This window comes from Pseudonocardia sp. Cha107L01 (genome assembly GCF_052566575.1).
Window position 1 is genome coordinate 2,778,447 of sequence record NZ_CP199579.1, and the last position, 56,360, is coordinate 2,834,806.

Here is a 56,360-nt window from a genome sequence, read left to right on the forward strand (position 1 = left end):
CCACGCAGCGCGCTCTCGGAACCGCTGAGCCGCTCCTTGACCGGGCCGGTGATCGCCCCGGGCAGGCCGTCGAGGCGCAGCTCGTGGCGGTCCAGGCGGTTGTCCAGGTCGTCCAGGCGCTTGTGCAGGCCGGCGAGCTTGTCGTCCAGGCCCTCCATCCGCCCGGCAATGCCCTCCATCCGGCCGGACACACCGTCGAGGCGGCCGTCCAGCTGCGCGAACGGTTTGGCCAAGCGGTCGACGAGCGCGTCCACCGAGCGGCCGACAGCGGCCACCGAGGCGTCCTGCGCGTCGAGCTTGGCCACCGTCTCGTCCAGCCGCTCGGCCAGCACGCTGACCTCGGTGCGGTCCGGGAGCTCGGCGAGCCGCTTGCGCATGGAGCCGAGCGCATCGAGCGTCGCGAGCCGAGCGTGGATCTCGTCCAGGGAGTCGAAGATCTGCTGCTGTTCGCTGTCGCGGATCTCAGCGGCACGCATCAGCATGCTGCGCATCCGATCGAACGACAGGGTCTGTTGATCACTCACGGCGTTGACGCTTTCGTCGAACGGAAAGGGGGAGCTGACGCTGACAGCGTATCGAGTAGCTGAGCGTCACTCCCACGGGTTGGGCGGTTCGACTTGCCTCACCCAATAGGTGGGGGTATAGGACGGAAGGGTGACAGTTGTGAACCAGGTTCCGGTCCCGCTCACCTACGAGCACGTCCGCGCTGCGCCAAAAGTGCTGCTCCACGACCATCTGGACGGTGGGCTACGACCGAGCACAGTCGTTGAGCTGGCGGAGTCCAGCGGTTACCGGTCGTTGCCCACCCGCGATCCCGGCGAACTCGGCGCCTGGTTCACCTCAGCGGCCGACTCCGGCTCCCTGGAGCGCTACCTGGAGACCTTCGCGCACACCGTCGGCGTGCTGCAGGACCGGGCCGGGCTGGTCCGGGTCGCCGCCGAGTGCGCCGAGGACCTGGCCGCCGACGGCGTGGTCTACGCCGAGATCCGCTACGCCCCCGAGTTGCACGCCGAGCGGGGGCTGGCGTTGGAGGAGGTGGTCGAGGCGGTGCTGGAGGGTTTCCAGCTCGGCACCGCGCGGGCCGCGACGGCCGGGCACCGGATCCGGGTCGGCTGTCTGCTGACCGCGATGCGGCACGCCGCACGGTCCCGGGAGATCGCCGAGCTCGCCGTGCGGTACCGCGACGCCGGTGTGGTCGGCTTCGACATCGCGGGGGCGGAGGCGGGGTTCCCGCCCACCCGGCACCTGGACGCGTTCGAGTACGTGCGGCAGCAGAACTCGCACTTCACCATCCACGCCGGCGAGGCGTTCGGGCTGCCGTCCATCTGGGAGGCGCTGCAGTGGTGCGGCGCGGACCGCCTGGGGCACGGCGTGCGCATCGTCGACGACGTGTCGGTCGGGTCGGACGGCCAGGTGACGCTCGGCCGGCTCGCCGCGTACGTGCGGGACAAGCGGATCCCGCTGGAGATGTGCCCGTCGTCGAACATCCAGACCGGCGCCGCCAAGTCGATGGCCGACCATCCGATCGGCCTGCTCGCCCGGCTGCGGTTCCGGGTCACGGTGAACACCGACAACCGGCTGATGTCGGGCTGCAGCATGACCAGCGAGCTGACCGACCTGGCGCACACCTTCGGCTACGGCTGGGCGGACCTGCGCTGGTTCACCGTGAACGCGATGAAGAGCGCGTTCATCGGCTTCGACGAGCGGCTCGCGCTGATCAACGACGTGATCAAGCCGAGGTACGCCGAGCTGATCGGCTGAGCCCGGTCAGGGGCGGCGGAGGCGCTGGACCAGGCCGTCGACGAGAGCGTTCCACCGCTGCGCCTCGGCGTCGAACGGCGGGCTGGGGGCCAGCCGGGTCGGGTCCGGGCGGAGCACGAACGAGGTCAGCCAGCCGAGGCTCTGCGACGGCCGCAGTGCGATCGCGGCGGTCTCGTCGCCGGCCCACTCACCCACGTCGAGCAGCAGTTCGACGCCGAGGTCGAGCTGGCTGGGGTCGACGTCGGTCGGGCCGTCCGCGAGGTCCTCGCCCAGTCCGGAGAGCTGATAGGTGTTCTGCGGGTCGAGCTCCACGACGAGCTCGCCGGCCGCGGCCTTGGCGATGACCTCCGGCCAGGTGGAGGTCGCGGTGAGGTCGTGCCCGTCGGCGCCGGCCTCGGCCAGGTGGCGGACCAGTGCGCGGGCCGAGGGCAGCGCGTCGATCAGGCCGTCCCTGCCGAGGAACACCGGCTTGTCGTTGAGGTAGCAGCGCAGCGTGTAGTGGTCGACATCCTTGGCGCTGATCAGGATCGGGTCGATGCCCACCGACTCCCAGAAGGCCACCGCCTCGCTGACCTCGGTGGTGGTAGTGGCCGGGGGTGTGGTGGCCGCCCCGGCCTCGGGGTCCGCCGCGGCGTCCGGGTCCGGTTCGGTGAGTACCACGCCGGTCTCGGCGGCCAGCTCCCGGCGGGCGGTGGCCAGCGCGGTCGGGTCGACCTCCGGCACGATCACCACCGCGTCCAGCGCGTCGATGACCTCGTCCCAGCGGGCCACGATGGTGTCGGCCAGCTGCTCCCAGAGTTTGCCGCCCTCACGGCCGTTGAACGCCCAGGTGCCGCGCTCCAGCAGGCCGAACCCCTCAGCGGCGTTCAGTACCTCGTGCACGGCGGTGAGCTCACAGGTGTCGGCCAGTGAGCGGACCAGTGTGGTGATCCCGGCCAGCTCGCTGACCGTCCAGGTGTCCGGCTCGTCGGCCACGATCTCCGGTACGCCGACCAGGTCGTAGCACTGGTCCTCCTCGGGCACCAGCTCGGCCACGGTGAGCTGCAGGACCTGCGGCCAGGCCGGATGGTCGTTCAGATCGTGATCGCTGACCGTGCGCACGTACGCCGCCAGCGCGGCGGTGTCCGGGAAGGCGTGCACCGCCTCCTCGTCGCCGAGGAAGCCTTCCCACTCCTCGCCGTCCTCGCGCCACCGGGGCGCCCACAGCGTGATGAGGTCGCCGGCGGTCAGCGAGAGCTGAATCGGCACGATGTCCATGGCCACGGCTCGCAGGGTAGCCAGCCCTCGCCACCCACCGGGTCCCGGCGTGCCCCGGACGCCGAGTCCCGGGGTCGGTCACCGACCTCCCGGGTGGATCGCCGGGTCGGCCCGGTGGGGCCGACCCGGCGGAACGCTCGGTGCGGGGAACCCGGAGATCAGCTCGCGTCGTGCAGCCGGACCACGCCGACGCTGACGTCCGTGAGGCCGCCCTCGTCGAATTCATGGCGAAGGCGATCCGCCTTTAATGTGGCCGCCATACCGTCGTACGGGCCGTGCGCATCGACCTCCCCCGTCTGCGGATCAACGGCGAGAACAATATAGCCATCGCATTGCCCGAGTTGCTCCGCCGCCGCAACCAATGCTGCATTTGCTTGTGCGTGCTCTGGCACTTTGATCACCTCCTGACGACTGTCTCCTCATAAGTACAGCGGGCCGAGAGGGGAGAACGTGTCACTCATTCACGGATACCACCCGTTTGGGTCAGGCTCACGGGTCACTGTGGGTGACTTGACTGAGAGACGTCCGTGTGCGTGACCCCCCGGCGCCCACCCGCGGTCGGCCGCGTTGACATAACCGCAGGTGGCGACGATTTCCCAAAAATGTTGCCGCTTGCAACATATTGCACGGGTCGGTACCCTGGGGAGCAGACCGGAGGACCCTCAGGGTGGCAGGATCAGGCCATGCGGACCCTGCGTACTTCCGAGGATCTATTCGGTTCGGTACCTGATTTCCATTACGACCCATGTTATGCGGAACTGTCAGATGATGACGGATCCACATTGCGAATAGCGTACATTGAGGCCGGACCAAAAAGTGGTCCGGTCACTCTGCTGATGCACGGTGAACCCACATGGTCGTTCCTCTATCGGATGATGATCCCCGTGTTGGCGGACGCCGGGTTGCGCGTTGTTGCGCCAGACCTGGTCGGGTTCGGCCGTTCGGACAAGCCGACTGAGCCATCCGATCACTCTTATGCGCGGCACGTGGAGTGGATCCGGGCGCTGGCCTTCGACGTACTCGAGCTGCGGGACGTGACGCTGGTCGGGCAGGACTGGGGCGGGCTGATCGGCCTGCGCCTGGTGGCCGAGCAGCCGGACCGGTTCGCCAGGGTGGTCGCGGCGAACACCGGGCTGCCCACCGGCGACGTGGACATGCCGGAGGTGTGGTGGCAGTTCCGGCGGGCCGTGGAGAAGGCCCCGGCGCTGGACATCGCCCGGCTGGTGGCCAGCGGCTGCCGGCACGCGCCGACGCCGGCCGTGCTGGCCGCCTACGACGCGCCCTACCCCGACGAGTCGTACAAGGTCGGCCCCCGGGTGATGCCCACGCTGGTGCCCACCCGACCGGACGACCCGGCCACGGAGGCCAACCGGGCGGCCTGGGCAGTGCTGCGCACGCTGGACATCCCGTTCCTCTGCCCGTTCAGCGACGGTGACCCGATCACCGCCGCGATGGCGCCGATCCTGAAGCGGACGATGCCCGGCGCGCTCGGCCGCGAGCACCCGACGATCACCGGCGCCGGCCACTTCCTGCAGGAGGACGCCGGCCCCGCCCTGGCCGAGGTGATCGCCGACTTCGTCCGCTCGACGTAGGAGGGTCCGCCGCCGCCGCCGGGGGATTTGCGCGGGCGGAGGGCGATACACGGCATGGGGCCGAGCGACCGGCCAGTACGGTTCCCGGCATGGACCTGCTCGCGGTGGATCACCCGCTCGTGAAGACCTGGCTGTCCACACTGCGCGACCGGCACACCGACGACGCGGCGTTCCGTGCCGCGCTGCGTGAGCTGACCGGCATGCTGGTGTACGAGGCCTGCCGGGACTCCGAGCTGGTCAGCGCCTCGATCGACACCCCACTGACCAGCACAACCGGCTACCGGTTGGCCAAGCCACCGCTGCTGGTGCCGGTGCTCCGCGCCGGGCTGGGCATGGCCGAGGCCGCGCTGGAGCTGCTGCCGCAGGCGCGGATGGGTTTCGTCGGCGCGGCTCGGGACGAGCGCACCCACCGGCCGGTGCCCTACATGGCCTCGCTGCCCGAGTCGCTGGTCGGGCACCCGGTGTTCCTGCTCGACCCGATGCTCGCCACCGGCGGCACCCTGGTGCACGCGGTGGAGCTGGCGATGGCCAGGGGCGCGACGTCGATCACCGCAATCTGTGTGTTGGCTGCCCCGGAGGGACTGGAGACGGTCGCGGCGAGCGGGCTGCCGGTCCGGGTGGTCACCGCGCAGGTCGACGAGTGCCTGAACGAGGACAAGTTCATCGTGCCCGGCCTCGGCGACGCCGGGGACCGTCAGTTCGGCCCGTTCTGAGCGGCCTGAGCACCTGACCGCTGGGCGTCCGGCGCGGTGCGCCAGCCGTTGCCCAACGCGCGGAAGGCGAACCGGTACAGCTCCGTCGGCTCGCCGGAGCCGGCCGGCAACAGCGCGCGCAGCTCGAGCGAGACCAGCCCGTGCACGGTGGCCCACATCGAGGCGGCGATTCGGACCGGGTCCTCGTCGATCAGCAGCCCGGCGTCGATGGCCCGCCGCACCGCGTCCAGCAGCGGGCGGAAGGTGGCCAGGCCGCGTACGACGGAGTCCGGCTCCGGTGTCATCGCACCACCCACCGGTCCGAACATCACCTGGTAGAAGTGCGGCTCCTCGAGCGCGCTCGCGCGGTATGCCGCACCGAGCGCGGCCAGGTCGGCGATCGGGTCGGCGGTGGGCTCGACCGCATCGAGGCGTTGGCCGAACCGGGCGAACGCCTCCTCGTACACCGCATTCAGCAGCTCCGGCTTGCCGCCGAACAGCGAGTACACCGCCGTGGTCGAGGTACCGACCTGGGCGGCGAGCTTGCGCAGGCTCAGCGCGTCCGGCCCGTCCTCGGACAGGGTGCGGACCGCCTGTTCGAGCAACCGAACGCGCAGCGCCTCGTCGTGGACCTTCGGGCGGGGCATTCGGGGAGGCTAACCCAACCGCGCGCGCCGGCCCGGTAGCGGTTGACCTGGAGTGCACTCCAGCGCCTACCGTCGGACCCGTGACGACCACAGTGCGGCCCTCGGCCCCCACGCCGGGGACCGGCCAGTCCAGCTTCACCATCGCGGAGGTGGCGGCGCGCAGCGGCATGTCCGCCGACACGCTGCGATACTACGAACGGATCGGCTTGATCGACCCGCCGGCGCGCAACTCGGCCGGCCGCCGCGCGTACCGGCCGGAGGACCTCGACTGGCTCGACTTCCTCAACCGGATGCGGGACACCGGCATCCCGCTCCGGGCGCTGCGCGAGTACGCCGCGCTCCGCCGGGTGCGCACCGAGGCCACCACGGCGCGGCGCAAGCAGATCCTGGTCGAGTACCGCCGCGACGTCGAACGCCGGATGGCGCGCCTGCAGACCAGCCTGGACGCGCTGGACTACAAGATCAGCAACTACGAGCTGGTGGAGCGCAAGCTCGCCGCCGTCTCGCCCGCCGAGGACCGCTGAGTCAGTCCATCAGGGTGGCGGCCACCGTGGCTCCGAGCTCCCAACACGCCTCGAGCGCCTTCTTGTCCGGGCTGCCGGTGACCACCACCGGGGCGCACACCTGCTTCCAGTCCAACCCGTCGGCGATCGACCCGACCGCCTTCACCGCGCCCTCGGTGCCCAGGTTGCCGTGCACGAACAGCCCGTACGGCCGGCCCCGGGTGTCGTCGAGCACCGGGTAGTACACCTGGTCGAAGAAGTGTTTGAGCGCGCCGGACATGTAGCCGATGTTCGCCGGCGTGCCGAGGATCAGCCCGTCGGCGGCCAGCACGTCCGAGGCGGTGGCGGCCAGCGCGGCGCGGCGCACCACGTCCACGCCGGTGATCTCCGGGTCGGTGGCGCCGCGCAGCACCGCGTCGAACATCTCGGCGGTGGCCGGCGACGGCGTGTGGTGGACGATCAACAGCGTGGGCACGGGGACAGTGTGCCGCCCCGAGCTCGACGCACCGGGCGTGCCGGTCCACGCACAGCGACTCTACTGGCCGGTAAGTTCGGTCCCGCCGGCCGGCCGTGCCTCCGGCGCACCGATCATGGCGCTGACCTGCGCGCGCAGTGTGTCCAGCCGGTCCCGTGCCCGTCCCCGGGCGGCCCACAGCGCGGGGGTGTCCGCCGGCGCCGGCTCGACGACCTCCAGGTAGGCCTTCAGCTTGGGTTCGGTACCGGACGGCCGGATCACCGCGCGGGTGCGTGGGCCGGTCAGTACGAACACGTCCGGTGCCGGGCGGCTCAGCTCACCGGCGCCGGCCGGCCCGCCGGGTCCGCTGGCCAGCCGGGCCACCGCCTCGGCGCGCTGCTCCGGCGTCACCAGCACGGTCACCGCCTCGGTCAGGTACACGCCGTGTGCCATCGCCAGCTCGTCGAGCGCATCGAGTAGCGAGCCGCCGGCGGCGCGGCGGGTGGCGGCCAGGTCGGCGGCCAGCACCGCGGCGGCGATGCCGTCCTTGTCCCGCACCGCGTCCGGGTCGACGCAGTACCCCAGCGCCTCCTCGAAGCCGAACACGAACCCCTCGCCGGCCCGGACGATCCACTTGAACCCGGTCAGCGTCTCGGCGTACCGGGCGCCGCGGGCGGCGGCCACCGCGCGCAGCTGGGTCGAGGACGCCACCGTCGTGGCCACCAGCGGGTCGGGGTGCACGGCGCGGTCCGACGTGGCCAGTAGATGATCACCGAGCAGCACGCCGGTCTCGTTGCCGGTGAGCATCCGCCAGCCGCCCGGGCGGCTCGGGTCCGGCACGCCGAGCGCGCAGCGGTCCGCGTCCGGGTCGAGCGCCACGGCCAGGTCGGCGTGCACCTCGGCGGCCAGCGCGAGCAGCGCGTCGGTGGCGCCCGGCTCCTCGGGGTTCGGGAACGCCACCGTCGGGAAGTCCGGGTCCGGGGCGGCCTGGCCGCGTACCACGTGCACGTCGTCGAACCCGGCGCGGCGCAGCGCGTGCACCGCGACCGCACCGCCCACCCCGTGCATCGGGGTGAGCGCGATCCGCAACGCTCGGGCGGTGCCCCGGGGCAGCCGCGCGACCCGGTCCAGGTACTCCTCGAGCAGGTCGGCGGGGTCGATCGGGGTGACCGGCGCGGTGTCGATCGAGCGGGCCGCCGGCGCGGCGGCGATGGCGGCCTCGATCTCGGCGTCGGCCGGCTCGACCAGCTGAGCGCCGTCGGACAGGTAGACCTTGTACCCGTTGTCCGCCGGCGGGTTGTGCGACGCGGTGATCTGGACCCCGGCGACGGCCTGGCGGGCGCGTACCGCGTAGGCCAGCACCGGCGTGGGCAGCGGCGTGGCCAGCGCGTACACCCGGAACCCGGCGCCGGCGAGCACCTCCGAGGCGGCCACCGCGAACTCGGCCGAGCCATGCCGGGCGTCCCGGCCGATGACCACCGTGCCGCCGCCGTGCCCGTGCGCGCCCAGCCAGCTCGCCAGCCCGGCGGTGGCGCGGCGCACCACGGCGACGTTCATCCCGGCCGGGCCGGCGCGCACCGGTCCACGGAGCCCCGCGGTGCCGAAGCGCAGCATGCCGGCCATCCGCTCGGCGAGGTCCTCCGCCGGCGCAAAGGGGGCGCCGGCCAGTGCCGCGGCGAGCAACCGCTGCAGCTCGTCCCGGGTGGCCGGGTCCGGGTCGTCAGCGATCCAGCGCAGCGCCGCATCCCGGACCGCCGGCGTCAGGCTCACGTCTCGCCCCGTGCCCGGCTCACGCCCCGACCCCGCGCCCGCCCAGCCCGCTCACGCCTGGGTCACCAGCTCGCGCAGCAGCTCGCCCATCCGGCCGGCCGCCGCGTCACCCGCCTCGATGACCTCCTGGTGGCTCAGCGGTTGCCCGCTCAGCCCGGCCGCCAGGTTCGTCACCAGGGACAGCCCGAACACCTCCAGCCCAGCTGCCCTCGCCGCGATCGCCTCCAGCACGGTGGACATGCCGACCAGGTCGGCGCCCATCGTGCGCAGCATCCGGATCTCCGCCGGGGTTTCGAAGTGCGGGCCGGGCAGGCCGGCGTAGACGCCCTCCTCGAGCGATCCGTCGATGCGCTGGGCCAGTGCGCGCAGCCGCGCCGAGTACAGGTCGGTGAGGTCGACGAACCGCGCGCCGACCAGCGGTGAGCGGGTGGTCAGGTTCAGGTGGTCGCTGATCAGCACCGGCTGGCCGACGGCGAGGCCCTCCCGGATGCCACCGGCCGCGTTGGTGAGCACCACCAGCCGGCAGCCGGCGGCGGCCACCGTGCGGGTCGCGTGCGCCACCGCCGCGATCCCGTGGCCCTCGTAGTGGTGGGTGCGGCCGAGCAGGACCAGCACGCGGTGCGACCCGACGAGTAGCGAGCGGATGGTGCCGCCGTGCCCGACCGCGGCGGGCGGGACGAACCCGGGCAGCTCCGACATCGCCACCTCGGCGATCGGCGTACCGAGTGCGTCCGCCGCCGGCCGCCACCCGGAGCCGAGCACCACCGCCACGTCGTGCCGGTCCACCCCGGTGCGGGCGGCCAACCCGGCGGCGGCATCGGCCGCCAGGCTCTCCGGATCGACGGTGTTCCCCGGGTGGGTCGGGTGTGCCGGGCTGTCCGGAGTGGTGGTCAAGGTCGCGGCTCCCTCGGGGTCGGTCTCAGGTTCGGTGCCCGCCGGTTCACGGCTGGAACCCCTGGGCGATGGTGGCGAACAGCTGCTCGGACTCGGCGCCGGCCCGGTCCGCGGGCACGGTCAGCTGGACCACCCACACGTCGTCGCCGACCGGAATGAGCTGGGCGTAGCTGAACCGGCTGGAGGTGCCCTGCGAACCGGTCCGGTCGGACCAGTACCGCACCTGGTTGGGCGGCACCTGCTGCACGACGACCTTGGCCACGCCGAGCACCCCGGCGGTGAGCCCGTTGCTGAAGTCGGCGGCCGTCGCGGGCTGGGTGCGGGTGCCCACCAACTTGTCGACGCGCACCTCGCGCGCGCCGTCCGGGCTCACGAACCGCACCGAGGCCACGTTGTTCGCGCCGATCAGTCGGTACTCCTCCCAGCCGGCCGGCACCGAGGCGGTGAAGTTCAGCGCGCCGGCGCCGTAGCGCTGCGCGGAGTCGACGTGGTTGGTCATCGGGGTGGCCGTGCTGCTGCCGCCGGCCGGGCTGACCACCGCGGTGGTCAGCGGGGACTGCCCGACCAGCACCCGGGTGCCGGTCCAGCCGCCGGCCGCCCCCAGTACCACCGCCAGGGCGCCGACCAGCACCAACGGCAGTGCCCAGCGGCTGCTCGCCCCGGCCTGCGGGTGGGCCAGTGAGGGTGGTGGTACCGGCCGGTTCACCGGTGGCCGGACCGGCGGCGCCGGCTGCCAGCTGGGCCGGGCGCGCATCCCCTGGTTGTTCATCACCTGGTTGCCCATGGGCTGGCTGCCGGGACCGTGGTCGCCGCCCCGGGGTGAGGTGGGCAGCGGCCCGGGATCCGGGGCGAGCGGGGCGGCGCCGGACCACTGGCCGGACGGGGCGGGGGTCGGACTGGGCCTCGGCCGGGGCGGCGCGCTCGACGCGGAGCCTCGCGCGGCCGCGCCCGAGGCACTCGGGGCCCGGGTGGGCGAGCCGGCCCGGTTCGGCGAGCCGGCCCGGTTCGGCGAGCCGGCCTGGTTCGGCGAGCCGGCCCGGTTCGACGACTCGCCGACCTCCGCCGGTTCGCCGATCCGGTCCGCGGTGGGGGCGGGCGGCGGCGAGTAGGCGTCCACCGAGCCGGGGAAGAGCGGGTCGTCCGGGTCGGCGAGCAGCGGCCGGAGCCTGCGCCGCGCCTCGACCAGCGACATCCGCCGCTCCGGGTCCTTGACCATCAGCGCGGAGATCACCTCGCCGAGCGGGCCGCCCATCTGCACCCTGGGTACCTGCGCGTGCACCACCGCGGTCACCGTCTTGACCGGGTCGCCGTCCACGTCGTAGGGCGGCCGGGCCTCGACGGCGGCGAACAGGGTGGCGCCGAGGCCCCACAGGTCCGCCGCCGGGGTGACCGGCAGCCCGGAGGCCACCTCCGGCGCGATGTAGGCCGGTGAGCCGAGTACCAGCCCGGTCTGGGTCATGGTGACGTCGTTCGTCTTGCGGGCGATGCCGAAGTCGGTGAGCTTGATCCGCCCGTCGTGCGCGACCAGCACGTTGCCGGGCTTGACGTCCCGGTGGGTGATGCCGGCCCGGTGCGCGGCCTGCAGCGCGGCGGTCATCGCCAGCCCCACCGAGGCGGCCTGCCCGACACCGAGGCGGCCCTGCTCGCCGATCACCTCGGACAGGTTCCGGCTGGGCAGCAGCTCCATGACGACGAACGGGTCACCGGACACGTCCACCACGTCGTACAGGGTGATCACGTTGGGGTGCGACAGCCCGCCGAGGGTGCGTGCCTCGCGCATCATGCGCTCGCGCATCGAGGCGACCTCGCCGGTCGGCACCCCGGGCGGCACCTTCAGCTCCTTGATGGCCACCGAGCGGTGCAGCACTTCGTCGTACCCGGCCCAGACCGTCCCCATCGCGCCGCTGCCCAGCGGCGCGGTGAGCCGATACCGGCCGGCGATCCGGCGCGGCTCGGTCTCCTCTGGGGTAGACCCGGATTCGGACATGTGCGCCATTCTCCCGATGCTGTTGCACCCTGCGTGCCTCGGTCACCGTTTTTCTCGCCGGCGGCGCCGAACCCGGCCGAATCGGCCGTTCGGGACCGGGTGACGCCGGGGCGTTCGGCATCGGCCCGGCGTGCGGTGAGCGGCCGGCTGGGACCCTCGCGGCGGTGAGCCTCGGGAGTTGGCGGCAGCCCGCGGGCCGGCCTCGCCGGAGCTGACCGGTGAGCGATATCACTGTCCGCTCGTCGGCTCAGATACTACCGGTTGTCTGACCTGCCTAGCCGTCCGCAGCAGATCAGTAACACTTGAGCGCGAGGAATCCGAGAACGGCCGGATTCTAGTGATTCCGGCCATCCGGGTGATGCACCATTGCACGGATAGCGACGATGGTCGGGGTGGCGGTCACGCCCACAAGGCGATGAATCGGCCACCTGGGTCAACGTTGACATCGAACGGATTGAATCGGTGGTGGTACCGGTGTCTGTGCTTGATGCGCGCACCGAAGTACTGGCTGCGCAGGCGATCGGCCCGATTGAGCCGGTGACCGACATGGGCCAGGGCAAGGGGCCAGGCTGGCTGGACAGTTGGCTCGCGACGCACAACCGCGATCTGGTGTCCTGGCGGCGCGCTATACACGCGCGCCCCGAGCTCGCCCGGCAGGAACGGCTGACCACAGCGCTCGTGGCGGCCCGACTGACCGAGGCCGGACTGAGTCCGAAGGTAGGTGCCGCCGGCACCGGTCTGATCTGCGACGTCGGCGCCGGCGACCACTGCGTCGCACTGCGCGCCGACCTCGATGCGCTGCCGCTGCGCGAGATGACCGGGCTGAGCTTCGCCTCGACCATGGACGGCGCCATGCACGCCTGCGGTCACGACGCGCACACCGCCATGCTGCTGGGCGCCGGGCTGGCCCTGGCCGAGGCCCCGATGCTGCCCGGCCGGGTCCGGCTGATCTTCCAGCCGGCCGAGGAGGTGCAACCCGGCGGCGCACTGGACATGGTGGCCAGCGGTGCGCTCAAGGATGTCGAGCGGATCTTCGCGCTGCACTGCGACCCTCGGCTCCCGGTCGGCCAGCTGGGCACGAAGGCCGGCCCGATCACCTCCGCGTGCGACCTGCTGGAGATCAGCCTCACCTCGCCTGGTGGGCACACCTCGCGCCCGCACCTGACCGCTGACCTGGTGTACGCCCTGGGTCTGCTGATCACCCAGCTCCCCGGCCTGCTGTCCCGCCGGCTCGACCCGCGCTCCGGCACCGTGTTGGTGTGGGGCGCCGTCGAGGCCGGTTCCGCCGCGAATGCGGTGCCGCAGAACGGTGTCCTGCGTGGCACGCTGCGCACCGGTGACCACCGGATCTGGACCGAGCTGGAGCCGCTGGTCCGGTCCCTGGTGGGGGCGCTGCTGGCCCCGCTCGGGGTGGGTTACGTGCTGGATCACCGCCGTGGGGTGCCCCCGGTGCACAACGAGCCGTTGAGCGCGGGGCTGCTGCACGACGCCGCCGTGGCGGCCGTCGGCCCGGACGGCGCGACCAGCACCGAGCAGTCCAGCGGTGGCGAGGACTTCGCCTGGTACCTGGAGGACGTCCCCGGCGCGATGGGGCGACTCGGGGTGTGGTCCGGCGACGGCCCGCAGAAGGACCTGCACCAGCCGACCTTCGACCTCGACGAGCGTGCGCTGCCGGTCGGCGTCCGCGTCCTGGTCCACGCCGCCCTGGCCAGCCTCGCCGCCTGACCCCACCCCGCCGACCTTCCGCGAGTCGGGACTCTCAGCACACTGAGTCGCGCGTTTCAGCACACCGATGCGCGCGACGTTATCCACACCGCATGCGTTTATCCACAGACACGAGTCAGGCTCCTCCATAGCCCGCCCGTAGTCGGCACCGTTGAGCGATGGATAGCGACGGCGGCGGTGGTTTGCACGGTGCCTACTTACAGGCCGACCTGATCGAACGAGTCGGCCGCTACCGGGTGCGGGCGGCGCTCGGTAATGGTGCTCTGCAACGGCTGTGGCAGCGGGTCCTGGTCGAGTCGAAACGCGAGCTCGACGTACGTACCCGGTCCGCGGCCGCTCTCTTGCTGCACGGCCCATCGTCGGTGATCGCCGGCCCGTCGGCGGCCTGGCTGCACGGGTGCACGGCGATCGACGCGACCAGCACCCATGTACTCGTGCCGTACGGGCATCCGTCGCGGAGCCGTGCGGGCCTGGTCGTGCACAACGGCCCGCTGCCAGGCGATGACGTGATCGAGCTGGACGGCCTGCGCACGCTCACTGTGGAGCGGGTGGGTTGTGATTTGCTCTGCACTGCTCGACCGCGCGACGCCATTGCGGTTCTCGACCAGATGCTGGCGGCGCTGCCCGAGGAGGAGCGTGAGCGGTTCCGCGCCCAAGTCGATCAGCGCCTCGCCCGCCGCCGCGATCCACGCGGTACCAGGCGGGGGGCTCGGCTGCTCGGACTGGCCACCGGCCGAGCGGAGTCACCGCCGGAGAGTTGGCTGCTACTCGAAGTGGTGGACCTGGGTTATCCGCCGCCCTCGGCAAACTGGCCGCTCTACTCGCCGGACGGCGCCTTGCTCTACCGGCTCGACCTGGCGTGGCCGGACCTGCGCATCGCGTTGGAGTACAACGGCTACGCGGTGCATGCCGACCGTGTGCTCGCCGACAAGCGCCGTGCGGAAGACCTTCGGCGGCGTGGCTGGATCGTGCTGGCGGTCACCAGCGCCGACCTGGTCGACAACCAACGGCTGGACCGCGTGCTCCACGGCGCGTTCGTACAACGCGGGCACGGGCAACGGGTGTGCTGAGAGTCCCGACACAGTGTGCTGAGAGCCCCGACTCGCGGGAGGTTCGGGGGTGGTTAGGGGCCTACCTTGCGGCTGGGGCGGGTGCGTAGGGCTTGGACGTAGTCGTCGGGTGCGCCGGCCTGCTCGGCGGCGTCGGCCATCACGCCCAGGTAGCGGGCCGAGGGGAGGCCGCCCTCGTAGGCGTCCAGCACGTACAGCCAGGCCAGCTCAGTGCCCTGCAGGGTGTGCACCCGCAGCCGCAGCTTCTTGTGCAGCCCGAGCTCGCCGCCCTCCCACCGGTCCAGGGTGGCGACGTCCTGGTCGGGGACGTCGTAGAGCACGACGAACACCTGCGAGGTCTCGTCCTCGACCACGGTGGACAGCGCGCCCTCGGGCCCGTAGTCCTCACCGCCGAAGGTCAGCCGCCAGCCCATCAACCAGCCGGTGCCGGACATGGGGGAGTGCGGGCACCGCTCTTTCATCTGAGCGGGATCCATGTTCGACCCGTAGGCGGCGTAGAGCGACACGCGGACAGCGTAGGCCAGCGCCGTTCCGAACGGGCGGCCGGCTCGCGGGCCTGATCGGGGCCGGGGCCGCCGGGGGCGGTATGGCCACGCTCTAGGGTCATGGTCGTAGGTTCCGCCGAGGGCGCCCGCGGGTGCGGGCGCGGAGGGTAGCTGCCGGATGAGCCGGATTGTGATCATGGGTGGCGGACCGGCGGGGTACGAGGCGGCGCTGGTCGCGGCCCAGCACGGTGCCCAGGTGACCGTCGTCGAGCGGGACGGCATGGGCGGTGCCTGCGTGCTGGACGACTGCGTGCCGTCCAAGACCTTCATCTCCTCCGCCGGTGTCCGGGTGGAGCTGCGGCGAGCGGCGGAGCTGGGTGTCGACGCCGACCCGAGTGTCGCCCTGGTGGACCTGGCCCGGATCAACGCCCGGGTGGAGTCGCTGGCCAGAGCGCAGTCCGCCGACGTACGGGACCGGCTGGAGCGCGAGGGTGTGCGGCTGCTGGCCGGCGCCGCCTCGTTCGCAGCGCAGCCGCCGGACAACGCGCCGCACGCGGTGCGGGTGCGGCCCACGCACGGCGCGGAACAGGACCTGCCCGCCGATGTGGTGCTGGTGGCCACCGGTGCGACGCCGAGGGTGCTGCCGGCCGCCGCGCCGGACGGCGAGCGGATCCTCACCTGGCGCCAGCTCTACGACCTGCGCGAGCTGCCCGAACATCTGATCGTGATCGGCTCCGGGGTCACCGGCGCGGAGTTCGTCTCGGCGTACACCGAGCTGGGCGTACCGGTCACCCTGGTGTCCAGCCGCGACCGGGTGCTGCCCGGCGAGGACGCCGACGCGGCCACCGTGCTGGAGGACGTCTTCGCCGAGCGCGGCGTCAACATCCTGCCCCGGACCAGGGCGGACTCCGTGCGGCGCGACGGTGACGGGGTCGTCGTCACGCTCGCCGACGGGTCCACGCTGACCGGCTCCCACGCGCTGATGACCGTCGGCTCGGTGCCCAACACCACCGATCTCGGGCTGGACCGGGTCGGCGTCAACACCGACCGGGGCGGGTTCATCCCGGTCGACCGGGTGTCCCGGACCACCGCGCCCGGGGTGTACGCGGCCGGTGACTGCACCGGGGTGCTGATGCTGGCCTCGGTGGCCGCGATGCAGGGCCGGATCGCGATGTGGCACGCGCTCGGCGAGGGCGTCGCGCCGATCAAGCTGAAGACGGTGGCGTCGGCGGTGTTCACCCGCCCGGAGATCGCCACCGTGGGGATCAGCCAGGCGACCATCGACTCGGGCGAGGTGCCGGCGCGGACCATCATGCTGCCGCTGGGCACCAACCCCCGGGCCAAGATGCAGGGTCTGCGGCGCGGGTTCGTGAAGCTGTTCTGCCGCCCGGCGACCGGTGTGGTGATCGGCGGTGTCGTGGTGGCCCCGGTGGCCAGCGAGCTGATCCTGCCCATCGCGATGGCGGTGCAGAACAACCTCACGGTGAACGGCCTGGCCTACACGTTCTCGGTCTACCCGTCGCTGTCCGGCTCGATCACCGAGGCCAGCCGGCAGCTGATGCGCCACGATGATCTTGATTAGCCTGTAGTCATGACCTACCCGCTCGAAGGCATCACCGTCGTCTCCCTGGAGCAGGCCGTTGCGGCCCCGCTGGCCACCCGGCACCTGGCCGACCTCGGCGCCCGGGTGATCAAGCTGGAACGCCCTGGCGTCGGTGACTTCGCCCGCGACTACGACACCACCGTCAAGGGCATGTCCAGCCACTTCGTCTGGCTCAACCGGTCCAAGGAGAGCCTCACGCTCGACCTCAAGCACCCGGCGGCGGACAAGCTGTTGGACCGGCTGCTCACCGGGGCCGACGTGTTCATCCAGAACCTCGCGCCCGGCGCGGCGGCCCGCCTCGGACTGGGCGCCGACGTGCTCACCGAGCGGTACCCGAGGCTGGTCTGCTGTTCGGTTTCCGGGTACGGCGAGGACGGGCCGTACCGCGATGCGAAGGCCTACGACCTGCTCATCCAGTCCGAGGTCGGGCTGGTGTCGATCACTGGTACGCCGGAGCAGCCGGCCAAGGCGGGGATCCCGGCGGCGGACATCGCGGCCGGCATGTACGCCTACTCCGGCATCCTCACCGCACTGTTCGCCAGGGAGCGCACCGGGCGGGGTGGCGCGCTGTCGGTGTCGCTGTTCGACGCGCTCACCGAGTGGATGGGCTTCCCGCTGTACTACACGCGCTACGGCGGGCGGGCCCTCACGCCGGCCGGCGCCAGCCACGCGGCGATCGCGCCGTACGGGCCGTTCGCCACGGCCGGCACAGATGTCGTGATCGCGATCCAGAACGACCGGGAGTGGGTGGCGTTCTGCGCCCAGGTGCTGCGCCGCCCGGAGCTGACCGGCGACCACCGGTTCGCCAGCAACACCGCGCGGGTCACCCACCGCGACGAGCTGCGGGTGGCGATCGAGGAGGTGTTCACCGCGCTGCCGGCCGACGAGCTGGACCGCCGCCTGGAGGCCGCCCGGATCGCGCACGCCCGCCGCAACGGGGTCGCGGAGCTCATCGAGCACCCGCAGCTGGGGGATCGGGGCAGGTGGGTGGACGTCGGCTCGCCGGTCGGTCCGCTGGCCGCGCTGCTGCCACCGGTGACCTTCACGGGCGGCACACCCCGGATGGACCCGATCCCGGACGTGGGGGAGCACACCGACTCGGTACTGAGCTCGCTGGGCTACTCGGCGCGGGAGATCGCCGAGCTGCGCGCCGAGGGCGCGATCTAGCCGCGCGCCCCTGACAACCCTGACAAATCCCGGATAACGGGGCGATTCGGCGGCGTGCTGTAGCCGGGCGGTCGCGGGGAGTACCGGATGGGGCAACTGCGCAATTTATCCCCCGTCCCACGCCGGATTTAGGTGCCGCGGCTGAGTAGCGTGGCGGACCGAGAGCCATGACAGCGGAGGGCGTGACGATGGAGCTGGCAGCGATACCCGATCCTGGTCGTCTGGGACCGGAGCAGCGGGAGGCCAGCTGGCGGGAGCTGGCCGGTCAACATTTCGACGTGCTGGTGATCGGCGGCGGCGTGGTCGGCTCGGGAACCGCGTTGGACGCGGCGACCCGGGGGCTGCGGGTGGCACTGGTGGAGGCCAGGGACCTCGCCGCCGGCACCTCGTCGCGGTCCTCGAAGCTGTTCCACGGCGGCCTGCGCTACCTGGAGCAGCTGGAGTTCGGACTGGTTCACGAGGCGCTGCGGGAGCGCGAGCTGATGCTCACCCGGCTGGCACCGCACCTGGTCAAGCCGGTGAGCTTCCTCTACCCGCTGCACGGGCGGTTCTGGGAGCGGCCGTACGTCACCGCCGGGCTGACCCTCTACGACGTGATGGCCGGTGGCCGCGCGGTACCCCGGCAGAAGCACCTGACCCGCTCCGGTGCGCTGCGGATGGCACCGGCGCTGCGGCCGGACTCGCTGATCGGCGCGGTGCGCTACTACGACGCGCAGGCCGACGACGCCCGCCACACCATGACCGTGGCGCGAACCGCGGCGCACTACGGCGCGGTGGTGCGCAACTCCACCCAGGTCATCGGCTTCCTGCGGGAGGCGGACCGGGTCTCCGGCGTGCGCGTGAAGGACACCGAGAACGGCGAGGAGGCCGAGATCTCGGCCAGCGTCGTGATCAACTGCACCGGGGTGTGGACCGACGAGCTGCAGCAGTTGGCCGGCGGCCGGGGCCGGTTCCGGGTCCGGGCGTCCAAGGGCGTGCACATCCTGGTGCCCAGGGACCGGATCGTGTCCGACACCGGCATCATCCTGCGCACCGAGAAGTCGGTGCTGTTCATCATCCCGTGGGGCAGCCACTGGCTGATCGGCACCACGGACACCGACTGGCACCTCGACCTGGCGCACCCGGCGGCGACCAGGGGCGACATCGACTACATCCTCGAGCACACCAACAAGGTGCTGGTCACCCCGCTCACCCACGACGACATCGAGGGCGTCTACGCCGGGCTGCGGCCGCTGCTGGCCGGGGAGAGTGAGCAGACCTCGAAGCTGTCCCGTGAGCACGCGGTGGCCAGGGTGGCCCCGGGTCTGGTGGCGATCGCGGGCGGCAAGTACACGACGTACCGGGTGATGGCCGCCGACGCCGTCGACGCGGCCGCCGTGGACATCCCGCGCCGGGTCGCGCCGTCGATCACCGACAAGGTGCCGCTGATCGGCGCGGACGGGTACCACGCGCTGGTCAACCAGGCCGAGCAGATCGCCGCCCGCTACGGCCTGCATCCGCACCGGGTGACCCACCTGCTCAACCGCTACGGCTCGCTGCTGCACCAGGTGCTGGCACTGACCGACGACCGCAGGGAGCTGCTCGCGCCGATCCCCGGTTCGCCGGACTACCTGCAGGTGGAGGTGGTCTACGCGGCCAGCCACGAGGGCGCGCTGCACCTGGACGACGTCCTTGCCCGGCGCACCCGGATCTCCATCGAATACGCCCACCGCGGGGTGGAGTCGGCCCAGCCGGTGGCCGAGCTGATGGCCAGTGTGCTCGGTTGGGACGGCGACACGGTGAAACGCGAGGTGGAGATCTACACCGCGCGGGTGGAGGCCGAGCGCGCCTCGCAGGCCCAGGAGGACGACGACGCCGCCGACAAGGCGCGGATCGCGGCCCCGGAGGCCCGTTCCGGGCTGGTCGGGCACGTGAGCCCGGCGCCGACCCACTAGTTCGCGTCCCGTTCCCGGGGTGGGGCCAGCCTCACCCCGGGCCGGGGGGCTGCTCGGCGTGTTCCGGGCGCCGGCGGGCGGCAGCGTGTGGGACATGACAAACGCACTGTTGCGCGCCGGTGCCACCGCCGTCGCCGTGGTCGCGCTGCTGGCGACCTCGGCCGCCTGCGGCACCGAGCCGGACCGGCCGGCCGCCGCCCCACCGGCAGCCGTCCCACCAGCCGCCGTCCCACCGGCAGCCGCCCCATCGGCAGCCGCCCCATCGGCAGCCGCCCCACCGGCCGCCGTCCCCGACCCGGGAGCCCCGGCCCCCGGAGTAACGCCGCCCGGCACCCGGGGCGCCCTGCTGTCGGTCCAACCGCTGGAGAGCCTGACCGCCGGGCGGGTGCGTGCCTACCTGGCCGGCCAGGGTGTGGACGGTTCCCGGGTGCGGTTCGGCGTCGACGCGAGCCGGATCAGCTACGCCACGGTCGACCCGACCGGCCGACCCACCACGGCCAGCGCGCTGGTGACCACGCCGACCCCCGCGCCCGGTCAGAGCCCCAGCACGGAGCGGCGGATGGTGTCCTGGCAGCACGGCACCATCGCGGCCCGCGACGAGGTCGGCTCGAGGACAGCGGACGGCTCGGACCGGGCGGCCGCGGTGCTGTTCGCCGCCGCCGGGTACCTGGTGTCCGCCCCGGACTACCTCGGCCTCGGCACCGGCCCCGGCTTCCACCCGTACCTCGACCTGCCGTCCACCGTGACAGCGTCCGTCGACTCGCTCCGGGCCACCAGGGCGCTGGCACAGCGACCCGGGCCGGGCCGCCGAGGTGGTCCGGGCTTGGACGGGCAGGTGCTGGTCAGCGGCCACTCGCAGGGCGGGCAGGCCGCGATGGCGGTGGGCAAGGAGCTGCGGCGCGGCGTGGACCCGAGCTTCCGGTTGGCCGCCGTGGACCCGATCGCCGGCCCGTTCCAGGTCAGCGCCACCCTGCACACCGCGGTCACCACGGGCATCGAGCACGGCTCGGCCTACCTGGCCTACTTCGCCGTCGCGTGGAACAGGCTGCACCACCTCTACGACACCCCACAGCAGGCGTTCCGGGCGCCCTACGACCGCACCGCGCCCGAGCTGCTGGACGGCAACCACAGTGGCGACAGCGTGCTGGCCGCACTGCCGGGCACCCCGGCCGAGCTGTTCACCCCGGAGTTCCTGAACCTGCTGCGTAACCCGACCGGGCCGCTGGCCGAGGCGCTCGCGGTGGCGGACAGCAGCTGCGACTGGCGCGCCGAGGTACCGGTGCGGCTGTACGCGGCGAGCGGCGACCTGGATGTTCCGATCGCCAACTCGAGCTTCTGCCAACGCCAGGTGCTCACCGCCGGCGGTGCGGCCGTGCTGGTCGACGTCGGGCCGGTGGACCACTCGACCTCGGAGCTGCGGGCGTTGCCCCTGGTGCTGGCCGGGTTCGACCAGCTCGGCCGCAACTGACCAGTGCACCAGGGCGGCTCAGCGGCGGCGCGCTGGTCAGTTGCGGCCGGCGCGCGCCTGCGCCTCGGTCAGCAGGGCATCCATCCGGTACCGCAGCCGGGTCAGGTCGGTGGGGGCGAGCGTGGTCCACTCCACCCCGTCGGCCGCGGTGCCACGCTGCATCAGGTACCGGCCGCGCGGGGTGTCCAGCAGACCGAGCACCTTGCGCAGCCGGTGCAGCACCCCCCACTGGTCGGCGGCCAGCACGCTGAGCTGCCCCCGCCGGGTGGTGCCGCGCAGCACCGACTCGACCAGCGCGGCCTCCTCGGCGTCGACCCCGCGCTCGATGAGCACGTCGGACATCGAGCCGCCGGCGGTCAGTTCCGTCGTGGCCGCCTCCAGGTCGGCGCTGGGCAGGGTGACCGAGTGCCCTGCACCGGCCGGTGTGCTCGGCAGCGCGCCGAGCGTCGCGTCGACCGGGCCGGACGCGCTGGTCAAGGTCACCGTCGAGTCCTGGCGGACGGCGAGCGCGGTACTTCCGGGCCGGGACGAGGCCACCGCCCGCAGCTCGCGGCCCAGCCGCATCCGCAGCTCCACCTGATGGGTCGGCACCGCGAGCAGGTGCATCAGCCGGACTACCTCCGGATCCGGTCCGCTGAGGTCGGCCAGGCCCCGCTGGCGCAGGCCCTGCCAGCCGCTGGCCACGATGCCGCGTCGCTCGCTGTGGGTGCGCCCCGGCGAGTCGAGCCGGAGCACCACCGGCGTGGCGCCAAGGCCGAGCCATTCCCACAGCACGTCGAACTCCACCGCGGTGAGCACCCGGCGGGCCGGGCCTCGGTACCGACGGTCCAGCTCAGGTGCGGCTGTCATGATCCGATCACCGGTGGGACCACCCCTCCGTTCTCGCCGAATATGTCGTGTTCGTCCAGTAGGTAGCCCAGCCGCTCGTGCTGCTCGCGCTCCGTGTCGTGGAACCCGGCACCGCCGAGCATGGGCGGCATCATCGACGGGTCGATCCCGGGTTGCGCCGGCCCGTGCGGCCCCGCGTTGTCGGCACCGACCTGACCGGCCGGGTTCGTCGGTGGGCCGCCTCGGGGGCGCAGGCCGGACCCGCCCCGCCGGCCGAGGGCCGCCGGCCCCGCCGACCCGGTGCCGGCACCGGAGCCCTGCCTCGGCGTCCCGGGCACCGGGGCGACGCGCTCGGAACGGCCAGGGCCACCGGCACCCGGTGCGCCGAGCCAGCCCTGTCCGCCGGGCAGCTCGCGGAACCTGGCTACCCGGCCCGGCTGCGCCCCGACCGCGCCGGCGGCACCGAACTCCGGGGAACCGGCGGGGACCTGGCCACCCCGGCCGGGCTGGTACGGCTCGACCGAGGCCGGGCGGGTGCCGGTGCTGGCCGACGGTGCGCCGCGCGCCACGCCGCCGGTCCCGGGTGCTTCCGTTAGACCCGCCCTGGACACCGTGCGGGCCCGGCCAGCACTCGCCGAGGGCACTCCCCGCTCGGTGGCGGCCGGGTTGGTGGAGGGTGCGTGCTCCACGCCGGCCGAACCCACCCGGCCGGTGGAACGACCGACCCCGGTCGTGGCCGCACCGGCCGAGGTGCCGGCGGTGGGTGGCCGGGTGAACGTGTCGGTGGGGCGCGTCCGGGCGCACTCGTCGGCGTGTCCCCGCATCAGCTCCAGTGCCCGCAGCCGGGCGTTGGCCTGCGCCTCCTCCACCTGTGCCCAGTTGGCCCCGGCGGCCGGCGGCCCGCTGGGCGGCGGCGGCATCTCGGCGATCACGGTGCGCGCGCTGGCGGCCTGCTGACCGGCTTGGCCGGCGGCGGTGTTGGCGCGCCCGGCCGCCGCCTCGGCCCACTGCGCGTGCTGGCCGATTCCGCCCCGTGCGGCGTCGGCCGCCTGCCCCTGCCAGCCCAGCCCGAGCTCGCCGAGCGGCGCATTGAGCGTCTTGGCGATGTTCTCCAGCACCTGTGCGGTCCTGGAGAAGTTGGCTTGGCTGGTGGTGGCGGCGGCCGGGTCTCCACCGTGAGCGAGGTTCCAGAGCTCTTGGTGGGACAGGCCGGCCAGGCGTTGGTCGGTCATGACCCGGTCACGACCCCAGCTGGCGGCTCAGCTCGGCGGCGGTCTGGTGCTCGTTGCTGTCGTAGGCATGCTGGATGTCACCGAGCTGCTTGAGCACGCTCTCCAGCCGCTGGCCGTATTCCGTCAGAGCCTGTGCGGCCGACTCGGGACCGTCGCCGGCGACCTTGTTGAACGCGGTCTGGAACTCGACACTGGACTGATCGGCCATTGCCGGCTTGCTGATGCTCAAGCCGTCCTGGCCGCCCCGGGTGAGGGGCTGCAGCTGCTCGAGGGCGCTCTGGAACGCCTCCCGCAGCTTCGGGATCATGTGCGGCTCGAGCTTCAGGTTGCCCTGGCCGGAGCCGCTCGCGTTGTTGGCCATGCGCTCACGGTAGGAGCGCGGTTACACCGAGAGGGCGAATCGGCCGGAACGGTTCGCGATCGCTAACGGTCCGCTCCGGCCAGCCGCCGCTCAGGTCTCCTTGATCTCGCAGATCACGGTGCCCTGGGACACCGAGCTGCCGGCCTCGGCGGACAGCCCGGTGATGGTGCCGTCCTTGTGCGCGGTGACCGGGTTCTCCATCTTCATCGCCTCGAGGACCACGACCAGGTCACCGGCGGAGACGGTGTCCCCGTCGGACACCGCGACCTTGATGATGGTGCCCTGCATGGGCGCGGTCACCGCGTCGCCGGACACCGCGCCGCCGCTCTTGCCGCCACCCCGCTTGCGCGGCGGCTTCTTGGCGCCGGCAGCGCCGCCACCCCCGCCGCCACCGAGGGCCAGGTCACCGGGCAGGGAGACCTCCAGCCGCCGACCGCCGACCTCGACCACCACGGTCTGCCGCGCCGCCGTGTCGTCCTCGGTGTCGGCACCTTCACCACCGGCGAAGGGCGGCACCGTGTTGTCCCACTCGGTCTCGATCCACCGGGTGTGCACGGTGAACTCGTCCTCGGTCAGCGCGGCGAACGCCGGGTCGTCCACCACGATCCGGTGGAACTCCAGCACCGTGGCCATGCCTTCGACCTGGAACTCGGCCAGCGCGCGGCGCGAGCGCTCCAGCGCCTGCGCCCGGTCCGAGCCGGTCACGATCAGCTTCGCGAGCAGCGAGTCGAACTGGCCGCCGATCACCGAGCCGGACTCCACGCCGGCGTCCACCCGCACGCCGGGCCCCGCCGGGTAGGCGATGGAGGTGACGGTGCCCGGGGCGGGCAGGAAGTTCCGTCCGGCGTCCTCGCCGTTGATCCGGAACTCGATGGAGTGGCCGCGCGGCTCCGGGTCTTCGGTGAGGTTCAGCTTCTCGCCCTCGGCGATGCGGAACTGCTCACGCACCAGGTCGAGCCCGCTGGTCTCCTCGGAGACCGGGTGCTCCACCTGCAGCCGGGTGTTGACCTCCAGGAACGAGATCAGCCCGTCCTGGCCGACGAGGAACTCCACCGTGCCGGCGCCGTGGTAGCCGGCCTCCTTGCAGATCGCCTTGGCGGAGTCGTGGATGGTGGCGCGCTGCTCGTCGGACAGGAACGGCGCGGGCGCCTCCTCGACGAGCTTCTGGAACCGGCGCTGCAGCGAACAGTCGCGGGTGCCGACCACGATGACGTTGCCGTGCGTGTCGGCGAGTACCTGCGCCTCGACGTGGCGGGGCTTGTCCAGGTAGCGCTCCACGAAGCACTCGCCCCGGCCGAACGCCGAGGTGGCCTCGCGGACCGCCGACTCGTACAGCTCGGCGATCTCCTTGCGCTCCCTGGCCACCTTCATGCCCCGGCCGCCGCCGCCGAACGCGGCTTTGATGGCCACCGGCAGGCCGTACTCGTCGGCGAACGCCTCCACCTCGTCGGCACCGGAGACCGGGTCGTTGGTGCCGGGCACCAGCGGCGCGCCGGCCCTGGTGGCGATGTGCCGGGCGGTGACCTTGTCGCCGAGGTCGCGGATGGCCTGCGGGGTCGGGCCGATCCAGGTGATGTCGGCGTCGATGACCGCCTGGGCGAAGTCCGCGTTCTCGGACAGGAAGCCGTAGCCGGGGTGGATCCCGTCGGCGCCGGCCTGCTTCGCGGCGCCGATGACCTTGTCGAAGTCGAGGTACGACTCCGCCGCGGTGTTGCCACCGAGCGCGAAGGCCTCGTCCGCGAGCCGGACGAACAGCGCGTCCCGATCCGGGTCGGCGTACACGGCGACGCTGCTCAGGCCGGCGTCCCGGCACGCTCGGATCACCCGGACCGCGATCTCGCCCCGGTTGGCGATGAGCACTTTCCGCAACTGTCGGGTCGCCTCGGCGGCCACGGTGCCTCCTGCATAGAGATCAACTCGTACCACGATCGGTCGAGTGTATTAGGAGGTTCTACAGCCAGCAGAGGAGGTGGACCCGGCCGAGTAACCCGATAGCGCACCCACCGGGCACGAATCGCACCGAGGGTAGCCGGCGCGGGCGTGGGTCGTGCCGGCCGTCGTAGTGGGCGCCGACCTCGCGCAGCGCCAGCTCGGGCTCGGCGAGCGGCGGTAGTTGACCGAGGAAAGCCAGCTCCCGGGCCACGTCCCAGCCGTCCCGCAGTGCACCGCGAGGTGGTCGGCCCCACGCCCACCTGCTGAAACGGTCGCCCCACTGATCACCGAGGCCGGCCGCCAGCAGGGGCCAGGCGGCGGCCACCTCGGCGGCCCGTTTACGCCGCAGTGACCGCTCCGCGACGCCGACCAGACGCTCGTCGAACCCCGCCGGTACCGGGCCGCCGGCGACCAGTGCGGCGACGAGCGTGGCCTGCCTGGCGGCCAGTGTGGGATTGCTCACGGACCCTCCCCGCCGGCGCCGGCCGGGCGCGTCCGCACCGCTTCCCCCGGGCGATCGTGAGCTCGCTCACGGGCATCGGCCGCCCCGCCGCGCGGGTGATGCGGGGCATCCCGGCGGCCCCGGCGATGGCGTCCAGCTCGGTGCGCAACCGGTCCGCCGGTGGGTAGTTGCCGTCCCGTTCGAGCATCACGGTGGGTGGCGGGTGGCGAGCGCACAGTTCGCGGAGCAGTACGAGCACCGGTTCGGGAGTCGGCGCCGTGTGGGTGTCGTGGTAGAGCCCGTCGTGCTCGGCCCCGCCGGCCACGTGGACGTAGGCAACCCGCTCCAGCGGCAGCCGGTCCAGCAGCGCGACCGGGTCGGTGCCCCGGTTCTGGGCGTTCGCGTGGACGTTGGCCAGGTCCAGCAGCAGCCAGGTGTCGGTCTGTTCGAGCAGCTCGGTGAGGAAGTCGGCCTCGGTCAGCTCGTCGTCCGGCCAGTCGAACAGTGCGGCGATCGGCTCCAGCGCGAGCGGTGCGTCCAGTTCGGTCCGCAACGCCCGCACGTTGCGGACCAACGCCCGCAGCGCCTCCCGGCTGCGCGGCACCGGTAGCAGGTGACCGGCCTCCAACCCGCCGGCCCTGACGAACGCCACATGCTCGCTGACCAGCGGCGCGGCCAGTGCGGCCGCCGCCGAGGTGAACTGGTGCACCCGCCGGGGGTCCAGCGGCTCGGCGCCACCCAGCGACAGCCGGGTGCCGTGCGGAACCACGGTCACGCCCTGCTCCCGCAGCCGCGCGAGCGGCGCCGGCAGCGCGGCGCCGTGCCGCAGCGACTCGGCCACTACCTCGCAGAACCGCAGACCGGGCAGCTCGGGCAGCAGACCTGCGATCTCGGTCCGCCAGCCGATCCCGAGCCCCAGCTCCGGCGGTGCGCCGGTCGGCCTGGTCGCCGGTGCGTCGGTCATCGGTGTGGTCGTCGGTGTGGTCGTCGGCGTGTGGGTGATCGGGCTGGTCATCCGCCACACCCACCGCCACCGCCACCGCAGGACCCGCCGCCGCAGCTGGAGCCGCCGGACGATCCGCCGCAGCCGGACCCGGAGCCGCCGAACCAGCTCGTGCCGACCGAGTACCCGCCGCCGCCGGACGTGGCCGCGACGCCGTAGCCGGACCTGGCCGCGACGACCTCGGCGGCGAACCCCGGGTCGGCGGTCCACAGCGCACTGGTACCGAAGACCGCGACACCCAGTGCGGCGCCGGCGGGGCCGTTCGCCGTCCAGCTCGGCTTCATCGAGGGCTTGAGGTGGTCGTGCTTGGTGCGCAGGGTCGACAGCGCCCGGCTGCCGGGAATGCTCCGCACCGGCAGCGTGAGCAGCAGGACGGCACCGGCCATGGTGAGCAGCGGCACGGTGAGCAGCAGGTAGCCGATCGGCTTGCCGCCCACGACCCCGTCGACCAGCCGCACGAGTCCGACGGCCAGGACCGCCAGCACGGCGTAGGTCCAGGACCGGATCCGGTTCCGTTGCCTGTCGGTGAGCAGCAACCGGCGCCGGACCAGCTCGTCACGCAGCTCGTCGAGCGCGGTGCTGACCGTGTACGCCTGAGCCAGCTGGGCGCGCGACCGAGGGCTGGCCGTCTCGATCAGGATGGCCCGTTCCAGGGCCGGCCGGACCCCGCTCGGCGGCTCGCCGAGCCGTTCGCACCGGTTGCCGCGGCCACGCAGGTGGCCGGCTGCGCGCAGCGCACTGAGCGCGGCCAGCAGGGTGAGCTCGGCGCCGCCGTGGAGGTAGGCGGCCAGGTACGGGTCCGTATCGCCGCCCTCGTCCAGCGAGACGGTGCTGTCCGGCAGGGTCGGGCGGTTCCGGATCAGGAACCGGGCCGCCACCGCGGCCGCGACCACGGCTGCGGCCAGCGCCGCGTACCAGGTCAGGAAGGTGGGCCCGCTGATGCCCCACGTGTCGCCGCTCAGCGCCAGAATCCTCAGAGCCAGAACCGGAGTGCTCATCGGTACGCCCCTCTCTCGCCTGTCCGTGCCGACCGGCCGAGCCGTACTTGGGGAGTGTGAGCAGCGGCGGAGGGGCGGGCGAGCGGATTGATCGGGGCTTGAGCTTTCACAGGGGAACATTTGAGGTTTCCCGGGTATTCGGGGTGCTCGGGCTCCAAGTCGGTGTTCCCGCGAGGCGCGACTAGCCTGCACAGGGAAGGCGGGGGGTTGAGATGTCGGGCAAGGCACCGCGCGTTGTGCTGGCGTTGACCGCGACTCTCCTCGTTACCGTGCTGGGGCTCGCGGGCTGCGCCTCGTCGGGCGCCGCACCGGATGCGGCCGCGCCGGCGGCTGCCCCGGCGCTGCCGGTGTCCACCCCGGATGGCTACCAGGACATGCTCAACCAGACCGACGCGGAGCTGTCCGGCGCGCTCACCGCGGTCGGCCAGGCTCCCTCGCTGGACGTGTTGGACCAGGCCGTGCTGTCGGCGGCCGGCGTGGCGAGCGCCGCCAGCGAGCGGCTGACCACCAGTGGGCCGGTGCCCGCCTCGGTCTCGGGCGACAATGCGGCGCTGGCCGCCGGGCTGCGCCAGTTCGGCCGCGAGCTCGCCTACCTGAGCCAGCAGATCGACCTGCACGCCATCTGCGCCGGGCCGGTCGCGCTGACCGCGATCAGTACCGCCCCGAGCATGCCGAACCTGCGCACGGTGGCGACCTCACTGGGCACCCTGCGCAGCGACCGCCCGTCGTTCCGCTGGGGCAGCGCGCTGCCGGCCGAGAAGAACTCGGTGGAGAACCGGCCGCGCAACGGTGCGGTGCTGGTCGACCGGCGGGCCGGCGCGACCGGTGACGGCGAGCTGCAGGTCCGCGACAACGGCACCAAGGACGGCGTCGTGCTGCTGGCCAAGGGTGGTGCACTGCTGGTGTCGATGGCGGTCAACGCCGGCCGGTCCGCCACCCTGACCGGGGTGCCGGACGGCGACTACGACGTGTTCTACACGATCGGGCGGGACTGGAACGCGCCGCTGGCCACCTTCAGCCGGCACTGCGAGTTCCACCGGTTCACCACACCGACCACGTTCAGCACCAAGCCGGTACCCGGCGGGTCCTCGTACACCGTCCAGTCCATCGTGCTGAACACCGGCACGGACAGCACCGGCCCCGACTCGTCCGTCGACCCCGAGCTCGGTGTCGCGCCCGGCGCCGCCTCCGGGACCGACCCCGGGATCAGCCCCGGGAGCGACCCGGGCGACGACACCGCGCCGGGCACCGCCGAGGTGCCCCAGGAAGCGCTACCCCGCTGACCGGACCTGGTTCTTGATCCGGGCCAGCATGGCCGCCATCCCGCGCAGCCGCAGCGGGCTGACCGCCTCGCCGAGGCCGAGCGCCAGGTAGAAGTCGTTCGGCACCGCCAGCACCTCGGCGGCCGGCTCGCCGTCCAGGCCGGTCTGCATGATCGACGCGAAGCCCCGGGTGGTCGGTGCCTCGGGTGGGGCGTCGAAGAACAGGTGCACGGTGCGGTCCGGGTCCGCCGCCACCTCGACCGCCAGGAACAGCGGCGTCTGGCACTCGTGCACCTGCTCCATCTGGTCCCGGTGCCCGGAATAGCGCTCTGGCAACGCCGGTAGCTCTTCGGACAGCTCGAGCAGCAGTTGCAGCCGCTCCTTGACGCTGACGTCGGAGAAGTCCTCGACCAGTTCCGCCAACCTGGGCGGCAGCTCTACGGGCGCGGTCACTTCACCGAGCCGCGTTCGGCACCTACTGCGATCGGCACCCGCACCGAGTTGCCCCACTCGGTCCAGCTGCCGTCGTAGTTGCGCACGTGCGGGAAGCCGAGCAGGTGGGTGAGCACGAACCAGGTGTGGCTGGACCGCTCGCCGATCCGGCAGTACGCGATCACGTCGTCGGACGGGGACAGCCCCTGTTCCTGCTGGTAGATGGCCTCCAGCTCGTCGCGGGACTTGAAGGTGGCGTCCTCGGCGGCGGCCCGCGCCCACGGCACGCTGGCAGCGCCCGGGATGTGCCCGCCGCGCACCGCGCCCTCCTGCGGGTAGTCCGGCATGTGCAGCAGCTCGCCGGAGTACTCGCCGGGGGAGCGGACGTCGACCATCGGCTGGCCCAGGTGCGCCAACACGTCGTCCTTGAACGCCCGGATCGCGCTGTCGTCGCGCTCGATCACCGGGTAGTCGACCTTCGCCGGGGTCGGCTCGTCCCTCGTCATCTCGCGGCCCTCGGCGACCCACTTGGCGCGGCCGCCGTCCAACAGCCGCACGTCCTGGTGGCCGAACAGGCTGAACACCCAGAGTGCGTAGGCCGCCCACCAGTTGTTCCGGTCGCCGTAGATCACCACGGTGGTGTCGCGGCCGATGCCACGCTCGCCGAGCAGCTCGGCAAACCGCGCGCCGTCGACGTAGTCCCTGGTCACCGGGTCGTTGAGCTCGGTGTGCCAGTCGAGTTTGACGGCGCCGGGGATGTGCCCGGTGTCGTAGAGCAGAACGTCCTCATCGGATTCGACCACAGCCACCCCGGGCTGTTGGAGCTGCTCGGCCAGCCATTCCGTGGTGACCAGGCGCTCCGGGTGCGCGTAGGCGGCGAGCTTGGGATGCGTGTCGTTGGGTACCGGCATAGGACTCAGGCTATCCCTGTTCGCCACAGATCGGTGACCTGGACGCCCACCTCGGTGAGCAGCGCGCGGGTGAGCGGCAGGCTGATCCCGATGACGTTGGACGGGTCGCCGTCGATCCCCTCCACGAACCAGCCGCCCAGCCCGTCCAGGGTGAACGCGCCGGCGACGTTCAACGGCTCCCCGGAGGCCAGGTAGGCGTCAAGCTCGGCCTCGCTGGGCCGCCCGAACCGCACCGTGGTGGTCGCGTGCCGCGACGCGACCTTTTCCACCGCGCCGCCGCCCAGCCGCAGCACGGCATGACCGGTGACCAGCTCGCCGGTGCGCCCGGCCATCGCCGCCCAGCGTTGCCTGGCCCGCGCCGCGGTACCGGGTTTGCCGACCAGCTGGCCGTCGATGGACAGCATGGAGTCGCAGCCGATCACCACCGCGTCGGCCATCGTCGGGCCGATCCGTTGGCCAACGGTCGCCGCCTTCGCACAGGCCAGCGCGTTGACCACCTTGGCCGGCGGCGCGCCCCGCAGCGTGGCGAGCACCGCGTCCTCGTCCACCTCGGACACCTCGACGCTCGGATCGAGGCCGGCGGCGCGCAGCACGCCGAGTCTGGCCGGGGACGCGGAGGCGAGAATGATCTGCACGGCCGGTCAGGGTAGTGGTCGCGGTAGTGGCCGGCGCGGTAGTTGGCCGGCGCGGTAGTGGTCGGCGCGCGGTGGGCGCTTTGCTCTGCGTAGGAATACGCGACAGCGCCGGTCGCCCGCCGTCGAGATCGACGTGAGGGCTGTTCGATCATGGCCGAGGCGACCCTCCGGTCGATCTCGGCGAAACCGCTCTGTTGTTACCGAGCTGCACAACCGGCAGGTTTTCGGCGCGCCGAGCCTGCCTCCTGTGCAGCTCGGTAACAGGGGGCGGGGGTAGCTCTCGGTGAGCCCGGAACCCGAAATCGGTCAGCGCGGCAGGGTGGAGTTCCGCCAGGCGCCGGGGCCCGGGTGCAGCTGCTGGCGCAGCATCGACTGGCGGTCCGTCCACACGCTGGTGCGCCGGGTCCCACCCGACTCGGCCGCCGAACCCGCCGATGCGGCCGCCGCCAGCACCACGGCGAGCGCGGCCACCTCGACGTCGTCCGGTTCGCCCCGGACCACCCGGAACAGCGCGCGCCGCTGCTCCGGGGTCGCCTCCTCGGTCTGCCCGGGCTCGGGCGAGTCGCCCACCGTGTCGCCCACCGAGTCGCCCGCCGAGTCGCTCACAGGGGGATGTTCCCGTGCTTGCGGGCCGGCGCGGCCTCCCGCTTGGTGGCGAGCAGACGCAGCGACCGGCCGACGTGGCCCCGGGTGTGCGACGGCGGGATGACCCCGTCGATGTAGCCGCGGTCGGCCGCGATGTAGGGGTTGCAGAGGGTGTCCTCGTAGTCCTGCTGCAGCTCGGAGCGCTTGGCCGCCAGCTCGTCGCCGGCCAGCTCCTTGAGGTCCTTGCGGTACAGGATGCTCACCGCGCCCTGCGCCCCGGTGACCGCGATCTGGGCGGTCGGCCAGGCGATGTTCACGTCCGCGCCGAGGTGCTTGGAACCCATCACGTCGTACGCGCCGCCGTAGGCCTTGCGGGTGATCACGGTGACCTTGGGGACGGTGGCCTCGGCGTAGGCGTAGATCAGCTTCGCGCCGCGCCGGATGATGCCGTTCCACTCCTGCTCGGTGCCCGGCAGGAAGCCCGGCACGTCGACGAAGGTCAGCACCGGGATGTTGAACGCGTCGCAGGTGCGCACGAACCGGGCCGCCTTCTCGGAGGCGTCGATGTCCAGGCAGCCGGCGAACTGGGTGGGCTGGTTGGCCACGACGCCGACGCTCTGTCCCTCGACGCGGCCGAAACCGACCACGATGTTCGGCGCGAACAGGCTGTGCACCTCGAGGAACTCGCCCTCGTCGACCACCCGGCTGATCACTTCACGGATGTCGTAGGGCTGGTTCGGCGAGTCCGGGATGAGGGTGTCCAGCTCCAGGTCGGTCTCGGTGAGCCCGTCGGTGATGGACCCCTCGACCGGCTCGGCGGCCGCGAACGCCGGCGGCTCGGACAGGTTGTTGGACGGCAGGAACGACAGCAGCTCCTTGACGTAGGCGAGCGCGTCGTCCTCGTCATCGGCCAGGTAGTGCGCCACGCCGGACTTGGAGTTGTGCGCCCGGCCGCCGCCCAGCTCCTCCATGTCGACGTCCTCGCCGGTCACCGTCTTGATCACGTCCGGCCCGGTGATGAACATGTGGCTGGTCTTGTCCACCATCACGGTGAAGTCGGTGAGTGCCGGGGAGTACACCGCGCCGCCGGCCGACGGACCCATGATCAGCGAGATCTGCGGGATCACCCCGGAGCTGCGCACATTGCGCAGGAAGATCTCGCCGTACAGGCCGAGCGCGACCACGCCCTCCTGGATCCGGGCGCCGCCGCCGTCGTTGATCCCGATCACCGGGCAGCCGATCTTGATCGCCAGGTCCATCACCTTGACGATCTTCTCGCCGTACACCTCGCCGAGCGAGCCGCCGAACACCGTCGCGTCCTGGCTGAACACGCACACCGGGCGGCCGTCGACGGTGCCGCTGCCGGTCACCACGCCGTCACCGAAGGGCCGGTTGGCCTGCATGCCGAAGTTGGTGGAGCGGTGCCGGGTCAGCGCGTCCAGCTCGACGAACGAGCCCGGGTCGAGCAGCTGGTCGATGCGCTCGCGGGCGGTCTGGCGGCCCTTGGCGTGCTGCCGCTCGATGGCCTTCTCCGAGCCGGCATGCACCGCCGCATCGTGGCGCTGGTAGAGATCGGCAAGCTTGCCGGCGGTGGTGTGGATGTCCGGTTCGTCCGCCGGTGGCTCGCCGAGCGGCTGCGTTGCGGTGCTCATGGCTGGGCACAATAACCAAACGGAGCCGCGCAACGCGGCCCGCAGTGAGCTGACTCATCCCCGAGTACCCTCCAGCGGGTGGATCTCCCGCCGCTCGCCGACCCGCTGGACGCCCCGTTCGAGACCCCGCTGGCCGACCCGTTGGACGTCGTCGCGCTGCGCTCCGAGCTGCTCGCCCCAGCCGGACCGGTGGCCTGTCTCGACGTGGTGGCCCGCACCGGTTCGACGAACGCCGACCTGCTGGCCGCCGCCCGCGCCGGCGCCCCGGACCGCGCTGTGCTGGTCGCCGAGTTGCAGCAGGCGGGGCGAGGCCGGCTGGACCGGCGCTGGACGTCGCCGCCGGGCGCCGGGCTGACCGTGAGCGTGTTGTTGCGCCCGCGCGGGGTGCCGACCACCCGCTGGGGCTGGCTGCCGCTGCTGGCGGGGTTGGCGCTGCTGCGCACGGTCACCGAGCTCACCCCGCTGGCCGCCGCGCTGAAGTGGCCGAACGACCTGCTGCTCGGGCCGCCCGGCGGGCCGGCGGTGGCCAAGTGCGCCGGGCTGCTCGCCGAGGCCGACGCCGGCGGGGCCGAGCCGGCGGTGGTCATCGGCATCGGGCTGAACGTGCGCAACCGCCGCGACGAGCTGCCCGACGGCGCCAGCTCACTGCACGCCGAGGGCGCCGGGGTCAGCCGCAACGCACTGCTGGCCGCGCTGCTGCGCCGGCTGCTGGCGGACGAGGCGGCCTGGCGGGCGGCGGGCGGCGACCCGGACGCGGTGGGCCTGCTCGCGGACTACCGGGCCGCCTGCGCGACGCTCGGCTCGCCGGTCCGCATCGAGCAGCCGGGCGGCGTCTCCACGTTCGCCACCGCGTTCGACGTGGACGGTGACGGGCGGCTGCTGGTGCGCGAGCAGAGCGGCGCGACGCGCGCGGTCGCGGCTGGCGACGTCGTGCACCTGCGGCCGGTACCGGGCGAGCGGGCCGCCGAACAGCTGGGCTGAGCGCCCGGAGAGCACCCCGAGCGCCTGCCCGACCGATCGGATACAGCGCGCTACCGTGAGTGCGTGCCCTATCCGGACGAGCTGCTGGTCTCCGGGGAGCAGGTGCTCACCCACGAGCATCCGCACCCCAAGATGCTGGTGCTGCCCGCACTGATCTTCCTGGTCACGGTCGGGCTGGCGACCTACCTCGCGGCGCTGATCAACGGGCAGCAGTGGAGCACGTACGGCTCGCTGGCGATCGTCGTGGTGGCCCTGGTGCTGATCGTCTGGTTCACCGTGGCACCGCTGCTGCGTTGGCGGTGCACCCATTTTGTGGTCACCAACCGCCGGGTGCTGGTCCGCGAGGGCGTGCTCACCCGTACCGGCTTCGAGATCCCGATGAACCGGATCACCAGCGTGCACTTCCGCCAGACGGTGTTCGAGCGGATGCTCGGCTGCGGCACGCTGAGCGTCGAGTCCGCCTCCGACGAACCGCTGGACTTCGAGGACATCCCCGGTGTCCAGCACGTCTACGGCCTGCTCTACCAGGCCGCCGCGCCCAGCTGAGGCCGACCGTTCGCAACCTTTCCGCAACGGTGTCGGGGATCACTGCCGCGCCGTAGCGTGAGGCCATGAGCAGACTGCGGTTCGGTATCTTCCTTGCCCCGTTCCACCCCGCGGGGGAGAACCCCACGCTCGCCCTGCAACGGGACCTGCGGCTCGTCGAACACCTCGACCAGTGCGGCTACGACGAGGCCTGGATCGGCGAGCACCACTCGGCGGGCAGCGAGATCATCGCCTCGCCGGAGATCTTCATCGCGGCCGCCGCCGAGCGCACCAAGAACATCAAGCTGGGCACCGGCGTGACCTCGCTGTCGTACCACAACCCGCTGTGGGTGGCCGAGCGTCTGGTGCTGCTGGACCACCTCACCAGGGGCCGGGTGATGCTCGGTGTCGGGCCGGGCTCGCTGCCCACCGACTCGGCGATGATCGGGCTCAACCCGACCCAGACCAGGGAGCTGCTGGAGACCAACCTCGACGTGGTCATGCGGCTGCTGACCAGCGACGAACCGGTCACCGTCGACACCGGCACGCACCGGCTGGTCAACGCCCAGCTGCACCTGCGCCCGTACTCCGACCCGCACTTCGACGTCGCGGTGGCCGCCGTCGCCTCGCCGACCGGGCCCAGGCTCGCCGGCAAGCACGGGGTGGGCCTGTTGTCCATCGGCGCCACCCTGACCTCCGACGGCTTCGACGCGCTGGCACACCACTGGAACGTGATGGAGGAGCGGGCCGCCGCCTTCAACACCACGGTGAACCGGGACAAGTGGCGCCTGGTCGGCCTGATGCACATCGCGGAGACCCGCGAGCAGGCCTACAAGGAGGTTGAGCACGGCATCGAGCAATGGTTCAACTACTTCCAGAAGGTCGCCGCGTTCCCGCAGATGGACGTCGGCAGCGGCGGCGACCTCAAGGCGATGATCGACTTCATCAACGAGTCCGGGACCGGCGCGATCGGCACCGTGGAGGACGCGAAGGCCCAGGTGCAGCGGCTGGTCGACCAGTCCGGCGGCTTCGGCGCGTTCCTGCTGCTGGCGCACGAGTGGGCCAACCCGGAGGCCACCCGGCGGTCCTACGAGCTGATCGCGCAGCACGTGATGCCGGAGTTCCAGGGGCAGGCGCAGGCCACCCGGAACGCCAAGCAGCGGGCCTCGGACACCCGCACCGGGCACGCCGAGCAGCAGAATCTTGCGGTCGCGCACATGACCGAGAAGTACCAGAAGGAGCTGGCCAACAAGGAAGGCCAGGGCTCCTGACCCGCCGTGAGTGAGTGGGTGGCTGGCGTTGCGCGGACAACGCCGGCCACTCACGAGGTCAGCTGTACCCGGGTGCCGAAGATCGCGGTGAACTGGGCGCGGTAGACGCAGTCGTCGCCGCGGTGCAGGGTGGCCAGCACGTCGACGAGGCCGATCCCCGGTTTGCTGCGGGACGGCCGGGCCCCCAGCACCCCGGCCCGGGAGCTGAGCACGTCGCCGGCGAACACCGGGGCCGGCCAGCTCAGCGAGTTGCCGCCGGGCGAGCCCAGCGCGGTCGAGCGGTTCAGCACGACCTCGGCCCAGGAGCGCATCCACAGCGACGCGGTGAACCAGCCGGAGGCGCACAGCCGCCCGCCGAGCAGCGCGTTGTTCGCGGCCGCCACCGGGTCCAGGTGGAACGGCTGGGGGTCGAACCGGCGGGCGAACTCGACCATCTCGTCGCCGTCGACGGCGATCGTGCCCAGGTCGAACACCTGGCTGCCCTTGAAGTCCTCGAACGCGAGCTCTGGCATGGCCGAGATCGTGCCACGGCCGGACCGGGAGGCGCCTGCTGATACCGGCCGATACCGGGTTACGCCGTCAGGTGGGCGAGCGCGGCGTCGTGCAGCGCGCCGTTGGAGGAGACGCCGCTGCCGCCGTCGAAGCGGGCGGTGCCGGCCAGGTCGGTGAAGGTGCCGCCGGCCTCGGTGACGATCAGCTGCAGCGCGGCCAGGTCCCAGGTGTTCGCCTCGGCGTCGATGCCCAGGTCGATCGCGCCCTCGGCGACCAGCACGTGCTGCCAGAAGTCGCCGAACGCGCGCACCACCCAGCACTGCTCGGCCAGCCGCAGGTACCGGTCCAGGACGCCGAGCTCCTGCCAGCTGCTCAGCTCGGTGGTCGACAGGTAGGCGTCCGCCAGGTCGCGTACGCCGGACACCGCGAGCCGCCGCACCGCGCCGCCGAGTTCGCTGGTGAAGGCGCCGCCGCCGGCACTGGCCCACCACCGGCGGCCCATCGCCGGCGCGCTGACCACACCGACCAGCGGGCGGCCCTGCTCGGCCAGCGCGATCAGGGTGGCCCACACCGGCACACCGCGGGAGTAGTTCTTGGTGCCGTCGATCGGGTCCAGGATCCAGGCCCGCCCGTCCAGCGAGCCGCCGCGCTCCTCACCGAGGACCGCGTCACCGGGGCGCTGCTCGGCCAGCACGGCGCGGATGGCGTCCTCGGCGGCGGTGTCCGCGTCGGTGACCGGGGTGCGGTCCGGCTTGCGGTCCACCCGCAGGTCGGCGGCCCGGAAGCGGGCCAGCGTGATCCGGTCGGCGGTGTCCGCCAGGGTCAACGCCAACCGCAGGTCGGCGTCCGGGGAGTCGGGCGGGGAGTCGGGTGGGGAGTCGGGCACAGCCGCTCAGCCCTCCGCGGCGGGGACTACTACCTGGCGCCGGACATCCTGGTGCGGGAAGACGAAGCGGCGGAACGCCCACCAGCGGAACGCCATGCCGACCAGCACACCGATGATCTGGCCGCTGATGAAGTCCGCCCAGTGCTCGGTGATCAGCGAGACGGCGGGTACCCGCAGGTCGAACGCATAGCGCGACAGCCACAGCGGAGCGGCGTAGACGGCCACGCTCACCCCGCTGACCAGTACGTAGAGCACCGCCTCGTGATGGCGCTCGCGCCCGCCCCGGGTGCGGAAGGACCAACCGCGGTTCAGGCCGTAGGAGGCCAGCGTGGCGACCAGCACGGAGATCACCTTCGCGGTGACCGGCTTGGGCTCGAGGATCGTGCTCTTGAGGACCAGGAAGATGGCGGTATCGATCACCCAGGTGGTTCCCCCCACCATGGCGAACTTGAGCAACTCTCGGTGCCTGATCGCGACAGCACGGTAGGGCTGTGGGATCAAGCGGAGCGCCGTTTCGACGACCGTCACCGGGCCAGTTTAAGAGATCGCTCTCCGGCGCTCACCGACTGTCGCGGGAAACACCGCTTGAACGGCCGGGATGGCCTCCGACCGAGGTCGACGAACGGCCCGGATATCGTCTCCACCCTGTGGACCCCCGCACTCGCCTCCCCGTCGTCGGAATGGTCGGCGGCGGGCAGCTGGCCAGGATGACCCATCAGGCGGCCGTCGCGCTCGGGCAGTCACTGCGCGTGCTCGCCGTGTCACCCGACGATCCGGCCGCCATGGTGAGCCCGAACGTCGTGCTCGGCGCCCCGGACGACGCCGCCGCGCTCGGCGAGTTCCTCGAGACCTGCGACGTGGTGACCTTCGACCACGAGGGCGTGCCCACCGAGCCGCTCGCCTCGCTGGCCGGCTCGGCGGTCGGTGGAGCGGTGCCGCTGCGGCCGGCGCCCGCCGCGCTGGTGCACGCCCAGGACAAGCTGGTGATGCGCGAGCGGCTGTCCGCGCTGGGAGCGCCGTGCCCGCCGTTCCGCGCGGTGTCGTCGATGGCGGAGGTCGCGGCGTTCGGCGCGGAGCACGGCTGGCCGGTGGTGCTCAAGGCGCGGCGGGGTGGCTACGACGGGCGCGGCATCTGGATGCTCGACGACCCGATCCACGCTGCCCCGATCGTGGCCGAGACCCTGGCGGCCGACACCCCGCTGTTGGTCGAGCAGCGGGTGGTGATGCGCCGCGAGCTGGCCGCGCTGGTGGCTCGCTCGCCGTTCGGGCAGGGCGCGGCGTGGCCGGTAGTGCAGTCCGTGCAGGACAACGGGATCTGTGTGGAGGTGATCGCGCCGGCACCGGGGCTGCCCCCGGCGCGCGCGGAGGCGGCCCAGCGGCTCGCGCTGCACCTCGCCGCCGAGCTCGACGTGGTCGGGTTGCTCGCGGTCGAGCTGTTCGAGGTGGACGGGCCGGGCCCGGACGGGACCGGGCTGCTGGTCAACGAGCTGGCGATGCGGCCGCACAACTCCGGGCACTGGACCATCGAGGGCTCCCGCACCTCGCAGTTCGAGCAGCACCTGCGCGCGGTGCTGGACTACCCGCTGGGGGACACGACGGCGACCGCGCCGGTCACCGTGATGGCGAACGTGCTCGGCGGCGACCCGGTCCCGGAGATGGGCATGGACGAGCGGCTGCACCACCTGTTCGCCCGGTTCCCCGATGCAAAGGCGCACCTGTACGGCAAGGGCGAGCGGCCGGGTCGCAAGATCGGGCACGTCACCGTGCTCGGCGCGGACCTGACCGACACCCGCCGGCGTGCCTCGCTGGCGGCGGAGTGGATGTCCCGGGCAGTCTGGCGGGACGGCTGGGAGGTGCACTGAATGACGGACTGGGCTGACAGGGCGGACGGCGGCGCGGTGGTCGGCGTGATCATGGGCAGCGACTCGGACTGGCCGGTGATGTCGGCGGCGGCCGAGGCGCTCAAGGAGTTCGGGATAGCGCACGAGGTCTCCGTGGTGTCCGCGCACCGCACCCCGCGCCGGATGCTGGACTACGCGGAGAGCGCCGTCGGGCGCGGCCTGCGGGTGATCATCGCCGGTGCCGGCGGGGCGGCCCACCTGCCGGGGATGGTGGCCTCGGCGACCCCGCTGCCGGTGATCGGGGTGCCGGTGCCGCTGGCCTACCTGGACGGGCTCGACTCGCTGCTGTCCATCGTGCAGATGCCGGCCGGGGTGCCGGTTGCCTGCGTATCGGTGGGCGGGGCGCGCAACGCCGGCCTGCTGGCGGTCCGGATGCTCGGCGCGTCCGACCCGGAGCTGCGCGCCCGGGTGGCCGCCCAGCAGGCCGAGCTGGAGAAACTGGTGCTGGCCAAGGACGCCGCGCTGCGGGCCTCGCTGGCCGAGTAGCGCCCGCCGAGGCACCCAGTGGTATCGCTCTCAGCAAACCTCGTTGCCGGACCGGCCGTTCCGGTCGTAGCGTACGAGTACACACGGAGGGAGGTGGTCCAGCGTTGAATAGCAGCAGGACTTGTGAGGTGGCTGTCCGCTAGCACCGCGAATCCTGACGGTCGATGGAAGCCGGTCCGGTGCCGGCAATCCCCCGACAGTCACCCGGCCCCCGGGCTCCGAGCCATTGTCCAGCTCGGTCACACCGCTCTTCGCTAACCCGAAGGTGTGATACGGCCCGGGGGCTGTCACATGTCCGTAGGGGTGTCGTCCTCTGTGCGGGCGCAGGGCGTGGCATTAACATCACCGCTCGTGAACCCGGATTTCGACATCTACCAGCTCCCCGAAGAGCACCGAGAGCTGCGCGCGGCCGTCCGCTCGCTGTCCGAGAAGGAAATCGCGCCGCATGCCGCCGACGTCGATGACAAGGCGCGCTATCCCACGGAGGCACGTACGGCGCTCACCGCCGCGGGCTTCCACGCGGTGCACCTTCCGGAGGAGTACGGCGGCGACGGAGCGGACGCGGTCGCCGGCTGCATCGTGATCGAAGAGGTTGCGCGGGTCTGCGCCAGCTCCTCCCTGGTCCCGGCGATCAACAAGCTGGGCAGCATGCCGATCCTGCTCGCGGCGTCGGAAGAGCTGAAGAAGCAGGTCATGCCGTCCATCGCCAGCGGCGAGGCGATGATCTCCTACGCCCTCTCCGAGAGGGAGTCCGGCTCGGACGCGGTGGCCATGAAGACCAGGGCCCGGCTCGACGGCGACCACTGGGTGCTCAACGGCACCAAGGCGTGGATCACCAACGCCGGCGTCTCGTCCTGGTACACCGTCTTCGCGACGACCGACCCGGAGAAGGGCGCGAACGGCGTCTCCGCGTTCGTGGTGCACGCCGACGACCCCGGCTTCGAGGTCGGCCCGAAGGAGCGCAAGCTCGGCATCAAGGGCTCGCCCACCTGCGAGATCTACATGACCAACTGCACCATCCCGGCGGACCGCATCATCGGCGAGCCCGGCACCGGCTTCAAGACCGCGATGCGCACCTTCGACCACACCCGGCCGACCATCGGCGCCCAGGCCCTCGGCATCGCCCAGGGCGCGCTGGACGCCTCGGTGGCCTACGTCAAGGAGCGCCGCCAGTTCGGTCGCTCGATCTCGGACTTCCAGGGTGTGCAGTTCATGCTCGCCGACATGGCCATGAAGGTCGAGGCGGCCCGCCAGCTGGTCTACGTCGCGGCCGCCAAGGTGGAGCGCGGCGACAAGGACATGACGTTCATGGCCAGCGCCGCGAAGTGCTACGCCTCGGACGTGGCGATGGACGTCACCGTCGACGCGGTCCAGCTGTTCGGCGGCGCGGGCTACACGCAGGACTTCCCGGTCGAGCGGATGATGCGGGACGCCAAGATCACCCAGATCTACGAGGGCACCAACCAGATCCAGCGGATGGTCATGGCCAGGGCGGTGCTCAAGGGCTGAGCCCGACGGGCAGCGTTGTTACCGCGCAGCGTTGTTACCGAGCTGCGTTGTTGCCGAGCTGCACACCAGGCAGGTTTTGCCGGCCCGCGGCCTGCCTCCTGTGCAGCTGGGTAACAACCGGCCGGTGCGTCAGCCGGTCAGGGCTGCCAACAGCGGGCTCAGCGCGTCGAGGAGCTCGTCCGGTGGGCAGTGGGTGCCGTCGGCCCAGCGGCCCTCGTACTCGCCGAACTCCGCGCCCACCAGCTCGCCGGCCGCCACCACCTCGGCAATCGCGTTCAGCTGGGGCAGTGTCAGGCCGCCCGGCACGGCGTAGTCGGTCGGTACCGTCCCGGGTTCCAGCACGTCGCAGTCGAGGTGGAAGTAGACCCGGTGCCCGCTCAGCAGCCCGGCGAGCCGCTCGGGTAGCCCGTCACCGATCGGCAGGTGCCGGATACGGCCGGCGTCGATGAGCCCGCGCTCGGCCGGATCGATGTCCCGGGCGCCGCACAGCACCGCACGGCTGAGGTCGACGCCCGCGCCGTGGCCGGTGTCCCACAGCCCCGCCGGGCCGGACAGCGCCATGCCGCCCAGGTAGCCGGACGCGCTGGAGTCGGGCACGTTGATGTCCGCGTGCGCGTCCAGCCACAGCACCACCGCGTCCGGGTGCACCCGCGCGATCGCGGGCAGCGTGGCCACCGCGACCGCGCACCGGGTGATGGCGGACACCGGGACCTGCCCCTGATCCAGGAGCTCCCCGTACCGCCGCCGCATCGCCACGAGGTCGTTCCGGGCCGCGTCGAGCTCGACCCGCCACCCCTGCGCCAGCGCCGGCTTCGGGGTGCCCACCGTGGTCAGCGGCAGCGCCATCCGGGTCGCCAGTGCCTCGCCGAGGGTGCCGGCGGCGCTCATCGCCCGGTCGTTGTGGTCGCCGACCCGCCCGACGAACGCCGTCAGCGCCGGAGCTGTGTCCCGTTGCCCGCCCATGGCCCCCGTTCCCGTCCCGCCGAGGTCATCATGGTCGGTGCGAGCATGCCGGGGCGATCGGTTTCCCCGCGCGGCTCACCACACCGTGAGCAGCAGGTGGTTGACCGCCAGCGCCAGCACCGCCTGGCCGAGCAGCCAGGCCCGTGGTGCCGCCGGCCGCCCGAGCAGTGCGGCCAGTGGCACCAGCCAGACCACGAAGGGCAGCCAGATGCGCTCGACCTCGCCCTTGCTCATGCCGGACAGGTCGGCGAGCAGGATCGCGGCCACCGCGGCGCCGGCCAGCAGCGCCGCCGGCCGCGGCACGGCCCCGGGGGCGGCCACCGCCCGCCGGATCCCGGCGACCAGTGCCGGGCCGGCGGCGAACAGCACCGCCGCGATGTCGGCCAGCCCGAAGTACAGATACGGCCGGCTGGCCGCGATGCTCGCCGCGTAGATCACCTTGACGTCGGCGTAGCCGGTGAACCACCAGAACCCGCTCGCGGTGAACGCCAGCACGACGACGGCCAGACCCGAGGCGGCGAGCACCGCCGCACGGCCGGCACCGGTACCGACCAGCACGGCCAGCGGGAGCAGCACGCCGAGCGCCAGCCCGTAGGACAGGTAGAGACAACAGCCGTACAGCGCCCCGCCGGCCACCGCCGCGACCCCGGACCGGAGACCGCGCCCGGCACAGCCCACCGCGACCAGCGCGACGCTCCAGGCCAGGACGCCGGCGAACAGGCCGTCCGCGGAGACCCCGACCCACACCGCGCCGGGCAGCAACACCCCGAACGGCAGCGCGCGGCGGGCCACCTGCTCCGCGCCGAGCGAACGCAGGGTGACCGCCACGGCCACGCACGCCGACGCCCCGACCAAGATCACCGATACCCCGGCCGGGCCGCCCCCGCCGAGGCCGACCCGGTCCAGCCAGACGAACAGCAGGAACGCCAGCGGGGGGTGGGCGCCGACGTGGGTGGTCCAGAACCAGCTCTGGCCGGGGTCGACCGCCGTGGTCAGGATGTGGTCGGAGAAGGTGCGCAGCATCAGCGGGACGTCGCCGACCAGCGGCACGTCGTGCAGGTACTCGTCCCTGGTGGCCAGCCGCCCCGCCACCCCCCGTTGCCAGCCGTCCACCATGGCCAGCGCCAGCGTCCACAGCACCGCCGTCGGGTACGCGGCCCAGAGCAGCGTGCGCCAGCGCAGCCGCGCGGCCAGCCCGGGACCGTTCGTGGCCACCAGGCCGGCGACGGCCACCGCCACCGGCGTGCCGGGGCCGACGTGCGGCAGCCACCGGGCCAGCAGCGGCGGGAACCCCAGGTCGATGTCCACACCGGCGCCGATCAGCCGCCAGCCGAGGAGCGCGGCCACCGCCACCAGCAGCGCGGCGCCGGCAACCGCGACGAGGTCGGGGAGGACACCGCCGCGCCGGCCGGACCGACGCTCGGTGATCAACACGTGGCCACCATAGCCAGGCGGTACCGCCGCCGACCCTTACCGAGTCGTGACGCCGCAACCGAGCGGCCGACTCGCCGACGAGCCGACTCGCCGACGGTGCTGGCCAAGTGCCGCGTTCCGGCCCTACCGTGGGTAGCCACCGCGGGTCGAGCGACCTGGTGGTCTCGTCACCGCTGCCGACCACGTCGAGACGTCCGTCCCGATGCCTCGGGACCGCCGTCCGGCCGGGTTTCCGGCGGAAGGGGTGGTAGCGATCATGGTCAGTGCGGTCCGGTCCACCCCAGAGCCCGGCGCGGACTCCACCGTGTCCGGGGTGACCGTCGTGGGCATCCCGGCCCGCGACGAGGCCACCACCATCGCCGCGGTCGCCCGGGCGGCGGACGCCGGCCTGCGGCTGGCCTTCCCCGGCGGGAACAACCTGCTCGTGCTCGCGGACAACGGCAGTACCGACGGCACACCGGAGGCCTTCCTGGCCGCGCCGACCGACACCCCGAAACGGGTGGTGCAGTCCGGCGGCGGGGCGACCGGCAAGGGCACCAACGTGCTGGCGCTGATCACCACGGCGCTCGAGGTGCGGGCCGAGCGGCTGATCCTGCTGGACGCCGACCTGCGCTCGGCGCGCGCGGACTGGATCGGCCGGCTCGCCTCGGCCGTCGACGGGCCCGGACCGAGGCTGGCGGTCCCGGTGTACCGGCGCAACCGGTACGAGGCGAACACCACCAACCACCTGGCCCGCCCGCTGGTCGCCGCGCTGTTCGGCCGCCATCTGCAGCAGCCCATCGGCGGCGAGTTCGCGCTGAACCGCGCGCTGCTGTGCCGGGTCCCGGAGTGGCCGCACCCGGCCAGCGCGCAGCTCTACGGCATCGACATCTGGCTGACCGCCAACACTCTGCGCGAGGGGCACCCGGTGGTCGAGGTGCCACTCGGGCGCAAGCTGCACAACTCGCCGTTCCCGAAGATCCTGCACCTGCCCCAGCAGGTCCTGGACTCCCTGTTCCACGTCGCGCTGCGCTCTGAGCGGCCCCGACCCGCCTCCCTGGACGGCCCGGTCATCCGGCGCGCGGTGGACAGCGCCGCCGCACCGCAGGACCCCGCCCTGGTAGCGGAGGTCGGGGCCTCGGTGCGCCGTTACCTGGCGGCCCACGGCCCCGAGATGGGCCGCTTCTTCCCGAACATGGCCGCGCTGCCCGCCGCTCCGTGGGGCCCTCGGATCGCCACCCAGGACTGGCCGCCGCTGCTCGCGGACGCGGTGCAGACGCTCGCGGCCGGCCACTTCCAGAGCGCGCGGGACCACCTCATCGCGCTCTACGTGAGCCGGGTGCTGAGCTTCTTCGAGGAGATCGAGCAGCTCAACGACACCGAGATCAACGCGCTGCTGGACCGTCAGGCCCTGCACACGGTCAAGATGGTGTCGGACCGGTCGATCATCTTCGCCGGGCCGCCGGCATCCGCCGAGTTCGACCGCGGCTTCTGGACCGGCTGACGGCCGCCGGCTCAGTCCAGGGTGATCTCGCGCTTGAGGATCTTCCCGGTCGGCCCCTTCGGCAGTGAGCTGACCAGCTCGACCCGCCGGGGGTACTTGTAGGCCGCGACCTTGCTCTTGACGTAGTCGCGCAGCTCGTCGGCGGTGGCCTCGGCGCCGGGTTTGAGCGCAACGACGGCGGCGACCTCCTCGCCCAGCTCGGCGTGCTTCATGCCGATGACGGCGGCCTCGGCGACGGCCGGGTGCTCGTAGAGCACCTCCTCGATCTCCCGGGGGTAGATGTTGTAGCCGCCACGGATGATCATGTCTTTCTTGCGGTCCACGATGAAGTAGAAGCCGTCCTCGTCGCGCCTGGCCACGTCGCCGGTGTGGAACCAGCCGTCCTTGATCGCGGCCCGAGTTGCCTCCGGCTTGCCCCAGTAGCCCTTCATCACGTTGTGGCCGCGGATCACGATCTCACCGGGGTCGCCCTCGGGCACGTCCTTGTCGGCGTCGTCGACGATGCGGAACTCCACCCCGGACACCGGGAAACCGATGGAGCCGGGTCGCCGCCGTGCCGGGGTGTTGAACGAGGCGACCGGGGAGGTCTCGGACAGCCCGTAGCCCTCCAGTACGACGCAGCCGAACTCCTTCTCGAACGCCGTCATCACCTCGACCGGCATGGCCGCGCCACCGGAGGCGCACACGCGCAGCGACGAAAGGTCGTAGTCGGCCCGGTTGGGGTGGTTGACCAGCGCGACGTACATCGTCGGCACACCCTGGAAGATGGTCACCTTGTCCCGCTGCAGGATCTCCAGCGTCTTCGTGGCGTCGAAGCGGGGCAGCAGCGTCAGGCAGGCACCGGCGGCCACCGAGGCGTTCAGCCCGCAGGTCTGGCCGAACACGTGGAACAGCGGCAGACCGCCGAAAACCACGTCGTCGGGGCTGGCGTCCAGCAGTGCCCGGCCCACCTCGACGTTGCGGGTCAGGTTGTCGTGGGTCAGCTCGGCGCCCTTCGGCTGACCCGTGGTGCCCGACGTGTAGAGGATCACCGCCGTGTCGTCGGCGGCGCGGTCGACGACGCCTGCGACGGGTGCGGCCGAGCCGAGCAGACCGAGGAACTCGGCCGGATCGATCAGCACCGCCTCCGCGTCGGCCAGCTTCGCGCCGGCCCGCGCCTCGGCCCCGAACCCGTGCCAGGCGAAGATCAGTCCGGCGCCGGAGTCGCTGAGGTAGTAGGCCACCTCCCGCTCCTTGAGCAGCGGGTTCATCGGTACCGCGACGGCGCCGGCGCGCAGCACGCCGTAGTAGAGGATGCCCCAGTGCGGCACGTTCGGCAGCATGATGCCGACCCGGTCGCCCGGCCCGATGCCGCGCGCCGCCAGCAGCCCGGCGATGTGCTGGGACGCGGTGTCGAGCTGGGCGTAGCTCAGCTGAGCGTCGTCCAGCTTGACTGCCGGGCGGTCCGCGTACGCGGTAGCGGCGTGCGCGAGGGCATCGGCGACGTTCACCACGGGTTACCTCCACATCGAGATGGCCATGCTCCGGGCAGGGCGGCTTGCTAGATCCTCGCCCCCGCGGCTCGTCCGGACAACGTATTCGTCGCAACCGGACTGCTCTGAGCGGCCGAGTCGAACAGTCGTTGTGGCTTCGTTCACATCGGCGGATCCGCACCAGGGTAAGCTGAGGGTGTCGCACGGGCGGGAATCCGCCCGTGCGCTGGAGCCCCCCGGGTCCCGGCCGCGTTGTAGAGCGGTACACCAACGCTCGGCGCGTGAACGCTCGGCGCGTGTGAGGAGACATATGAGGTTTGTCAGAAGAGCCGGCGAAACCGACGAGGAGATCCGCGCTGCCGCGAGCATCGTGGACGAGGCTCGCGGTCGCCAGGCGACTCTGGTCGTAGCCAGCCACTCCACCGACGCCGAGGACTGCATCGAGCTGTTGGCGATGCTCGGTCTGCGCGGCGGCGCCACGGTCGGGCACTAGGCGCGCGAGAACGGAGTTGGGGCCCGCCGGTGTCCGGCGGGCCCCCACCGCCTTGTCAGGCGGGTAGGCTGTGCGCGTCCTGCCCCGAGAGTGTCGCCCTGCGGCGCCGGGTCAGGAGTTTGCTCTCCTCGCCGGCGGTGCCGGCGGAGTCAGGTCGTTTGATGACCACCGCGGTACCGGGTAACGATTCATACGCCGACATCACCGAACAGATGTTCCGCGAGTTCGCGTCCGAGCACAGCCTGTCGGTGATCGCCGATACGGTCCGCCGGTGCCGCACCGATCTGCGTGCCTCCCGTCGCGGTCCCGGGCTGGAGTCGCTCGAACGCCTCGTCCGGCAGCGGTTGAGCGCGACCGTCCGGCCGCGCCGGGTTTCGGTGGCGAACCCCTGCCCCCGAGGCCGCTGACCCGCCCACCAATCGGACGCCCAGCGGCGGCGGAACCCAGCGCGGGGCAGCTGTACCGCCGTGGCCCGCGCGCCGCCCAGCACGTTCCGCATCCGCGCACCCTATTCGAGGATGTACACCTGCCCGGTCTGGTGGCCCTCGATGGAACGCACGTACGCGTTCGCCGCGCGGCGCACCGGGACCGGCTCGATACCGGCGAACAGGTCGCCGTACGCCGCGACCGACTCCGTGAACACGGTGGGGCTGACCGCGTTGACGCGTTGGGTCAGCTCGATCGCGGCGGCCCGTACGAAGGCTTCGACCGCTCCGTTGGCCAGCGCGGCCACAGTGCCGGTGCGCAGTGGGTCCCGGCCGAGCACGCCGGTGATCAGCGTGAACGATCCGGTGACCGTTTCGATGCCCTGGCGGACCAGCTCGACCTGGCTGACCACCTTGCCGGCGACACCGTCCAGCACGTCCTGATGGCGCATCTCGCGCAGCGGCAGCCAGGGCACGTGGCCGGCCGCCGAGGCCACCGCGTCCACCGGGCCGACCTGGGCGTACATCGCGCCGATCGACTCCGGATCGGTGATGTCGACCGAGACGTCCGAGCCCTTGCGGGACGCGGTGACGACCTGGTGACCGCGTTCCCGGAGTACCTCGAGGACGCTCAGTCCCAGGGTGCCGGTGGCTCCCACGAGCAGAATCTTCATGGTCACAGCGTGCCGTGAATCGGGTCGGCCGCCCAGCCCTTTCGCCGGTGCCCACCCGGTGCGAGCGCCACGGGCGGCGGGGTCAGTTGGGGGTGCGGCCGGGTGTGTGGCCGAAGGCCCGGCGGAACACGTCGATGAATGCGCTCGCCGAAGACCATCCGCAGCGGTGCGCCACCGCGGTGACCGGCACGTTCTCGGCCAGCAGGATCAGCGCCTGGTGCAGCCGGAGCTGGGTGCGCCACTGCGGGAACGTCATGTGCAGCTCGGTGCGGAACAGTCGGGACAGGGTGCGCTCGCTGGCGCCGACCGCCGCGCCCAGCCTGGCGAGCGGGCGGCCGTCGGCGGGGTTGTCGTGCAGCAGCTGGCAGACCGCGGCCAGCCGGGAATCGTGCGGGCTAGGCAGCTGGATCGGCTCTAGCGGCGAGCGCCGGAGCTGATCCAGCAGCACCGCGCGCAGCCGGTCCCGCTCGGCGCCGAGGTCGGTCGGGTCCCGGGTGTAGCTGATGATCAGCTCGCGCAGGAGCGGGCCGACCGCCAGCACGGTCGGCTCCGCCAGCCCCAGCGGGTTCTCGCCGGGCGGCAGCCCGACGGTGTGCAGGTCGGTCTCGCCGTAGGCGCGGTGCTCATGGGTCGTGCCCGCCGGCACCCAGATCGCGCGGGTGGCCGGGGCGATCCAGCGGCCCCGCTCGGTCGTCACCGAGAGCACTCCGCAACCGGCGTACACGATCTGGTGGTTGTCGTGGCGGTGCGCGTCGATCGCCGATCCGGCGGCGAGGCGCTGCACCATGGTCCGGCCCACCGGTGTATGGCGGATTTCCGGCATAAACTGACACATTATCGGAAGCCCGACGCAGCGGCGGTGTCCGAAGCTCTCTGGGTGACCGAGATTGCGCAGGCCCCTACGCCGACCCGGGGTGACCGGGGTCCGACCGTGCTGTTGGCGATCGGGCACGGCAGTGTGGACGTCTACCAGGGGATCGTCCCGGTGCTGGTGCCGTTCCTGGTCGCCGAGCGGCACTACGACTACGTCGCGGTGTCCGGCTTCGTACTCGCGGCGACCGTGCTGTCGTCGGTGGTCCAACCGCTGTTCGGGCTGCTCACCGACCGGTGGGCGATGCGCTGGCTGATTCCGGTGAGCATGCTCGTCACCGGCCTCGGGGTCGCTCTGCTCGGGGTCAGCGGGAGCTACTGGTTGTCCCTGACGGCGATCGCGCTGTCCGGTGTCGGGGTCGCGGCGTACCACCCGGAGGGGGCCCGGCTGGCCCGCTCGGTCACCGGCGGCGAGCCGGTGCGGATGAGCTGGTTCTCCCTGGGCGGCAACGTCGGGTTCGCGCTCGCGCCGGTGATCGCCACCCCGGTGCTGGCTGTCTGGGGGCTGTCGGGCGCACCGGTGCTGATCGTGCCAGCACTGCTCGGGATCGCGGTCAGCGTGCCACTGCTGGGTCGGGCTTCGGCGCCCCGGGCGGCCTCCGCCGGGCCCGCCGGGGTGGACGACTGGCCGGCGTTCCGGGTGTTGACCTCGGTGATCGTGCTGCGTTCCGTGGCCTTCGTCGGGTTGAGCACGTTCCTCGGGCTGTTCGTGCAGCAGCGGGTGCACAACAGCCCCACGTCGAGCGCGGTGGCGTTGTTCGCGCTGTTCGCCGGCGGCGCGGTCGGCACCGTGCTGGGTGGCCGGCTGGCCGCGAGGTGGGGCCGGCTGCGGGTGCTGCGCGCGGCGTACGCGGCCGCCGCCGTTGCGCTGACCGGCGTGGTGCTGGTGCCGGGGCCCGGGGTGCTGGTGTTCGTGGCCGCCGCCGCACTGACCCTGTACATGCCGTTCTCGCTGCACATCACCCTCGGCCAGGACTACCTGCCCCGTCGGATCGGCACCGCGAGCGGCGTGACGCTCGGGCTGGCGGTCAGCGCCGGCGGGGTGTTCGCCCCGGTACTGGGCATGCTCGCGCAGGCCACCTCGTTGCGGATCACACTCGCGTCGCTGATCCTGCTCCCGGCGCTGGCATGCCTGCTGGCCCGCCGACTGCGCGAGCCGGCGGTGCCCTGAACTCACCCGGGGCCCGGGGCTCACACAGCCCGGTTGGCGCCGACACAGCGGCCCAGGCCGCTGTGTCGAGCCACCAGAGCTGTGTGGGCGGCTATCCGGGCGTTTCGGTGGGGGCCCAGTTGCCGTGGAAACCGTTCGGGACCCGCGCCGGCAGGTGCACGGCGCCTACGGTCTCCAGGCTCTGCGCGTCGATGATCCTCAGGTCGCTGCGGTCGGTCGTGGTGTCGTAGACGAAGCCCATCAGCACGCCCTCGTCCTCCGCCGCGTCGGCGCTGTTGGGCACGAACACGAACTCGCTGCCACGCTTGCCGGCGCCGAGGTTGACGGCCGTGGTGCGCCCGGCCACCAGATCGTGCCGCAGCAGTGCGTCGGCCGCGTCGGCCCCGGTGCCGGGCATGGTCTGCAGCGCGTAGCCGTACCGGTGCCGTCGACCGACCAGGCGCTCGTCCACCCGGGGGAACTCCTGCGGGTGATCGTCCAGGCGGGACTCCCGGACCTTGTTGTCGGCGAGGTCGACGGTCCAGCGGTCCAGCGTCGGCTGGCCCTCGTTCGGGCCGTTGAAGTCGGTGGCGAACATCTTCGGGTGCCGGACCACGTCGAGCACGACGGTGTCACCCTCGTCGTAGGCGTTGAGCGGGTGGAAGACGTAACACGGCTCGACGTCGAACCAGCGCACGTCCGTGGTGCCGTCCGCGCGGTCGCCGTCCCTGGCCATGACGCCGATCCGGGCCGGGTAGCGCGGGTTCCACCGGTAGGGCATCCGGCCGTTGTTCGGCACCTGCCTGCCCAACATGGCGCTGATCGGGTCGGGCACCCGGACCCGGCCGATCAGTGCGGACATCACCAGGCGCGCCGGGGTGCGCAGCGCGCCCGGCATCGGCGTGCCGGCGACGCTCTGCTCCGCGTCGAAGGTGACCGGCAGGTCGTAGAAGATCACGTACTTCTCGGTGAGGGAGAAGTCGTGCATCATCGGGCTGCCGGTGACCTTGACGTCCACAGTGCGCCGCGCCCGGCCATCGGTGCCGATCACCGAGTACTGCACCCGGTTGCCCCAGCCGAAGAAGTACGACACGGCGTGCAGCTCGCCGGTCAGCGGGTCGCGTTTGGGGTGCGCGGTGTATCCGCCGGGCAGCGTGCCGTCGAAGTTGCACGGGCCGACCGTGTCCAGTTCGTCGGTCAGCTCGTAGTTGGCGACGCCGCCCTCGACCAGTGCGAGCGTGCGGCCGGCGTGCTGGATGACGTTGGTGTTGGCGCCCAGTCCGGCGATCGGGGCGCTGCCCGAGCTGCCCGGTACCGGTTCGCCGAGGGTGGCCGCCACCTCCGGGGAGCGCACCCACCGGTTGCGGTACCACTGCGCGCGGCCGTCCCGCAGCCGCACGCCGTGCACCATGCCGTCGCCGAGGAACCAGTGGTAGGCCGCCGGGTCGACCTCGGCGATCGGGTTCGGGCCGTTGCGCAGGTACCGGCCGTCGAGGTGTTCGGGGATGTGTCCGGTGACCGTCAGATCGGTGACGGTGAGCTCTTCGTGCACCGGGGCGAAGTTGCCTGCGAGGTACGGGTTTGCCATGACTGGCTCCTGGTGGCGAGCTATTTGTAACGTTGTTTTGAATTATGGTAACGCCGTTACCGATGTAGTGCAAGGGCGTCTGTGCCGCGCGTTCGGTGACCGGGAGAGCCGCCGGAGATTCGCCGGTGGGTAACCGGCACCACTCGGTGTGGACAACGCGGCGGCGACATCGCGGTGCCGACATCGCACGGTGCGTGGACGTCGCGCACCTCGCACCATGCGCGACGTCCACGGGAGATGCGCGACGTGGTGTCGCAAGGTGCGCGGTGAGCACGTGAGGTGCGCGGTGAGCACGTGAGGTGCGCGGTGAGCGCGGGAGGTGCGCGGCGAGCACGGGAGGTGCGCGGCAAGTACGGGAGGTGCGCGGTGAGCACGCAAGGGTGCGGGGCAAGTACGGGAGGTGCGCGGCAAGCACGCAAGGTGCGCGGCAAGTACGGGAGGTGCGCGGCAAGCACGCAAGGTGCGCGGCGAGCACGGGAGCCCGGAGGGTACGCGGGAGTCCGGTCTGTTGTTACCCAGCTGCACCCCAGGCAGGTTTTTTCGCAGCCAGACATGTCTGGTGTGCAGTTCGGTAACGACAGGCAGGGCCGTGAGCGCGGGGTGGGGTGCGCGGGCGGCGTCGACGGCGTGGTTCGAAACGACGGCAACCGGAGCCGGCATGGGCGCAGGTCACCGCCGCGTCACCGCCGCGTCACCGCCGCGGCTCCGGCTCCCACAGACGTGGTGCCCACCGCACAGACCGTGCACGGTCTGTGCGAGCCGCGGCGGGGGTGTGCGAGCCGCGGCGGGGGTGTGCGAGCCGCGGCGGGGGTGTGCGAGCCGCGGCCGGGGTATGCGAGCCGCGGCGGGGGTGTGCGAGCCGCGGTCGGGGTGTGCGAGGCGGTGGGGACCCGCGCTCAGTCCAGGCGGCGGGTTACCCGCTCACCGGCGGCGCGGCGGTCCAGCGCTTCGGGGTCGGTGGGCGCATTGCGGCACTGCACCAGCGAACCGCCGGCGGCCAGCACCGCGAGGGGTACCCGGACCAGTCCGTCGGCCACCGACCAGTCGTAGCTCGTGAGCACCCGGTCGACCGCGGTGAGGCCGGTGCTGGCCGCGGCCGCCCTGGCCTCGGTGAGCACCTCGAGCACGCTCCGGCCGTCCAGCGCGGGCGCCGCGTCCGTACCGCCGGCTTCGGGGGTGAACACATCGCCGTGCAGCCGCACCTCGGTGGCGTAGTCGAGCACCCCGGCCGGCAGGTCGGACAGTCCGACGCCGAACGCGTTCAGCGACAGCGCGGTCACCACCCCGGCGCCGGCGGCGGTCGCGACGTCGAGCCGGTCGGCGTCGCAGCACACCAGGTCCGCCCCGGCCGGGTCGGCGACCACCTCCGCGCCGCACCACCAGGCGCCGAGCAGCACCACCAGGGTCTGCCAGTGCGCCGGCAGCAGCACAGCCACCCGGGCGCCCGGCTCGATGTCGCACTCGTCGCGCATCAGGTTGGCCGTCTTGGCCGCCCAGTTCGCCAGCGTGGTCCCGGACAGCTCGATCCGCTCGCCGGTCGCGTCGTCGTAGTAGGTGATCAGCGGGCGGGCCGGGTCGCTGGCCAGCAGCGGGCGAAGCAGGTTCTCGGTGAGCGTCAACGCATCCTCACGGTCAGGGCCAGAGCAGTCAGTCCACAGGCGCCGGTCAGTCCACGGGCGCCGGTCGGTCCACAGACCCGGTATCAGTCCACACAGGGCAGCCCCTCCGCTGTGATCGGAGGTCCGATCGGTGGCGGCGGGGCGCTCGGGCTCTCCGACGTACTGGAGCTGGAGTCGGTGTCCGAGCGGATGTCCGACAGCGAGAAGTCCGAGGCGAGGTACACCCGCACCGTGCCGCTCGGCACCGCATCGTCGGACTCGGTATGCACACCGCCGAGCAGGGTGGCCACCTGGTCGCCGGCGTCCTGGTGCCCCGGCGGGTAGTGCACGCTGGACGCGGCGGGCGCGTCGATGTTGCCGACCTGCCCCTCCTGGTAGCCGCGCTTGCTCAGTGCGCTGGCCACCCGGCTGGCCAGTCCGGCCTTGCCGGTGCCGTTGCGCACGTCCACGGTGACCTGGCTGGGCGGCACCTTGTCGGCCGTTGCCGAGCTGCTCACGTCGGTGCTGGAACCGTCCGACCCGCCGATCTGCTGGCGGACGAACTCCCGCACCTGGTCCGGGTCGACGGTCACCACGTCGCCGTGCTCGTTGCTGGTCTGCCCGGTGGTCGGGATGGTCATGAACTGGATGTTCCCGCCGGCCAGGTTCGACGCCTGCCGGGCGAAGCTGAGCACGTCCCAGCCGGAGTCGAGCACCACCGACTCCTTGGCGACGTTGATCAACCCCTGCAGCTTGACCGGGTTGGTCAGGGTGCCGGCGGACAGGATCTTGTGCGCCACCGCGGCGAGGAACACCTGCTGGCGGCGGATCCGGCTGAAGTCGGACTGGGGCAGCCCGTAGCGCTGCCGGACGAAGGCCAGTGCCGCGCCGCCGGTGATGGTCTGCGGGCCGGCGGGGAAGTCGGCCCCGGACCGGAACTCCTTGACCGAGTTCTTCAGGCAGACCTGGACGCCGCCGATCGCGTTGGTCAGGTTGTAGAAGCCGAGCAGGTTGACCTCGGCGTAGTGGTCGATCTTCACGTCGGTGAGCTGCTCCACCGTCTTGATCAGCTCGGTCCGGCCGGCGGTCTTGCTCTCCCGGTCCACGGCGGCCTCGTCCTCGCCGCTGTTCCGCAGCTTGCCGGCGGCTTCCAGGGTGGCCGCCGGGTACGCAGAGTTGATCTTGTTCTTGTCGTACCCGGGGATGTCCACGTAGCTGTCGCGGGGGATGGAGATCCCGGTCGCGCGGCTGCCGTCGGCCGGCACGTGCAGCAGGATGATCGTGTCGGAGTTGAGCACGCCGTCCTCGGCTCCGCTGCGCAGCGCGGCCAACAGCTGCCTGGACAGCGGGCGGCCCTTGGCGTCGGTGCGGCTGTCGACCCCGACGAGCAGGATGTTGAGGTCGGTGCCGGCCGGCTTCGGGGTGCCGCCGAGGATCACGTCGCTGGTGCTGATCCCCCCGGTCAGATCCTGGTACAGGTGCCAGCCGATGCCGGACGCCACCAGTACCACGGCAGACACGGTCGCGGCCAGCAACCGCAGGCCGATCCGTCGGCCGGACTGGTCGGGCCGGGCTGGCCGCTGTTCCACCTAACTCCTCAATGCTTAGGATTTTGCGCCGGACATCCTCGTGCCAGACTCCGGGCATGCGTATCTTGGTCACCGGTGGAGCCGGTTTTATTGGCTCGCATTATGTCCGTAGGACTCTGTATGGAGCGTATCCAGGCTACGCGGACGCCGAGATCGTGGTGTTGGACCTGCTCACCTACGCCGGCTCCGAGTCGAACCTGGCCGAGGTCGCCGACTCGCCGAGGCTGCGTTTCGTGCACGGGGACATCCGGGACGCCGCGCTGGTCGGCGAGCTCATGGTCGGCGTGGACACCGTCGTGCACTTCGCCGCCGAGTCCCACGTGGACCGGTCCATCACCGGCGCGGCGGACTTCGTGTCGACCAACGTGGGCGGCACCCAGCTGTTGTTGCAGGCCGCCGTGGAGCAGGGTGTCGGCAAGTTCGTGCACGTCTCCACCGACGAGGTGTACGGCTCCATCCCGGAGGGGTCCTGGACCGAGGACCACGTCCTGGAGCCCAACTCGCCGTACTCGGCGTCCAAGGCCAGCTCGGACCTGATGGCCCGCGCCTACCACCGCACCCACGGGCTGCCGGTGTGCATCACCCGGTGCTCGAACAACTACGGGCCCTTCCAGTTCCCGGAGAAGGTCATCCCGCTGTTCCTGACCAACCTGATGGACGGGCACAAGGTGCCGCTCTACGGCGACGGGCTCAACGTGCGGGACTGGCTGCACGTCGACGACCACTGCCAGGGCATCGCGCTGGTGGCCCAGGGCGGCCGGCCGGGTGAGATCTACAACATCGGCGGTGGCACCGAGCTGTCCAACCGGGAGCTCACCGGCCAGCTGCTGGAGGCCACCGGGTGCGACTGGTCGATGGTCGAGCCGGTGACCGACCGCAAGGGCCACGACCGCCGCTACTCGGTGGACCACACGAAGATCTCCGAAGAACTGGGCTACCGGCCGGGCGTGTCGTTCGCCGAGGGGCTGGCCAGGACGGTGGACTGGTACCGCGAGAACCGGGACTGGTGGGAGCCGCTCAAGGCACGTGCCGCGCTGGCCCGATGACCCCGCCGGGGGGCGAGGTGCGCTGGTTGGTGACCGGGGCGAGCGGCCAGCTGGGCAGCGAACTGGTCGCGGCGCTGCGCTCGGAGTCGGCCGACGTCGACGTGACCGCGGCCGGGCGCGCCGAGCTGGACGTCGCCGGTCCGGGGGTTACGGACGCGCTGCGCGGCTGGGCGGCCGGCGCGGGCGGGCGGCGGCTGGTGGTGCTCAACGCGGCGGCCTGGACCGACGTGGACGGCGCCGAG

54 protein-coding genes (2 of these 54 cut by a window edge) are annotated in these 56,360 nt (G+C 72.2%); 23 read left to right on the top strand and 31 right to left on the bottom strand.

What is annotated here, in order from left to right; genetic code table 11:
• Positions 1-524: the 5' portion of a PA containing protein gene (locus ACTXG6_RS13220; protein WP_445188078.1), read on the bottom strand. It extends 535 nt beyond the left edge of the window; the window shows 524 of its 1,059 coding nt (coding positions 1-524); the start codon lies at positions 522-524; the stop codon falls past the left edge of the window.
• Between the two features lie 139 nt (positions 525-663).
• Between ACTXG6_RS13220 and ACTXG6_RS13225 the strand changes: the two genes are divergently transcribed.
• The gene (locus ACTXG6_RS13225; protein ID WP_445188079.1) at positions 664-1,761 is read left to right on the top strand and encodes an adenosine deaminase; all 1,098 of its coding nucleotides are present in this window, start codon (positions 664-666) and stop codon (positions 1,759-1,761) included.
• A gap of 6 nt (positions 1,762-1,767) precedes the next feature.
• Here the strand turns inward: ACTXG6_RS13225 and ACTXG6_RS13230 are convergent, their stop codons facing one another.
• Together ACTXG6_RS13230 and ACTXG6_RS13235 are read right to left on the bottom strand one after the other, a co-directional pair.
• Positions 1,768-3,024, bottom strand: a complete 1,257-nt coding sequence (locus ACTXG6_RS13230) for a primosomal protein (RefSeq protein ID WP_445188080.1) — start codon at positions 3,022-3,024, stop codon at positions 1,768-1,770.
• 152 nt (positions 3,025-3,176) lie between these two features.
• A complete protein-coding gene (locus ACTXG6_RS13235; protein WP_445188081.1) occupies positions 3,177-3,410 on the bottom strand; it encodes a hypothetical protein in 234 nt (77 codons plus the stop codon).
• A gap of 291 nt (positions 3,411-3,701) precedes the next feature.
• On the opposite strand from ACTXG6_RS13235, the gene ACTXG6_RS13240 reads away from it, so the two are divergent.
• Positions 3,702-4,610 (top strand): haloalkane dehalogenase, encoded by a 909-nt coding sequence (locus ACTXG6_RS13240; protein WP_445188082.1) that lies wholly within the window; start codon positions 3,702-3,704, stop codon positions 4,608-4,610.
• 89 nt (positions 4,611-4,699) lie between these two features.
• The gene (gene upp, locus ACTXG6_RS13245; protein ID WP_445188083.1) at positions 4,700-5,323 is read left to right on the top strand and encodes a uracil phosphoribosyltransferase; all 624 of its coding nucleotides are present in this window, start codon (positions 4,700-4,702) and stop codon (positions 5,321-5,323) included.
• Here upp and ACTXG6_RS13250 read toward each other — a convergent pair.
• Positions 5,305-5,949 carry a TetR/AcrR family transcriptional regulator gene (locus ACTXG6_RS13250; protein ID WP_445188084.1) on the bottom strand — a complete coding sequence of 215 codons (645 nt, stop codon included), beginning with the start codon at positions 5,947-5,949 and terminating at the stop codon, positions 5,305-5,307. The two genes, upp and ACTXG6_RS13250, sit on opposite strands and share 19 nt — an antisense overlap.
• Positions 5,950-6,029: 80 nt before the next feature.
• Here ACTXG6_RS13250 and ACTXG6_RS13255 point away from each other — a divergent pair, with 80 nt between their 5' ends.
• Positions 6,030-6,473: a MerR family transcriptional regulator gene (locus ACTXG6_RS13255; protein ID WP_445188085.1), complete on the top strand. Its 444-nt coding sequence runs from the start codon at positions 6,030-6,032 to the stop codon at positions 6,471-6,473.
• Position 6,474: 1 nt separating this feature from the next.
• On the opposite strand, the gene ACTXG6_RS13260 is transcribed toward ACTXG6_RS13255, so the two are convergent.
• From ACTXG6_RS13260 to ACTXG6_RS13275, 4 genes are all read right to left on the bottom strand, one after another.
• Positions 6,475-6,927 (bottom strand): flavodoxin family protein, encoded by a 453-nt coding sequence (locus tag ACTXG6_RS13260; RefSeq protein ID WP_445188086.1) that lies wholly within the window; start codon positions 6,925-6,927, stop codon positions 6,475-6,477.
• A 60-nt stretch (positions 6,928-6,987) separates the two neighbouring features.
• A complete protein-coding gene (locus ACTXG6_RS13265; protein WP_445188087.1) occupies positions 6,988-8,676 on the bottom strand; it encodes a phospho-sugar mutase in 1,689 nt (562 codons plus the stop codon).
• 51 nt (positions 8,677-8,727) lie between these two features.
• Positions 8,728-9,504 (bottom strand): purine-nucleoside phosphorylase, encoded by a 777-nt coding sequence (locus tag ACTXG6_RS13270; protein ID WP_445189995.1) that lies wholly within the window; start codon positions 9,502-9,504, stop codon positions 8,728-8,730.
• Positions 9,505-9,616: 112 nt separating this feature from the next.
• Positions 9,617-11,557, bottom strand: coding sequence for a serine/threonine-protein kinase (locus tag ACTXG6_RS13275; protein ID WP_445188088.1), 1,941 nt, complete (start codon positions 11,555-11,557; stop codon positions 9,617-9,619).
• A gap of 474 nt (positions 11,558-12,031) precedes the next feature.
• Here ACTXG6_RS13275 and ACTXG6_RS13280 point away from each other — a divergent pair, with 474 nt between their 5' ends.
• Positions 12,032-13,282 carry an amidohydrolase gene (locus ACTXG6_RS13280; RefSeq protein ID WP_445188089.1) on the top strand — a complete coding sequence of 417 codons (1,251 nt, stop codon included), beginning with the start codon at positions 12,032-12,034 and terminating at the stop codon, positions 13,280-13,282.
• A gap of 158 nt (positions 13,283-13,440) precedes the next feature.
• Positions 13,441-14,352, top strand: a complete 912-nt coding sequence (locus ACTXG6_RS13285) for a hypothetical protein (protein WP_445188090.1) — start codon at positions 13,441-13,443, stop codon at positions 14,350-14,352.
• A gap of 53 nt (positions 14,353-14,405) precedes the next feature.
• Here the strand turns inward: ACTXG6_RS13285 and ACTXG6_RS13290 are convergent, their stop codons facing one another.
• Entirely contained in the window at positions 14,406-14,858 is a 453-nt protein-coding gene (locus ACTXG6_RS13290) for a gamma-glutamylcyclotransferase (protein WP_445188091.1), read from the bottom strand.
• A gap of 157 nt (positions 14,859-15,015) precedes the next feature.
• Between ACTXG6_RS13290 and ACTXG6_RS13295 the strand changes: the two genes are divergently transcribed.
• From ACTXG6_RS13295 to ACTXG6_RS13310, 4 genes are all read left to right on the top strand, one after another.
• A complete protein-coding gene (locus tag ACTXG6_RS13295; RefSeq protein WP_445188092.1) occupies positions 15,016-16,419 on the top strand; it encodes an NAD(P)H-quinone dehydrogenase in 1,404 nt (467 codons plus the stop codon).
• A 9-nt stretch (positions 16,420-16,428) separates the two neighbouring features.
• Positions 16,429-17,607, top strand: a complete 1,179-nt coding sequence (locus ACTXG6_RS13300) for a CaiB/BaiF CoA transferase family protein (protein WP_445188093.1) — start codon at positions 16,429-16,431, stop codon at positions 17,605-17,607.
• Between the two features lie 167 nt (positions 17,608-17,774).
• Positions 17,775-19,541, top strand: a complete 1,767-nt coding sequence (locus ACTXG6_RS13305) for a glycerol-3-phosphate dehydrogenase/oxidase (protein ID WP_445188094.1) — start codon at positions 17,775-17,777, stop codon at positions 19,539-19,541.
• A 94-nt stretch (positions 19,542-19,635) separates the two neighbouring features.
• Positions 19,636-21,009 (top strand): lipase, encoded by a 1,374-nt coding sequence (locus ACTXG6_RS13310; protein WP_445188095.1) that lies wholly within the window; start codon positions 19,636-19,638, stop codon positions 21,007-21,009.
• A 36-nt stretch (positions 21,010-21,045) separates the two neighbouring features.
• Here the strand turns inward: ACTXG6_RS13310 and ACTXG6_RS13315 are convergent, their stop codons facing one another.
• From ACTXG6_RS13315 to ACTXG6_RS13340, 6 genes are all read right to left on the bottom strand, one after another.
• Positions 21,046-21,858, bottom strand: a complete 813-nt coding sequence (locus tag ACTXG6_RS13315) for an ESX secretion-associated protein EspG (RefSeq protein WP_445188096.1) — start codon at positions 21,856-21,858, stop codon at positions 21,046-21,048.
• Positions 21,855-23,069 carry a WXG100 family type VII secretion target gene (locus ACTXG6_RS13320; RefSeq protein ID WP_445188097.1) on the bottom strand — a complete coding sequence of 405 codons (1,215 nt, stop codon included), beginning with the start codon at positions 23,067-23,069 and terminating at the stop codon, positions 21,855-21,857. Before ACTXG6_RS13320 ends, ACTXG6_RS13315 begins: the two co-directional genes overlap by 4 nt.
• Positions 23,070-23,076: 7 nt before the next feature.
• Positions 23,077-23,430, bottom strand: coding sequence for a hypothetical protein (locus ACTXG6_RS13325; RefSeq protein ID WP_445188098.1), 354 nt, complete (start codon positions 23,428-23,430; stop codon positions 23,077-23,079).
• A gap of 90 nt (positions 23,431-23,520) precedes the next feature.
• Positions 23,521-25,323, bottom strand: a complete 1,803-nt coding sequence (locus ACTXG6_RS13330; RefSeq protein ID WP_445188099.1) for an acetyl/propionyl/methylcrotonyl-CoA carboxylase subunit alpha — start codon at positions 25,321-25,323, stop codon at positions 23,521-23,523.
• A gap of 377 nt (positions 25,324-25,700) precedes the next feature.
• A complete protein-coding gene (locus ACTXG6_RS13335; protein WP_445188100.1) occupies positions 25,701-26,819 on the bottom strand; it encodes a DUF692 domain-containing protein in 1,119 nt (372 codons plus the stop codon).
• Entirely contained in the window at positions 26,816-27,805 is a 990-nt protein-coding gene (locus tag ACTXG6_RS13340) for a TIGR04222 domain-containing membrane protein (RefSeq protein ID WP_445188101.1), read from the bottom strand. Before ACTXG6_RS13340 ends, ACTXG6_RS13335 begins: the two co-directional genes overlap by 4 nt.
• A gap of 212 nt (positions 27,806-28,017) precedes the next feature.
• On the opposite strand from ACTXG6_RS13340, the gene ACTXG6_RS13345 reads away from it, so the two are divergent.
• Positions 28,018-29,088: a hypothetical protein gene (locus tag ACTXG6_RS13345; RefSeq protein ID WP_445188102.1), complete on the top strand. Its 1,071-nt coding sequence runs from the start codon at positions 28,018-28,020 to the stop codon at positions 29,086-29,088.
• Here ACTXG6_RS13345 and ACTXG6_RS13350 read toward each other — a convergent pair.
• The 5 genes from ACTXG6_RS13350 to ACTXG6_RS13370 all read right to left on the bottom strand — a co-directional run bounded on the left by ACTXG6_RS13350 (position 29,077) and on the right by ACTXG6_RS13370 (position 33,282).
• The gene (locus ACTXG6_RS13350) at positions 29,077-29,520 is read right to left on the bottom strand and encodes a SufE family protein (RefSeq protein WP_445188103.1); all 444 of its coding nucleotides are present in this window, start codon (positions 29,518-29,520) and stop codon (positions 29,077-29,079) included. The two genes, ACTXG6_RS13345 and ACTXG6_RS13350, sit on opposite strands and share 12 nt — an antisense overlap.
• Positions 29,517-30,410, bottom strand: coding sequence for a sulfurtransferase (locus ACTXG6_RS13355; protein ID WP_445188104.1), 894 nt, complete (start codon positions 30,408-30,410; stop codon positions 29,517-29,519). The genes ACTXG6_RS13350 and ACTXG6_RS13355 overlap by 4 nt, the downstream gene beginning before the upstream one ends.
• 5 nt (positions 30,411-30,415) lie before the next feature.
• Complete coding sequence (locus ACTXG6_RS13360; RefSeq protein WP_445188105.1) at positions 30,416-31,045, bottom strand: Maf family protein; 630 nt, start codon at positions 31,043-31,045, stop codon at positions 30,416-30,418.
• A gap of 306 nt (positions 31,046-31,351) precedes the next feature.
• Positions 31,352-31,651 carry an acyl-CoA carboxylase epsilon subunit gene (locus ACTXG6_RS13365; protein ID WP_445188106.1) on the bottom strand — a complete coding sequence of 100 codons (300 nt, stop codon included), beginning with the start codon at positions 31,649-31,651 and terminating at the stop codon, positions 31,352-31,354.
• On the bottom strand, positions 31,648-33,282 hold the full coding sequence (locus ACTXG6_RS13370) for an acyl-CoA carboxylase subunit beta (RefSeq protein ID WP_445188107.1): 1,635 nt from the start codon (positions 33,280-33,282) through the stop codon (positions 31,648-31,650). Before ACTXG6_RS13370 ends, ACTXG6_RS13365 begins: the two co-directional genes overlap by 4 nt.
• A 78-nt stretch (positions 33,283-33,360) precedes the next feature.
• Here ACTXG6_RS13370 and ACTXG6_RS13375 point away from each other — a divergent pair, with 78 nt between their 5' ends.
• The 3 genes from ACTXG6_RS13375 (at position 33,361) to ACTXG6_RS13385 (ending at position 36,059) form a co-directional block, all read left to right on the top strand.
• The gene (locus ACTXG6_RS13375) at positions 33,361-34,263 is read left to right on the top strand and encodes a biotin--[acetyl-CoA-carboxylase] ligase (RefSeq protein WP_445188108.1); all 903 of its coding nucleotides are present in this window, start codon (positions 33,361-33,363) and stop codon (positions 34,261-34,263) included.
• Between the two features lie 63 nt (positions 34,264-34,326).
• Positions 34,327-34,809 (top strand): PH domain-containing protein, encoded by a 483-nt coding sequence (locus ACTXG6_RS13380; RefSeq protein ID WP_445188109.1) that lies wholly within the window; start codon positions 34,327-34,329, stop codon positions 34,807-34,809.
• Positions 34,810-34,874: 65 nt separating this feature from the next.
• Complete coding sequence (locus ACTXG6_RS13385; protein WP_445188110.1) at positions 34,875-36,059, top strand: LLM class flavin-dependent oxidoreductase; 1,185 nt, start codon at positions 34,875-34,877, stop codon at positions 36,057-36,059.
• Between the two features lie 50 nt (positions 36,060-36,109).
• On the opposite strand, the gene ACTXG6_RS13390 is transcribed toward ACTXG6_RS13385, so the two are convergent.
• The 3 genes from ACTXG6_RS13390 to ACTXG6_RS13400 are packed head-to-tail and all read right to left on the bottom strand — an operon-like array spanning position 36,110 to position 37,965.
• Positions 36,110-36,571: a MaoC/PaaZ C-terminal domain-containing protein gene (locus ACTXG6_RS13390; RefSeq protein ID WP_445188111.1), complete on the bottom strand. Its 462-nt coding sequence runs from the start codon at positions 36,569-36,571 to the stop codon at positions 36,110-36,112.
• A 59-nt stretch (positions 36,572-36,630) separates the two neighbouring features.
• Positions 36,631-37,437, bottom strand: coding sequence for a histidinol-phosphatase (gene hisN / locus ACTXG6_RS13395; RefSeq protein ID WP_445188112.1), 807 nt, complete (start codon positions 37,435-37,437; stop codon positions 36,631-36,633).
• Positions 37,438-37,443: 6 nt separating this feature from the next.
• A complete protein-coding gene (locus ACTXG6_RS13400; RefSeq protein WP_445188113.1) occupies positions 37,444-37,965 on the bottom strand; it encodes a GtrA family protein in 522 nt (173 codons plus the stop codon).
• Between the two features lie 119 nt (positions 37,966-38,084).
• Between ACTXG6_RS13400 and ACTXG6_RS13405 the strand changes: the two genes are divergently transcribed.
• The 3 genes from ACTXG6_RS13405 to ACTXG6_RS13415 all read left to right on the top strand — a co-directional run bounded on the left by ACTXG6_RS13405 (position 38,085) and on the right by ACTXG6_RS13415 (position 41,333).
• Complete coding sequence (locus tag ACTXG6_RS13405) at positions 38,085-39,299, top strand: 5-(carboxyamino)imidazole ribonucleotide synthase (RefSeq protein WP_445188114.1); 1,215 nt, start codon at positions 38,085-38,087, stop codon at positions 39,297-39,299.
• Positions 39,300-39,824, top strand: coding sequence for a 5-(carboxyamino)imidazole ribonucleotide mutase (gene purE / locus ACTXG6_RS13410; RefSeq protein ID WP_445188115.1), 525 nt, complete (start codon positions 39,300-39,302; stop codon positions 39,822-39,824). It abuts the gene before it with no gap.
• Between the two features lie 351 nt (positions 39,825-40,175).
• Positions 40,176-41,333: an acyl-CoA dehydrogenase family protein gene (locus ACTXG6_RS13415; protein WP_445188116.1), complete on the top strand. Its 1,158-nt coding sequence runs from the start codon at positions 40,176-40,178 to the stop codon at positions 41,331-41,333.
• Positions 41,334-41,462: 129 nt separating this feature from the next.
• On the opposite strand, the gene ACTXG6_RS13420 is transcribed toward ACTXG6_RS13415, so the two are convergent.
• Positions 41,463-42,296, bottom strand: coding sequence for an arginase family protein (locus ACTXG6_RS13420; RefSeq protein ID WP_445188117.1), 834 nt, complete (start codon positions 42,294-42,296; stop codon positions 41,463-41,465).
• 75 nt (positions 42,297-42,371) lie between these two features.
• Positions 42,372-43,730 carry a hypothetical protein gene (locus tag ACTXG6_RS13425; protein WP_445188118.1) on the bottom strand — a complete coding sequence of 453 codons (1,359 nt, stop codon included), beginning with the start codon at positions 43,728-43,730 and terminating at the stop codon, positions 42,372-42,374.
• A 256-nt stretch (positions 43,731-43,986) separates the two neighbouring features.
• Between ACTXG6_RS13425 and ACTXG6_RS13430 the strand changes: the two genes are divergently transcribed.
• A complete protein-coding gene (locus ACTXG6_RS13430) occupies positions 43,987-45,213 on the top strand; it encodes a glycosyltransferase (RefSeq protein ID WP_445188119.1) in 1,227 nt (408 codons plus the stop codon).
• An 11-nt stretch (positions 45,214-45,224) separates the two neighbouring features.
• On the opposite strand, the gene ACTXG6_RS13435 is transcribed toward ACTXG6_RS13430, so the two are convergent.
• Positions 45,225-46,706: a long-chain-fatty-acid--CoA ligase gene (locus ACTXG6_RS13435; RefSeq protein ID WP_445188120.1), complete on the bottom strand. Its 1,482-nt coding sequence runs from the start codon at positions 46,704-46,706 to the stop codon at positions 45,225-45,227.
• Positions 46,707-46,995: 289 nt separating this feature from the next.
• On the opposite strand from ACTXG6_RS13435, the gene ACTXG6_RS13440 reads away from it, so the two are divergent.
• Complete coding sequence (locus tag ACTXG6_RS13440; protein ID WP_445188121.1) at positions 46,996-47,178, top strand: hypothetical protein; 183 nt, start codon at positions 46,996-46,998, stop codon at positions 47,176-47,178.
• Positions 47,179-47,339: 161 nt separating this feature from the next.
• Positions 47,340-47,585 carry a hypothetical protein gene (locus ACTXG6_RS13445; RefSeq protein WP_445188122.1) on the top strand — a complete coding sequence of 82 codons (246 nt, stop codon included), beginning with the start codon at positions 47,340-47,342 and terminating at the stop codon, positions 47,583-47,585.
• Positions 47,586-47,686: 101 nt separating this feature from the next.
• Here the strand turns inward: ACTXG6_RS13445 and ACTXG6_RS13450 are convergent, their stop codons facing one another.
• Both ACTXG6_RS13450 and ACTXG6_RS13455 read right to left on the bottom strand, forming a co-directional pair.
• Positions 47,687-48,277 (bottom strand): short chain dehydrogenase, encoded by a 591-nt coding sequence (locus ACTXG6_RS13450; RefSeq protein ID WP_445188123.1) that lies wholly within the window; start codon positions 48,275-48,277, stop codon positions 47,687-47,689.
• A gap of 82 nt (positions 48,278-48,359) precedes the next feature.
• A complete protein-coding gene (locus ACTXG6_RS13455; RefSeq protein ID WP_445188124.1) occupies positions 48,360-49,100 on the bottom strand; it encodes an AraC family transcriptional regulator in 741 nt (246 codons plus the stop codon).
• A 54-nt stretch (positions 49,101-49,154) separates the two neighbouring features.
• Here ACTXG6_RS13455 and ACTXG6_RS13460 point away from each other — a divergent pair, with 54 nt between their 5' ends.
• Positions 49,155-50,318, top strand: a complete 1,164-nt coding sequence (locus ACTXG6_RS13460) for an MFS transporter (RefSeq protein WP_445188125.1) — start codon at positions 49,155-49,157, stop codon at positions 50,316-50,318.
• A 91-nt stretch (positions 50,319-50,409) separates the two neighbouring features.
• Here the strand turns inward: ACTXG6_RS13460 and ACTXG6_RS13465 are convergent, their stop codons facing one another.
• From ACTXG6_RS13465 to ACTXG6_RS13475, 3 genes are all read right to left on the bottom strand, one after another.
• On the bottom strand, positions 50,410-51,885 hold the full coding sequence (locus tag ACTXG6_RS13465; RefSeq protein WP_445188126.1) for a carotenoid oxygenase family protein: 1,476 nt from the start codon (positions 51,883-51,885) through the stop codon (positions 50,410-50,412).
• A gap of 896 nt (positions 51,886-52,781) precedes the next feature.
• A complete protein-coding gene (locus tag ACTXG6_RS13470; protein WP_445188127.1) occupies positions 52,782-53,504 on the bottom strand; it encodes a TIGR03089 family protein in 723 nt (240 codons plus the stop codon).
• 83 nt (positions 53,505-53,587) lie between these two features.
• A complete protein-coding gene (locus tag ACTXG6_RS13475; RefSeq protein WP_445188128.1) occupies positions 53,588-55,072 on the bottom strand; it encodes an LCP family protein in 1,485 nt (494 codons plus the stop codon).
• Positions 55,073-55,128: 56 nt separating this feature from the next.
• Here ACTXG6_RS13475 and rfbB point away from each other — a divergent pair, with 56 nt between their 5' ends.
• Positions 55,129-56,118 (top strand): dTDP-glucose 4,6-dehydratase, encoded by a 990-nt coding sequence (gene rfbB, locus ACTXG6_RS13480; RefSeq protein WP_445188129.1) that lies wholly within the window; start codon positions 55,129-55,131, stop codon positions 56,116-56,118.
• A protein-coding gene (gene rfbD, locus ACTXG6_RS13485) for a dTDP-4-dehydrorhamnose reductase (protein ID WP_445188130.1) crosses the window boundary here: on the top strand, positions 56,115-56,360 show its beginning. It continues 687 nt past the right edge of the window; the window shows 246 of its 933 coding nt (coding positions 1-246); its start codon is at positions 56,115-56,117; its stop codon lies beyond the right edge, outside the window. The genes rfbB and rfbD overlap by 4 nt, the downstream gene beginning before the upstream one ends.

Excerpts from the sequence above, each read along its gene's own strand:
- ACTXG6_RS13335 (WP_445188100.1), bottom strand. The coding sequence starts at position 26,819 with ATGACCAGCCCGATCACCCACACGCCGACGACCACACCGACGACCACA.
- ACTXG6_RS13275 (WP_445188088.1), bottom strand. The coding sequence starts at position 11,557 with ATGTCCGAATCCGGGTCTACCCCAGAGGAGACCGAGCCGCGCCGGATC.
- ACTXG6_RS13445 (WP_445188122.1), top strand. The coding sequence starts at position 47,340 with ATGACCACCGCGGTACCGGGTAACGATTCATACGCCGACATCACCGAA.
- ACTXG6_RS13240 (WP_445188082.1), top strand. The coding sequence starts at position 3,702 with ATGCGGACCCTGCGTACTTCCGAGGATCTATTCGGTTCGGTACCTGAT.
- rfbB (WP_445188129.1), top strand. The coding sequence starts at position 55,129 with ATGCGTATCTTGGTCACCGGTGGAGCCGGTTTTATTGGCTCGCATTAT.
- ACTXG6_RS13320 (WP_445188097.1), bottom strand. The coding sequence starts at position 23,069 with ATGACCGACCAACGCCTGGCCGGCCTGTCCCACCAAGAGCTCTGGAAC.
- ACTXG6_RS13390 (WP_445188111.1), bottom strand. The coding sequence starts at position 36,571 with ATGCCAGAGCTCGCGTTCGAGGACTTCAAGGGCAGCCAGGTGTTCGAC.
- ACTXG6_RS13440 (WP_445188121.1), top strand. The coding sequence starts at position 46,996 with ATGAGGTTTGTCAGAAGAGCCGGCGAAACCGACGAGGAGATCCGCGCT.
- ACTXG6_RS13450 (WP_445188123.1), bottom strand. The coding sequence starts at position 48,277 with ATGAAGATTCTGCTCGTGGGAGCCACCGGCACCCTGGGACTGAGCGTC.
- ACTXG6_RS13315 (WP_445188096.1), bottom strand. The coding sequence starts at position 21,858 with ATGACAGCCGCACCTGAGCTGGACCGTCGGTACCGAGGCCCGGCCCGC.
- ACTXG6_RS13455 (WP_445188124.1), bottom strand. The coding sequence starts at position 49,100 with ATGCCGGAAATCCGCCATACACCGGTGGGCCGGACCATGGTGCAGCGC.
- ACTXG6_RS13340 (WP_445188101.1), bottom strand. The coding sequence starts at position 27,805 with ATGAGCACTCCGGTTCTGGCTCTGAGGATTCTGGCGCTGAGCGGCGAC.
- ACTXG6_RS13420 (WP_445188117.1), bottom strand. The coding sequence starts at position 42,296 with ATGGGCGGGCAACGGGACACAGCTCCGGCGCTGACGGCGTTCGTCGGG.
- ACTXG6_RS13345 (WP_445188102.1), top strand. The coding sequence starts at position 28,018 with ATGTCGGGCAAGGCACCGCGCGTTGTGCTGGCGTTGACCGCGACTCTC.
- ACTXG6_RS13305 (WP_445188094.1), top strand. The coding sequence starts at position 17,775 with ATGACAGCGGAGGGCGTGACGATGGAGCTGGCAGCGATACCCGATCCT.
- ACTXG6_RS13370 (WP_445188107.1), bottom strand. The coding sequence starts at position 33,282 with ATGAGCACCGCAACGCAGCCGCTCGGCGAGCCACCGGCGGACGAACCG.
- ACTXG6_RS13295 (WP_445188092.1), top strand. The coding sequence starts at position 15,016 with ATGAGCCGGATTGTGATCATGGGTGGCGGACCGGCGGGGTACGAGGCG.
- ACTXG6_RS13285 (WP_445188090.1), top strand. The coding sequence starts at position 13,441 with ATGGATAGCGACGGCGGCGGTGGTTTGCACGGTGCCTACTTACAGGCC.
- purE (WP_445188115.1), top strand. The coding sequence starts at position 39,300 with ATGACGGACTGGGCTGACAGGGCGGACGGCGGCGCGGTGGTCGGCGTG.
- ACTXG6_RS13385 (WP_445188110.1), top strand. The coding sequence starts at position 34,875 with ATGAGCAGACTGCGGTTCGGTATCTTCCTTGCCCCGTTCCACCCCGCG.
- ACTXG6_RS13325 (WP_445188098.1), bottom strand. The coding sequence starts at position 23,430 with ATGGCCAACAACGCGAGCGGCTCCGGCCAGGGCAACCTGAAGCTCGAG.
- ACTXG6_RS13430 (WP_445188119.1), top strand. The coding sequence starts at position 43,987 with ATGGTCAGTGCGGTCCGGTCCACCCCAGAGCCCGGCGCGGACTCCACC.
- ACTXG6_RS13465 (WP_445188126.1), bottom strand. The coding sequence starts at position 51,885 with ATGGCAAACCCGTACCTCGCAGGCAACTTCGCCCCGGTGCACGAAGAG.
- ACTXG6_RS13310 (WP_445188095.1), top strand. The coding sequence starts at position 19,636 with ATGACAAACGCACTGTTGCGCGCCGGTGCCACCGCCGTCGCCGTGGTC.
- upp (WP_445188083.1), top strand. The coding sequence starts at position 4,700 with ATGGACCTGCTCGCGGTGGATCACCCGCTCGTGAAGACCTGGCTGTCC.
- ACTXG6_RS13300 (WP_445188093.1), top strand. The coding sequence starts at position 16,429 with ATGACCTACCCGCTCGAAGGCATCACCGTCGTCTCCCTGGAGCAGGCC.
- ACTXG6_RS13355 (WP_445188104.1), bottom strand. The coding sequence starts at position 30,410 with ATGCCGGTACCCAACGACACGCATCCCAAGCTCGCCGCCTACGCGCAC.
- ACTXG6_RS13250 (WP_445188084.1), bottom strand. The coding sequence starts at position 5,949 with ATGCCCCGCCCGAAGGTCCACGACGAGGCGCTGCGCGTTCGGTTGCTC.